The sequence below is a fragment of the Lipingzhangella rawalii genome (genome assembly GCF_031628175.1).
In the GTDB taxonomy this organism is placed as follows: domain Bacteria; phylum Actinomycetota; class Actinomycetes; order Streptosporangiales; family Streptosporangiaceae; genus Lipingzhangella_A; species Lipingzhangella_A rawalii.
The window spans coordinates 566,300-623,970 of sequence record NZ_JAVLVT010000003.1; the positions used below are offsets into that span (position 1 = coordinate 566,300).

Annotated in this window: 52 protein-coding genes (1 of these 52 cut by a window edge); 39 read left to right on the plus strand and 13 right to left on the minus strand. The window is 68.2% G+C overall.

The annotated features are described in order from the left end of the window. The first annotated feature begins 172 nt into the window (after nt 1-172). The 10 genes from RIF23_RS09300 (at nt 173) to RIF23_RS09345 (ending at nt 10,999) form a co-directional block, all read left to right on the plus strand. Nucleotides 173-721, plus strand: a complete 549-nt coding sequence (locus RIF23_RS09300) for a MarR family winged helix-turn-helix transcriptional regulator (RefSeq protein ID WP_310912000.1) — start codon at nt 173-175, stop codon at nt 719-721. A 78-nt stretch (nt 722-799) separates the two neighbouring features. Further along, entirely contained in the window at nt 800-2,503 is a 1,704-nt protein-coding gene (locus RIF23_RS09305; RefSeq protein ID WP_310912001.1) for an acyl-CoA mutase large subunit family protein, read from the plus strand. A gap of 60 nt (nt 2,504-2,563) precedes the next feature. Beyond that, nucleotides 2,564-3,502 (plus strand): tetratricopeptide repeat protein, encoded by a 939-nt coding sequence (locus tag RIF23_RS09310; RefSeq protein WP_310912002.1) that lies wholly within the window; start codon nt 2,564-2,566, stop codon nt 3,500-3,502. A 156-nt stretch (nt 3,503-3,658) separates the two neighbouring features. Further along, entirely contained in the window at nt 3,659-5,095 is a 1,437-nt protein-coding gene (locus RIF23_RS09315; RefSeq protein ID WP_310912003.1) for an NAD-dependent malic enzyme, read from the plus strand. Nucleotides 5,096-5,101: 6 nt separating this feature from the next. Next, nucleotides 5,102-5,359 (plus strand): DUF3039 domain-containing protein, encoded by a 258-nt coding sequence (locus tag RIF23_RS09320; RefSeq protein WP_310912004.1) that lies wholly within the window; start codon nt 5,102-5,104, stop codon nt 5,357-5,359. A 248-nt stretch (nt 5,360-5,607) separates the two neighbouring features. Then, nucleotides 5,608-6,336, plus strand: coding sequence for a class E sortase (locus RIF23_RS09325; RefSeq protein ID WP_310912005.1), 729 nt, complete (start codon nt 5,608-5,610; stop codon nt 6,334-6,336). A 38-nt stretch (nt 6,337-6,374) separates the two neighbouring features. Continuing rightward, on the plus strand, nt 6,375-6,653 hold the full coding sequence (locus RIF23_RS09330) for a hypothetical protein (RefSeq protein WP_310912006.1): 279 nt from the start codon (nt 6,375-6,377) through the stop codon (nt 6,651-6,653). A 139-nt stretch (nt 6,654-6,792) separates the two neighbouring features. Then, nucleotides 6,793-8,529, plus strand: coding sequence for a DEAD/DEAH box helicase (locus tag RIF23_RS09335; protein WP_310912007.1), 1,737 nt, complete (start codon nt 6,793-6,795; stop codon nt 8,527-8,529). 227 nt (nt 8,530-8,756) lie between these two features. Further along, the gene (locus tag RIF23_RS09340; RefSeq protein ID WP_310912008.1) at nt 8,757-9,791 is read left to right on the plus strand and encodes a zinc metalloprotease; all 1,035 of its coding nucleotides are present in this window, start codon (nt 8,757-8,759) and stop codon (nt 9,789-9,791) included. Between the two features lie 188 nt (nt 9,792-9,979). Then, on the plus strand, nt 9,980-10,999 hold the full coding sequence (locus tag RIF23_RS09345) for a tryptophan--tRNA ligase (protein ID WP_310912009.1): 1,020 nt from the start codon (nt 9,980-9,982) through the stop codon (nt 10,997-10,999). Between the two features lie 36 nt (nt 11,000-11,035). Here the strand turns inward: RIF23_RS09345 and RIF23_RS09350 are convergent, their stop codons facing one another. From RIF23_RS09350 to RIF23_RS09370, 5 genes are all read right to left on the minus strand, one after another. After that, nucleotides 11,036-11,491: a GNAT family N-acetyltransferase gene (locus RIF23_RS09350; RefSeq protein WP_310912010.1), complete on the minus strand. Its 456-nt coding sequence runs from the start codon at nt 11,489-11,491 to the stop codon at nt 11,036-11,038. 102 nt (nt 11,492-11,593) lie between these two features. Beyond that, nucleotides 11,594-12,037 carry an NHL repeat-containing protein gene (locus RIF23_RS09355; protein ID WP_310912011.1) on the minus strand — a complete coding sequence of 148 codons (444 nt, stop codon included), beginning with the start codon at nt 12,035-12,037 and terminating at the stop codon, nt 11,594-11,596. A gap of 16 nt (nt 12,038-12,053) precedes the next feature. Then, the gene (locus RIF23_RS09360; RefSeq protein WP_310912012.1) at nt 12,054-12,938 is read right to left on the minus strand and encodes an NHL domain-containing protein; all 885 of its coding nucleotides are present in this window, start codon (nt 12,936-12,938) and stop codon (nt 12,054-12,056) included. 175 nt (nt 12,939-13,113) lie between these two features. Beyond that, entirely contained in the window at nt 13,114-13,698 is a 585-nt protein-coding gene (pncA, locus tag RIF23_RS09365; protein ID WP_310912013.1) for a pyrazinamidase PncA, read from the minus strand. Continuing rightward, nucleotides 13,698-15,059: a nicotinate phosphoribosyltransferase gene (locus tag RIF23_RS09370; protein ID WP_310912014.1), complete on the minus strand. Its 1,362-nt coding sequence runs from the start codon at nt 15,057-15,059 to the stop codon at nt 13,698-13,700. The genes pncA and RIF23_RS09370 overlap by 1 nt, the downstream gene beginning before the upstream one ends. A gap of 151 nt (nt 15,060-15,210) precedes the next feature. On the opposite strand from RIF23_RS09370, the gene clpS reads away from it, so the two are divergent. The 5 genes from clpS to RIF23_RS09395 all read left to right on the plus strand — a co-directional run bounded on the left by clpS (nt 15,211) and on the right by RIF23_RS09395 (nt 17,941). Next, a complete protein-coding gene (clpS, locus tag RIF23_RS09375; protein WP_310912015.1) occupies nt 15,211-15,501 on the plus strand; it encodes an ATP-dependent Clp protease adapter ClpS in 291 nt (96 codons plus the stop codon). Between the two features lie 32 nt (nt 15,502-15,533). Beyond that, nucleotides 15,534-16,121 carry a DUF2017 domain-containing protein gene (locus RIF23_RS09380; protein WP_310912016.1) on the plus strand — a complete coding sequence of 196 codons (588 nt, stop codon included), beginning with the start codon at nt 15,534-15,536 and terminating at the stop codon, nt 16,119-16,121. A 52-nt stretch (nt 16,122-16,173) separates the two neighbouring features. Then, nucleotides 16,174-16,581, plus strand: a complete 408-nt coding sequence (locus RIF23_RS09385) for a M67 family metallopeptidase (RefSeq protein ID WP_310912017.1) — start codon at nt 16,174-16,176, stop codon at nt 16,579-16,581. Between the two features lie 111 nt (nt 16,582-16,692). Further along, nucleotides 16,693-16,971, plus strand: a complete 279-nt coding sequence (locus RIF23_RS09390) for a MoaD/ThiS family protein (protein WP_310912018.1) — start codon at nt 16,693-16,695, stop codon at nt 16,969-16,971. Between the two features lie 22 nt (nt 16,972-16,993). Further along, nucleotides 16,994-17,941: a PLP-dependent cysteine synthase family protein gene (locus RIF23_RS09395; RefSeq protein ID WP_310912019.1), complete on the plus strand. Its 948-nt coding sequence runs from the start codon at nt 16,994-16,996 to the stop codon at nt 17,939-17,941. 204 nt (nt 17,942-18,145) lie between these two features. Here the strand turns inward: RIF23_RS09395 and RIF23_RS09400 are convergent, their stop codons facing one another. From RIF23_RS09400 to RIF23_RS09410, 3 genes are all read right to left on the minus strand, one after another. After that, the gene (locus tag RIF23_RS09400; RefSeq protein WP_310912020.1) at nt 18,146-19,204 is read right to left on the minus strand and encodes a serine/threonine-protein kinase; all 1,059 of its coding nucleotides are present in this window, start codon (nt 19,202-19,204) and stop codon (nt 18,146-18,148) included. Between the two features lie 70 nt (nt 19,205-19,274). Next, nucleotides 19,275-20,276, minus strand: a complete 1,002-nt coding sequence (locus tag RIF23_RS09405) for a sigma-70 family RNA polymerase sigma factor (protein WP_407659434.1) — start codon at nt 20,274-20,276, stop codon at nt 19,275-19,277. Between the two features lie 277 nt (nt 20,277-20,553). Next, complete coding sequence (locus tag RIF23_RS09410) at nt 20,554-22,173, minus strand: cation:proton antiporter domain-containing protein (protein WP_310912022.1); 1,620 nt, start codon at nt 22,171-22,173, stop codon at nt 20,554-20,556. Between the two features lie 256 nt (nt 22,174-22,429). Between RIF23_RS09410 and RIF23_RS09415 the strand changes: the two genes are divergently transcribed. The 10 genes from RIF23_RS09415 (at nt 22,430) to cas3 (ending at nt 38,162) form a co-directional block, all read left to right on the plus strand. Then, the gene (locus RIF23_RS09415; RefSeq protein WP_310912023.1) at nt 22,430-23,230 is read left to right on the plus strand and encodes a TIGR03084 family metal-binding protein; all 801 of its coding nucleotides are present in this window, start codon (nt 22,430-22,432) and stop codon (nt 23,228-23,230) included. A gap of 56 nt (nt 23,231-23,286) precedes the next feature. Continuing rightward, the gene (locus tag RIF23_RS09420) at nt 23,287-24,993 is read left to right on the plus strand and encodes an acyclic terpene utilization AtuA family protein (protein WP_407659445.1); all 1,707 of its coding nucleotides are present in this window, start codon (nt 23,287-23,289) and stop codon (nt 24,991-24,993) included. Continuing rightward, nucleotides 24,990-26,177: an acyl-CoA dehydrogenase family protein gene (locus RIF23_RS09425; RefSeq protein WP_310912024.1), complete on the plus strand. Its 1,188-nt coding sequence runs from the start codon at nt 24,990-24,992 to the stop codon at nt 26,175-26,177. The genes RIF23_RS09420 and RIF23_RS09425 overlap by 4 nt, the downstream gene beginning before the upstream one ends. A gap of 50 nt (nt 26,178-26,227) precedes the next feature. Beyond that, on the plus strand, nt 26,228-27,817 hold the full coding sequence (locus RIF23_RS09430; protein ID WP_407659446.1) for an acyl-CoA carboxylase subunit beta: 1,590 nt from the start codon (nt 26,228-26,230) through the stop codon (nt 27,815-27,817). Nucleotides 27,818-27,828: 11 nt separating this feature from the next. Then, nucleotides 27,829-29,862 (plus strand): ATP-binding protein, encoded by a 2,034-nt coding sequence (locus RIF23_RS09435; RefSeq protein ID WP_310912025.1) that lies wholly within the window; start codon nt 27,829-27,831, stop codon nt 29,860-29,862. Next, nucleotides 29,859-31,013, plus strand: a complete 1,155-nt coding sequence (locus RIF23_RS09440; RefSeq protein WP_310912026.1) for an acyl-CoA dehydrogenase family protein — start codon at nt 29,859-29,861, stop codon at nt 31,011-31,013. Before RIF23_RS09435 ends, RIF23_RS09440 begins: the two co-directional genes overlap by 4 nt. Nucleotides 31,014-31,238: 225 nt before the next feature. Beyond that, on the plus strand, nt 31,239-31,862 hold the full coding sequence (locus RIF23_RS09445; RefSeq protein ID WP_310912027.1) for a TetR/AcrR family transcriptional regulator: 624 nt from the start codon (nt 31,239-31,241) through the stop codon (nt 31,860-31,862). Nucleotides 31,863-31,974: 112 nt separating this feature from the next. Next, nucleotides 31,975-33,426, plus strand: coding sequence for a carboxylesterase/lipase family protein (locus tag RIF23_RS09450; RefSeq protein ID WP_310912028.1), 1,452 nt, complete (start codon nt 31,975-31,977; stop codon nt 33,424-33,426). A 150-nt stretch (nt 33,427-33,576) separates the two neighbouring features. Further along, nucleotides 33,577-35,529 carry an acyl-CoA dehydrogenase family protein gene (locus RIF23_RS09455; RefSeq protein ID WP_310912029.1) on the plus strand — a complete coding sequence of 651 codons (1,953 nt, stop codon included), beginning with the start codon at nt 33,577-33,579 and terminating at the stop codon, nt 35,527-35,529. A 104-nt stretch (nt 35,530-35,633) separates the two neighbouring features. Beyond that, nucleotides 35,634-38,162 (plus strand): CRISPR-associated helicase Cas3', encoded by a 2,529-nt coding sequence (gene cas3 / locus RIF23_RS09460; protein ID WP_310912030.1) that lies wholly within the window; start codon nt 35,634-35,636, stop codon nt 38,160-38,162. Nucleotides 38,163-38,222: 60 nt separating this feature from the next. On the opposite strand, the gene RIF23_RS09465 is transcribed toward cas3, so the two are convergent. After that, complete coding sequence (locus tag RIF23_RS09465) at nt 38,223-38,396, minus strand: hypothetical protein (protein WP_310912031.1); 174 nt, start codon at nt 38,394-38,396, stop codon at nt 38,223-38,225. Nucleotides 38,397-38,727: 331 nt separating this feature from the next. Between RIF23_RS09465 and casA the strand changes: the two genes are divergently transcribed. From casA to RIF23_RS09495, 6 genes are all read left to right on the plus strand, one after another. Further along, on the plus strand, nt 38,728-40,419 hold the full coding sequence (gene casA, locus RIF23_RS09470) for a type I-E CRISPR-associated protein Cse1/CasA (protein WP_310912032.1): 1,692 nt from the start codon (nt 38,728-38,730) through the stop codon (nt 40,417-40,419). After that, on the plus strand, nt 40,416-41,054 hold the full coding sequence (casB, locus tag RIF23_RS09475) for a type I-E CRISPR-associated protein Cse2/CasB (RefSeq protein ID WP_310912033.1): 639 nt from the start codon (nt 40,416-40,418) through the stop codon (nt 41,052-41,054). The genes casA and casB overlap by 4 nt, the downstream gene beginning before the upstream one ends. Beyond that, complete coding sequence (cas7e, locus tag RIF23_RS09480; RefSeq protein WP_310912034.1) at nt 41,051-42,217, plus strand: type I-E CRISPR-associated protein Cas7/Cse4/CasC; 1,167 nt, start codon at nt 41,051-41,053, stop codon at nt 42,215-42,217. The genes casB and cas7e overlap by 4 nt, the downstream gene beginning before the upstream one ends. A gap of 3 nt (nt 42,218-42,220) precedes the next feature. Beyond that, nucleotides 42,221-42,949, plus strand: a complete 729-nt coding sequence (gene cas5e, locus RIF23_RS09485; protein WP_310912035.1) for a type I-E CRISPR-associated protein Cas5/CasD — start codon at nt 42,221-42,223, stop codon at nt 42,947-42,949. Nucleotides 42,950-42,962: 13 nt separating this feature from the next. Beyond that, nucleotides 42,963-43,694: a type I-E CRISPR-associated protein Cas6/Cse3/CasE gene (gene cas6e, locus RIF23_RS09490; RefSeq protein ID WP_310912036.1), complete on the plus strand. Its 732-nt coding sequence runs from the start codon at nt 42,963-42,965 to the stop codon at nt 43,692-43,694. 480 nt (nt 43,695-44,174) lie between these two features. Beyond that, on the plus strand, nt 44,175-45,011 hold the full coding sequence (locus RIF23_RS09495; protein ID WP_310912037.1) for an SAM-dependent methyltransferase: 837 nt from the start codon (nt 44,175-44,177) through the stop codon (nt 45,009-45,011). A gap of 122 nt (nt 45,012-45,133) precedes the next feature. Here the strand turns inward: RIF23_RS09495 and RIF23_RS09500 are convergent, their stop codons facing one another. After that, nucleotides 45,134-45,967 (minus strand): citryl-CoA lyase, encoded by an 834-nt coding sequence (locus RIF23_RS09500; protein ID WP_310912038.1) that lies wholly within the window; start codon nt 45,965-45,967, stop codon nt 45,134-45,136. Next, nucleotides 45,964-47,157: a CaiB/BaiF CoA transferase family protein gene (locus RIF23_RS09505; protein ID WP_310912039.1), complete on the minus strand. Its 1,194-nt coding sequence runs from the start codon at nt 47,155-47,157 to the stop codon at nt 45,964-45,966. Before RIF23_RS09505 ends, RIF23_RS09500 begins: the two co-directional genes overlap by 4 nt. 230 nt (nt 47,158-47,387) lie before the next feature. Here RIF23_RS09505 and RIF23_RS09510 point away from each other — a divergent pair, with 230 nt between their 5' ends. From RIF23_RS09510 to RIF23_RS09540, 7 genes are all read left to right on the plus strand, one after another. Next, a complete protein-coding gene (locus RIF23_RS09510) occupies nt 47,388-48,251 on the plus strand; it encodes a dioxygenase family protein (protein WP_310912040.1) in 864 nt (287 codons plus the stop codon). Between the two features lie 66 nt (nt 48,252-48,317). Next, nucleotides 48,318-48,827, plus strand: coding sequence for a DoxX family protein (locus RIF23_RS09515; RefSeq protein ID WP_310912041.1), 510 nt, complete (start codon nt 48,318-48,320; stop codon nt 48,825-48,827). Nucleotides 48,828-48,831: 4 nt separating this feature from the next. Beyond that, nucleotides 48,832-50,277 carry an amidohydrolase family protein gene (locus tag RIF23_RS09520; RefSeq protein ID WP_310912042.1) on the plus strand — a complete coding sequence of 482 codons (1,446 nt, stop codon included), beginning with the start codon at nt 48,832-48,834 and terminating at the stop codon, nt 50,275-50,277. A gap of 194 nt (nt 50,278-50,471) precedes the next feature. Continuing rightward, the gene (locus tag RIF23_RS09525) at nt 50,472-51,281 is read left to right on the plus strand and encodes an IclR family transcriptional regulator domain-containing protein (protein WP_310912043.1); all 810 of its coding nucleotides are present in this window, start codon (nt 50,472-50,474) and stop codon (nt 51,279-51,281) included. A gap of 365 nt (nt 51,282-51,646) precedes the next feature. Beyond that, entirely contained in the window at nt 51,647-52,231 is a 585-nt protein-coding gene (locus tag RIF23_RS09530) for an SAM-dependent methyltransferase (protein ID WP_310912044.1), read from the plus strand. A 231-nt stretch (nt 52,232-52,462) separates the two neighbouring features. Next, nucleotides 52,463-53,305, plus strand: coding sequence for a helix-turn-helix domain-containing protein (locus RIF23_RS09535; protein ID WP_310912045.1), 843 nt, complete (start codon nt 52,463-52,465; stop codon nt 53,303-53,305). Nucleotides 53,306-53,315: 10 nt separating this feature from the next. Beyond that, nucleotides 53,316-53,504, plus strand: coding sequence for a DUF397 domain-containing protein (locus tag RIF23_RS09540; RefSeq protein WP_310912046.1), 189 nt, complete (start codon nt 53,316-53,318; stop codon nt 53,502-53,504). 235 nt (nt 53,505-53,739) lie between these two features. Here the strand turns inward: RIF23_RS09540 and RIF23_RS09545 are convergent, their stop codons facing one another. Together RIF23_RS09545 and RIF23_RS09550 are read right to left on the minus strand one after the other, a co-directional pair. Continuing rightward, nucleotides 53,740-54,531 (minus strand): methyltransferase domain-containing protein, encoded by a 792-nt coding sequence (locus RIF23_RS09545; RefSeq protein WP_310912047.1) that lies wholly within the window; start codon nt 54,529-54,531, stop codon nt 53,740-53,742. A gap of 474 nt (nt 54,532-55,005) precedes the next feature. Then, nucleotides 55,006-55,761 carry a maleylpyruvate isomerase family mycothiol-dependent enzyme gene (locus RIF23_RS09550; protein ID WP_310912048.1) on the minus strand — a complete coding sequence of 252 codons (756 nt, stop codon included), beginning with the start codon at nt 55,759-55,761 and terminating at the stop codon, nt 55,006-55,008. A 69-nt stretch (nt 55,762-55,830) separates the two neighbouring features. On the opposite strand from RIF23_RS09550, the gene secA2 reads away from it, so the two are divergent. Beyond that, nucleotides 55,831-57,671 carry the 5' portion of an accessory Sec system translocase SecA2 gene (gene secA2, locus RIF23_RS09555; protein WP_310912049.1) on the plus strand. It continues 460 nt past the right edge of the window, so 1,841 of the gene's 2,301 nt are visible here — the first part of the coding sequence; the start codon lies at nt 55,831-55,833; the stop codon falls past the right edge of the window.

Genomic DNA, 57,671 nt, shown 5'->3' on the forward strand with positions numbered 1-57,671 from the left:
TGGGGGTCAAGCGAGCGGGGGGAGTGCGGTCCTGACCAGCTCAAATAATTTTTAGGAAACTTAACTAATAGTTTTTCCGAGATCAATTGCCCAAATTGGCCGAGATCGGCCAGCCGTGCATCTTGACAGGTTCTGGCTGCGGAGACGTCTCGAAGCTGGATACAGTGAGGCCGTGGGAAACGCCCTAAATCTTCCGTTCGATCCGATCGAACGGGCACACGAGAGTTGGAGCGACCGCTGGGGTCACTCGCCGGCGATGGCGGCAGTCACCTCCATCATGCGGGCGCAGCAGCTCCTGATCGGTCAGCTCGATGCGACGCTGAAGCCCTACGACCTGACCTTCGCCCGATACGAAGCCCTCGTGCTGTTGACCTTCTCCTCCAGCGGGACACTGCCCCTGGGCAAGATCGGGGAGCGGCTGATGGTCCATCCGACCAGCGTCACCAACACGATCGACCGGCTGGAGAAGCAGGGGTTGGTCCGTCGTCTGCGCAATCCGCGGGACGGTCGGGGCGTCCTGGCCGAAATCACGGAGGACGGGCGGGAGGTGGTGGAGGATGCCACCCGTGACCTGTTGGCCATCGATTTCGGTCTGGACTGCTACTCCGATGCGGAGCTGGGGGAGATCCACTCGCTGTTTCGGCGGCTCCGGGTAAGTTTCGGCGATTTCGTGCCCGACCCCGACGACGAGTCTTCCTCCGGGGCGCCGGCGCGCGACTGAGGTCGTCCCACCTCGGGGCGGACCACGGTCACGCCCCTACCCAAAACTAGTTGGACGTCCTATTATCTGAGTATGGACATGGACTTCGCAGCGGACATCGAGGCGGGCCGGCAGCGATGGCAGCAGCGGTACGAGGCTGCCCGCAAGCGCGACGCGGACTTCACGACCCTGTCCGGGGTCGAAGTGGATCCGGTGTACGGGCCACCGCCGGATGCCCAGGTTCCGGGGTTCGAGCGCATCGGATGGCCGGGCGAGTTCCCGTTCACCCGGGGCTTGTACCCCACCGGCTACCGTGGACGCCCCTGGACCATTCGACAGTTCGCCGGTTTCGGGAACGCGCGCCAGACCAACGAGCGCTACAAGATGATCCTCGCCTCGGGGGGAGACGGGCTGTCCGTGGCCTTCGACATGCCCACGTTGATGGGGCGGGATTCCGACGATCCCCACTCCTTGGGCGAGGTTGGCCACTGCGGTGTCGCTGTGGACTCCGTATCCGACATGTCCACGCTCTTCGACGGGATTCCGCTTGGGGACATCACCACGTCCATGACCATCAGTGGTCCCGCGGTTCCGATGTTCTGCATGTACCTCGTGGCGGCCGAACGCCAGGGGGTGGACATCACCACCCTCAACGGCACCCTCCAGACCGACATCTTCAAGGAGTACATCGCCCAGAAGGAGTGGCTCTATCCACCCGAGCCCCACCTCCGCCTGATCGGCGACCTCATGTCCTACTGCTCGGAGCAGATTCCGGCCTTCAAACCCCTGTCCGTCTCCGGGTACCACATTCGTGAGGCCGGGGCCACCGCCGCCCAGGAACTGGCATTCACCCTTGCCGACGGTTTCGGATACGTGGAGCTGGGCCTGTCCCGCGGTCTGGACGTGAACCAGTTCGCCCCGGGGCTGTCCTTCTTCTTCGACGCCCATCTGGACTTCTTCGAGGAGATCGCCAAGTTCCGCGCGGCCCGCAGGATCTGGGCCCGGTGGATGCGTGACCACTTCGGAGCCACCAGTGAACGCGCCCAGTGGCTCCGGTTCCACACCCAGACAGCCGGGGTGTCCCTGACCGCTCAGCAGCCCTACAACAACGTGGTCCGCACCGCCGTGGAGGCGCTGTCCGCTGTTCTGGGCGGCACCAACTCCCTGCACACCAACGCCTTGGACGAGACTCTCGCCCTGCCCACCGAACAGGCGGCCGAGATCGCGCTGCGTACCCAGCAGGTCCTGCGCGAGGAGACCGGTGTGACCAACGTGGCCGACCCCCTGGGCGGGTCCTGGTACCTGGAGGCACTCACCGACCGGATGGAGGCCGAGGCGGAGCGGATCTTCGCCAGGATCATCGAGATGGGTGGGGGAACCGCAGCCAGTCACGCAATCGGCCCGGTGACCTCTGGGATTCTCGCCGGGATCGACAGCGGCTGGTTCAGCTCCGAGATCGCGGAGTCGGCGTTCCGGTACCAGACCGCCCTGGAGAAGGACGAGAAGCGGGTCGTCGGGCTGAACTGCCACACCGAGACGGTATCCGGTGAGCTGGAGATTCTCCGGGTCAGTCACGAGGTCGAACAGGAGGCGCGCAGCGCCCTCGCCGAGCGCCGGGCCACGCGGGACGCCGGCGCGGTCGACTCCGCGTTGGCGGCTCTGACCGCCGCCGCGGCGGACACGAGCGGGCCCAACCTCATTCCCCCCATGATGGAAGCAGTGCGTGCCGAGGCCACCCTGGGCGAGATCTGTCACGCGATGGGCACCGTGTTCGGGGACTACACCGAGGTGCCGCAGTTCTAACGCCGGAATCGTAGAGTCCCTGCTTTGGCGCGCCCCGCCAGAATGCGGCAGGATAGAGGCATGCAGCCAGCGGACTTCTCCACGAGCGGCGCGGTCGACCTCGGAGCCAGGAAGGCCTCCCTCGATCGGGAGGCCAAGCGGAAAGCGGAGGCCGACTCCGGGAACGCCAACCCCTACGCCATCGACGTCAACGAGCAGAACTTCCAGAACGAGGTCCTGCAACGTTCGACCCAGGTGCCCGTGGTACTGGCGATTCTCGCGACCTGGTCCGAACAGGCCAAGCAGGTGGAGACGGCCCTGGACTCCCTCGCCCGAGCAGCGGGGGGGCAGTGGCTGTTGGCCAAGGTGGACTCGGATGCCTCACCACAGTTGGTCCAGGCGCTCGGGGCGCCGGGCGCTCCGATGGTGGCGATGGTGATCCAGGGGCAGGTCGTCCCCGGCCCGTCCGGGGAGGCGACCAAGGACCAGCTGCGCCAGTGGCTGGTGCAGGTCTTCGAGGGGCTGCGCCAGCAGGGGGTCATTCCCGAGGGGTACACGGGTGTGGGTCCGGAGGAGGCCGACGAGCCGCAGGCCTCCCCCTCCAGCCAGGACCCCAACCATGCCGCCGCCGAGCAGGCCCTCCAGGCTGGCGACTACGACGGTGCGGAGCAGGCGTATCGCGCGGCGCTGGAGGCCGACTCCAACGACGAGGACGCCCGTGTCGGCCTGGCCCGAGTACGCCTGTTGGCCCGCGTGCGTGACCTCGACCTCACCGAGGTCCGTGAGGCCGCGGCACGCAACCCCGACGACGTGGCTGCCCAGTGCCGTGTGGCCGACGTCGACATGGCGGGCGGCAAGGTGCAGGACGCCTTTGACCGCCTGATCGGCACGGTGCGCCGTACCCGGGACGAGGATCGGGACGCCGCCCGGCGCCATCTGCTCGACCTCTTCGAGGTGCTGGGGTCGGGCGATCCACGAGTGAACCAGGCACGCCGTGCCCTGACCTCGGCCTTGTTCTGAGGTCAGCACGCTCGTGGAGTTTGTGCCGGCAACGGGCCGGTAGCTGTCGAGGAACGCGGGGCAAGTGTGGGGCTTCGCTCCTCGACGGTTGAGCAGGCCGGTACCGGCTGGGCCACATGCTGCCGGTTCCGGTCACGGCAGGGATGAGGAGCATACGTGGCCACGCTTCCGAGTGTTTCCTACTCGATTACCGTCCGGCTGGAACTGGACGGGCACGGTAGTGCGGTCAGCAGTCTGACCAGCGCGGTCGAACGCGTTGGCGGTATCGTCACCGCCCTGGACGTACGCTCGTCCGAGCACGACCGGATCCGGATCGACGTGACCTGCGCGGCACGGGACACAGATCACGCCAAGTCGATCGTGGATTCCCTCGGCTCGATCCGCGGGGTTGTAGTCCACAAGGTCAGTGACCGCACCTTCCTCCTGCACCTCGGCGGGAAGATCGAAGTCAGCTCCAAGGTGCCGCTGCGGAACCGGGACGAGCTGTCCATGGCCTACACCCCGGGCGTGGCGCGGGTGTCCCAGGCGATCGCCGCCAACCCTGAGGACGCCCGTCGACTCACCATCAAACGCAACAGCGTCGCGGTTGTCACCGACGGCAGTGCCGTCCTGGGGTTGGGCAACATCGGCCCCGAGGCGGCCATGCCCGTGATGGAGGGCAAGGCGGCCCTGTTCAAACGGTTCGCCGATATCGACGCCTGGCCGATCGCGCTCGACACCCAGGACACCGACGAGATCGTGCGGGCCGTGGAGATGATCGCCCCGGGATTCGGCGGGGTGAACCTGGAGGACATCTCCGCCCCGCGCTGTTTCGAGGTCGAGTCCCGACTGCGGGAGTCACTGGACATTCCGGTCTTTCACGATGACCAGCACGGCACGGCCATCGTGGTGCTGGCGGCGCTACGCAACGCCCTGCGGGTGGTGGGCAAGCAGCTGGAGCACGTGCGTATCGCCATGTCGGGCGCCGGAGCCGCGGGGACCGCGATCCTCAAGCTGCTGCTGCACGCCGGAGCGAAGAACGTTGTCGTGTGTGACATCTCCGGGGCGGTGCACTCCGGGCGCGACGACCTGGATGAGAACCTCGCCTGGATCGCCGAGCACACGAACCCGGATGGCTACTCCGGAGACCTGCGTGGGGCCGTCGCCGGTGCGGACGTGTTCATCGGAGTCTCCGCACCGAATGTACTCACCGGTCCCGACGTGGCCGAGATGGCCTCGGACGCGGTCATCTTCGCCCTGGCCAACCCGGATCCGGAGGTCGACCCGGAGGTCGCCCATCTGCACGCCTCGGTGGTGGCCACGGGACGTAGCGACTATCCGAACCAGATCAACAACGTGTTGGTGTTCCCCGGGGTCTTCCGTGGACTCCTGGACGCGCAGAGCCGTTCGGTGGACTCGGGGATGATGCTCGCCGCGGCGCGGGCACTGGCCGACACGGTGTCCGACGAGGAGCTGGGGCCGCACTACGTTATTCCCAGTGTGTTCCATTCGGACGTCGCCCAGTCCGTCGCCGCAGCGGTCCGTTCCGCCGCTCAGCACGAGCGCCAGGACACCCTCGGAGACGATAGGTTGGATGACGCACCGAGGAGGTAGGAGCAGATGGTCACCGAGATTCTGAACAAGGTCGTTCCGGAGAGCGAGACACGGCCGGAGACCTCACACGACGACGGCGACCGGGAGCGCTTTGCGCACTACGTGGCCAAGGACAAGATCACCGAGAGCGCGGTGACCGGCGATCCGGTGATCGCGTTGTGTGGCAAGGTGTGGGTGCCCAGCCGGGATCCCAAGCGCTTTCCCGTGTGCCCGGAGTGCCAGCGCATCAAGGACGAGATGACCGGCGGCGGCGACTCCCAGTAACGCCCCAGTGTCTGGTTCGCCCTGATCCCGCGACCCGCGGCTGCCCATGTCGCCCCTGTCCCGGTACGCTCCGATGGGCAGTCCTTGCGCTTCCGGCGCCCCCCGCGGCGTGGCCGTGCCGGTGCGCAGTGACGGTACCAACCCGAGGTTCAGCCCAGTCATAGCCATGTCGTGACCCAGCACCGGATCCTCCAGCCGTGTTGCGAATGTGTCCGACATGTAGGAACGGATCGGATCAGATGGTTGCCATGACCGAGCCGCGCGGCCGTCGCCGCCGTGGTGCCCGCCGACGCCCGCCACAGCGCAGTGTGACCGTCGGGGATGTCATTCGGGGGACGGTGCGTCTGTTCGGGGAACTGCTCATCACCGCAGGGGTGGTGATGCTGTTCTTCGCTGCTTACCAGATCTACGGTAAGCAGCTGGAGACGAACCGCGAGCAGGAGCAGCTCGTCCAGGCTTTCGAGGAGGGATCGGGCGACGGTGGGGAGGCAGACACCACCGAAGCCGAAGCGCTGCCCGGTGAGGCACACAGCCGGATGTACGTTCCCAGCCTCGACCAGGACTGGGTTGTGGTCGAGGGCGTCTCCCAGGCCGACATCGAGTACGGACCCGGCCACTATCCGGGAAGCGCCGATCCCGGGGAAGAGGGCAACTACGCGGTGGCGGGGCACCGGGTCCCGGCGGTGTTCTGGGACCTAGACCAGCTCGCTTCGGGCGACGAGATCGTGCTTGAGGACGAGGACAGCTTCTACACCTACGAGGTGACCCAGAACCACGTGGTTATGCCCGACCAGACGGACGTGGTCGAGGCCAACCCCGATGACCCCGGTGCCGAGCCGGACCGGGCCCTGGTCACACTGACCACCTGCCATCCGAAGTTCAGCAACGCCGAACGGTTGATCGTGCACGCTGAGCTGGCCGAGGAACACGACAAGTCCGACGGTGTGCCGGCGTCCATCGAATCGATGGTCGACTGAGGAAGGGGGCGATCGCAGTGTACGGATTGGTGTGGCGGATGCTGCCCGGTCCCGGTTTCGTCAAGTTCGTCCTCTTTCTGGGGCTTCTCGGTGCTGCTGCCTACGGGTTGTGGTTCCATGCCTTCCCCTGGGTTGACCCCTATCTTCCGTTCAACGACGTGACGGTTGGGGACGCCGAGGGTGGCGGAGGGCAACCGGGCGAGGGCGGGGACCTTCCCTACGGTGACGGCGATGAGGACGACATCGTCGGCGTGGACGAGCCTCTGGATGGTGGCCAGGAACCGGCCGGTGAGGGCGAGGAGGCCCAGCAGGAGTAGCCGGTGCACATGACGGGCCCCGGATGGTCGGGTGTCCGACGACACGCCGGAGCGTGGGTGGACCGGGCCCCGGTGTGTCGACCGGGGCGGATACCCTCGTGCTCGTGCGTACCCCGAGACCCTCGACCAGACAGACACCATGACGGTAACCGAGTCCTCGACCGAGGCACGCCTTGAGGGCCTGCGCCGATGGCAGCGCGAGGCCGTCGCGGAGTACCTTCGTCGCGACCCGCGGGACTTTCTCGCAGTGGCGACTCCGGGCGCGGGCAAGACCACCTTCGCGTTGACCGTGGCCAGCGAGCTCCTGGCCCGCGGGGCGGTGCGTTCGATCACTGTGGTCACCCCGACCGAGCACCTGAAGAAGCAGTGGGCGCAGGCCGCGGCACGCTTCGGTATTCCCCTGGACCCGGACTTCCGCAATGGCCAGGGGGCTCTGGGGCGTCAGTATCTGGGAGCTGCGGTCACCTACGCACAGGTTGCGGCGCACCCGATGCTGCACCGCAACCGAACCGAGGCGCGTCGCACGCTGGTGATCTTCGACGAGATCCACCACGCCGGGGACGCCCTGTCCTGGGGGGAGGCTGTTCGGGAGGCCTTCGACCCGGCGGCGCGTCGGCTTGCCCTGACCGGAACACCCTTCCGGTCGGATGTGAACCCCATCCCGTTCGTGGACTACGTCCAGGACGCGCACGGCCTCCGGCGCTGCGCCTGGGACTACAGCTACGGCTACACTCCGGCCCTGGCCGATGGGGTTGTGCGGCCCGTGATCTTCATGGCCTATTCGGGGGAGATGCGCTGGCGCACCCGGGCCGGCGACGAGCTGGAGGCGCGGCTGGGGGAGCCGCTAACCCAGGATGCCCTGGCGCAGGCGTGGCGCGCGGCCCTCGATCCGAAGGGCGACTGGATCAAGCGGGTACTGGCGGCCGCCGACCGCCGTCTCACCGAGTTGCGCAACAGTTCTCCGGACGCCGGGGGCCTGGTGATCGCCACGGATCACGAGCACGCCCGTGCCTACGCGCGCCTGCTGCGGCAGATCACCGGGCAGGGGGCCACGGTGGTTCTGTCTGACGACCCCACCGCCAGCAAGAAGATCCAGAAGTTCGCGGATTCCACGGACCGCTGGATGGTCGCGGTTCGGATGGTCTCCGAGGGCGTGGACGTGCCGCGCCTCATGGTGGGGGTGTACGCCACCTCCACCAGTACGGCCCTGTTCTTCGCCCAGGCCGTGGGACGGTTTGTGCGCAGTCGGCGCCGCGGCGAGGTCGCCTCGGTGTTTCTGCCGTCGGTGCCGACGCTGTTGGAGTACGCGGGGGAGATGGAACGCGAACGTGACCATGTACTGGATCGCCCCCCGCGTGCGGACGGGATGGATCCCGAAGAGGATCTGCTGGACCAGGAACGCAAACGCCGGGACACACACGATGCCGGGGACGAGCTGCCGTTCGAGACGATGGAGGCATCTGCGGAGTTCGACCGGGCGCTCTACGACGGTGGCGAGTTCGGTGGGGGCAGCCCGGACTCCCCCGAAGAGGAGGATTTCCTGGGCCTCCCCGGGCTGCTGGAGCCGGACCAGGTGGCCGAGCTGCTACGCAGGCGCAAGGCCGAACAGGCACAGCAGGCCCGCCAGGCACGTCGGAACGACGCCCGAGGGCGGCAGGATGCTGAGGATCGCCCGGAGCACGAGGTTCTCGCGGAGCTTCGTAAGGAACTGAACCAGCTCGTGGGGGCTTGGCACCACCGCACCGGCCAGCCGCACGGGGTGATCCACGCCGAGCTGCGACGTGTGTGCGGTGGGCCGCCGATCGCACAGGCGAGTGTGGCGGAGGTGCGTGCCCGCATCTCCACCCTGCGCGGGTGGGCGACCGGCCGTAGGTAGTGGCCGCGGGGCCGTGCCCCCGCGCGGGGGCACGGCCCCGCCTGCCCCGGATTCTGGTGCGGACCTGATCCGGATGTCTGGGCGGGAGCAGCCCGGCTTCCACCGTGGGGCGTGCGCGTCCCGAGGTCGGGCGTGTCCCGATTTCGTGGCGGTGTCCGGTAAACACTTTCCCATCCGGGCTGTCGGTGATATCGCTCTTCGTGTCTTTCCGAATACGTTTCGGTTCTATGGTTGGGTCGTTCCTGGAACGAGGCGCAGCCGCAGCCACCTGGGTGGGGGCGGTGGTGGTGGCTGTGGTTCTGCTGGCGTTGATGGTGACCGTGGCCTTCCCCGCGAGGGATGCACCCCCGCTGCCGGCTATGGCACCTTCGCTCTCGCCTGTGGGGGGATCGGGGCTGGTCGGCGCGACCGGGGTGTGGCAGGACGCGTGTTCGCCGGGCGGGGCGGCGCGACTGGCCGATCCGCCCGAGCCCGCGGAGGATCAGACGTACCGCGATCCGCACGCACTAAGCCAGGAGGAGGCCGCCGAGCTCGATCGCCAGCTCCGCCAGGCCGCCCCGGAGCGCATCCCGGAGCAGCATGGAGCCCGCACGATTCCGGTGGTACTGCACGTCGTGGCCGACACCGATGGCACCGGGGAGCTCAGCCGCGACACGGTCCAGGAACAGGTGACGGTGCTCAACGATGCCTTCTCCGGCGCCTACGGCGGATTCGACACCGGGTTCCGGTTCTCGCTGCGAGAGGTGACCCGCACCACGGACGATGCCTGGTTCCACAGGTTCGCGGCCAACGAACGGGAGGTGAAACGCGAGCTGCGCGTCGGTGGACCGGAGGTGCTGAACATTTACTCCACCCGCCTGGGTGCCGGTGTGCTCGGCCGGTCGACGTTTCCCCAGGATTACGCCGAGCGTCCGTACAACGACGGTGTGGTCATCGACCATCGCAGCGTCCCCGGCGGTGCGCACACCAACTTCGACCTGGGGCACACCGCGACCCACGAGGTGGGGCACTGGCTCGGCCTGTTCCACACCTTCCAGAACGGGTGTGCGTATCCGGGCGACTACGTCGCCGACACCCCATACGAACGGATCCAGGCCACAGGCTGCCCCGAGGGCCGCAACACCTGCCCTCACCGGTGGGGAACCGACCCGGTGCACAACTTCATGAACTATTCCGACGACGCCTGCATGTCGGAGTTCACTGCCGGACAGGCGCACCGGATGGCCATGGCCTGGTACGCCTTCCGGGATCCGGTGGGGTGAGCCGCGGTGGGAGCCGGTCCGGGCCTTCGTGCGCGCCACCCACCATCCAGGGGAACGGGACACACCGGGACAACTGGTGGCTGCCCACCGGGGGATCGCGGGCTCCCGACGCATCGCGGGGCTCGTCTGGATGGTGTCGGGTTCGCAGTTGCTCAGCCGATGCGGGGAGCGCCGTTAAGCTGGGTGGCATGGCAGCGACCACCACCTACCTGACCGGCATTCAGACCTCGGGAATGCCGCACATCGGCAACTATGTCGGTGCGATCCAACCCGCACTCACGTTGGCCGACTCCGGGCCGGACGTCGAGTCCATGTACTTCCTCGCGGACTATCACTCGCTGAACTCCACGAAGGATCCGCAGAAGCTGCGCGAGGACATCCGTTCGGTCGCCGCCACGTGGCTTGCCTGCGGGCTGGACCCCACCCGTACCATCCTGTATCGCCAGTCCGGCGTGCCCGAGGTATTCGAGCTCGCCACCATCCTCAGCACGGTAACCGCCAAGGGCCTGATGAACCGGGCACACGCCTACAAGGCCGCGCGGGACCGCAACGCCGAGGCCGGCAGTGCCGACCTGGACGCCGGGGTGAACATGGGTCTGTTCAACTACCCGATTCTCATGGCCGCCGACATCCTGGTGATGGAGACGAACTACGTGCCGGTGGGCCGAGACCAGGCCCAGCACATCGAGTACGCGGCCGACATCGCGGGGGCGTTCAACCACCTGTACGGCGAGAACTACGGATTCCCAGTGCCGCAGGGCCGCTACCCCGAGGGCGAGGGCAGCGTGCTCCCCGGAATCGACGGCCGGAAGATGAGCAAGTCCTACGACAACCACATCCCGATTTTCCTGCCCGAGAACCGGCTGAAGAAGTTGGTGCGGCGCATCCCCACCGACTCCACCCCGGTGGCGGAACCCAAGGACCCGGACAGCTCGGTTCCGTTCCGGCTCTACGAGCAGTTCGCCGACGCCGACCAGGTGGCCGCGATGCGCAAGCGCCTGGAGGCCGGCGGAACGGGCTGGGGCGAGGTGAAGGACGCACTGTTCGAGACACTCAACGCGACCTTCGCCGGCATGCGGGAGCGTTACGAGCAGCTGGTCGCTGCGGACAGTGAGCTCGACGATATCCTCGCCGACGGGGCGGAGCGGGCCCGCACGCGGGCCCGTGCGACCCTCGCTCGGGTGCGGTACGCGATCGGGATGGACTGAGACCCGGCGGGCAGTACGGGGGTGTTCGGCCCATACTCACAGCTGCCTGGTCATGAACACGCTATTGGGGTCGGGACGGTAGTCCGCGAACGGTGCGCAGGATTCGAACCCGAACTTCGCGTACAGCTGCCGGGCAGGCCGGAAGAACTCGGCGCTGCCGGTCTCCAGGCTCAGCCGCGTGAACCCCCGGCGCGTGGCCTCGTCGAGGATGTGCGTGAGCAGCAGCGTCGCCACCCCGGAGCGCTGGCGGCGCGGAGCCGTGCGCATCGCCTTCACCTCCGCGTGCGTCGGGTCCAGCCCCTTGAGCGCGCCGCACCCCACGACGGTGCCGTCGTCCCACACCGACCAGAACGTGATCCCGGGACCGCGCAGCCCGTCCAGGTCGAGAGCGTGCTTGCTCTCCGGGGGCGTGACGGCACGCATCTCGCGCAGGTGCTCTTCCAGAAATTCCGCGATCTGTGCCTGCGCCGGGTCGCCAGCCACGATCCGCATGTCGGGTGCCCTCCTCGGTGTTTCGGGACGGAGGTAACAGGATAGCCACGGGCACACTGCCGCCGCCCGTGGCCGACGGCGGGCGGTACAGGCGGCGCTTCATCACGCTTCGGTGCGGCCCAGGCGCCGTTCCAGACAGCTGAGGCCGTCCACCAGGCACGTGGTGAGTGCCAGCACCGGGAGTGTTCCCACCGCGCCGGGGATCCGCCGGGGGTTGCGGGCCAGTGTGTCGAGCTGGTCGCGCAGCCCGACCGCCGCGAGGAGCGCCACGAGTCCCAGTGCCCCCAGGGCGATCAGTGCCACCTGCGTCCCGGACATCGACCCCATGTCCGCCGGGCGCACGACGACCTGTACCTGGTTGGTGGACGGCTGGGTGAAGTACAGGTTGCCGTGCGGGTCCAGAGCGAGCGCATCCGGTGGAGAGCGCGTGGTGGTGGAGTCGTCCTCCTCGGACTCACTGTCCACGATGGTGTCGATGGTGCCGTCCGGGCGCACCATGCGCACGCCATGGGAGCTGGCGAGGTAGACACGGTCGTCCTCGTCCACGGTGACACCCGCGGGACTAGAGCTGAGCCTCGGTGGCCGGGCCGCCGTCGCCCGCATAGCCGGGGTCGCCCGTTCCCGCGACGACCTGGAGGGAACCGTCGGGAGCGACGCGGAACACCGCGGCACGATTCTCCACGGTGACGTACACCGCGCCGGTGGAGTCCAACGCCACACTCTGCGGCCGGGGCAGGTGGGCCTCGGCCGCCTCTGTCGCCTCGGTGAGGGGGTCTCCGCCGCCGCCCGCGAGCGTGTCGATCTCGCCGTCGGTGTCGACGACCCGGATCCGGTCGTTGCTGGTGTCGGCGATATAGAGGGTGCCCGCGTCGCCCACGGCGACATCCAACGCCCTGTAGAGCGCGGCCTCGATCGCGGGGCCACCGTCCCCACCGTCGCCATCGCCGCGGAAGTCCGCGCCGCTGTCGTCCCCACTGCCGTCGACCACGGTGGTGAATTCCCCATCGGGGTCGATCACTCGTAGGTCGTTGCGCGCGGCCACGTACACCGCGTCGGTTTCGTCCGTGGCCACCGCGATGGGGGCGTTGCCGGGGCCATAGATCCAATCGTCGACGTCGGTGTCCTCGGTTTCCGGGGAGCGCTCACCTCGGGTTCCGGGAACCGTGTCGATCGTGCCGTCCGGTTCGACCACGCGCAGGCGCTGATTGTCCCGATCAGCGATGTAGAGGGTGCCGCCGCTGTCCAGGTCGATGTTCAGGCGATCGTTGAGCCGCGCGTCCACCGCGTCGTGGCCGTCCCCGGAGTAGCCGGACTCGCCGGTGCCCGCAACGGTGACGACCGAGCCCCGCGGTGGCTCGTCCGTACCGGACGCGGGGGTGGGCTGGTGGAGCAGCAGCACGATGCACACGGCGGACGCGATGGCCGACACGGATCGGATTCGGGGCACGCTTGGAGTCCAAGATCAATCGGGGCGGGGACAAGCTGAGCGTAGTGTGGGCGTGCGTCGCGGGGCTATTTCCTGGCCGGACCTGGTCAGGCGACGTCCTGTCCCGTCCTGCCGGAGGGTGCCCGTGCTCCGGTCCGAGTGGCCCCATGGGAACCGTGTCGCCGGGGTCCGCCGGTTACGTGGCCACGCGTGGCTGTCCAGACACCTCAATCTGGGCGGCGCGTAGCTCCTCCAGTGCCGCGGTCACGGTCGGCTCGGCCACACCCGCGGTGAGGTCGAGCCGGACCCGGGTGGCGAAACCGTTGCGTGCCGCGTCGAGTGCGGTGGCCCGGACGCAGTGGTCCGTGGCGATGCCCACCACCTCCACCGTGTCCACACCGCGGGAGCGTAGCCATTCGGCCAGCGGGGTGTGGTCCTCGGTTTCCCCTTCGAAACCGCTGTATCCGTCGGAGTACTGTCCCTTGTCGAAGACGCTCTCCACCCGGCTGGTGTCCAGACTGGGGTGGAAGTCCGCGCCTGGCGTCCTAGCCCGGCAGTGCGGGGGCCAGGACCGCACGAAGTCGGGTTCGTCGGAGAAGTGGGCTCCGGGGTCGATATGGTAGTCACGGGTGGCTACGACGTGGGAGTAGTCCGCGGCATGTTCGGCGAGGAATGTCGACAGGTCCGCGGCCAGCTGGGCGCCTCCGGCGACCGCGAGGCTCCCGCCCTCGCAGAAGTCGTTCTGCACGTCGACCACGATGAGTGCCGGTGCTGGGGACATCACGTCCTCCTCTGTTCCGGTGTGTCTGTGCGGTTCTCGAAGATGGTGGGGATGGCCGGCTCGCCCCGGGACATGCGTCGCGCGGCCGGCGGAAGCGCACTGCGTGTCGCGGCGTGGCGGCGGCGGGCCGTGTCGAGCGACTCCTGGTGGACAACCTTCCCGCCGTCGACCAGTTTCACCAGGCGGGGCTCCTCGAACGCGGCCGGTTCGGGCTCGTGAGCATAGACGACCTCCGCCGTTGCGGTCCGCGTGTCCGGATCGAACCGCCGCACCGGCCACTTGCGGCCACCGAGGGTGGGCTTGCCCACGGAACGTTTGGCCACGGGCAGGAGGGGTGCGTCCGGGGCGGCATGTTCCGCGCGGGCAACCAGCTTGTAGACCAGTGCGGCTGTCGGTGCTCCGGAACCCGTCACCACGCTCGTCCCCACGCCGTAGCCGTCCACGGGCGCCACGGCCAGGGCCTGGATGGCGTGCTCGTCCAGGTCTCCGGTGACCACAACCCGGGTGTCTCGGGCGCCGTGCGCGTCCAACAGGGCGCGAAGCTGGCTGGCCTGTTCGCTTAGGTCCCCGGAGTCGATGCGGACGGCACCCAGCTCCGTGCCGGCGAGCTCGATCCCGATACGGGTTGCCGCGGTCACGTCGTAGGTGTCGACGAGCAGGGTGGTGCCGGGGCCCAGCGCGGACAGCTGTGCGGCGAAGGCCTCGCGTTCCGTTCCATGCAGGAGGGTGAAGGCGTGGGCACTGGTGCCCGCGGTGGGCACACCGTGGGCCTGACCGGCCGCCAGGTTCGACGTGGAGGCGAAGCCAGCGATGTAGGCGGCGCGGGCAGCGGCCACCGCTGCCTGCTCGTGGGTGCGCCGGGAGCCCATCTCGATCAGGGGACGCTGGCCGGCCGCGGTCACCATGCGGGAGGCGGCGGTTGCGACGGCGCAGTCGTGGTTGAAGATGGACAGGGCCAGGGTCTCCAGAAGCACGGCCTCGGCGAAGGTGGCTTCGACCACGAGGATCGGAGATCCGGGGAGATAGCAGTCGCCCTCGGGGTAGCCCCAGATATCGCCGCGGAACTCGTAGCCGGCCAGCCACTCCAGGGTGGCCTCGTCCACGACCTGCTCGCGGCTGAGGAAGTCCAGCACCGGCGTATCGAACCGGAAACGTTCGAGTGCGTCCAGGAACCGCGTGGTCCCGGCGACCACACCGTAGCGGCGACCGCCCGGCAGGTGGCGCGCGAACATCTCGAAGACCGTGCGGCGTTCGGCCGCGCCGCTGGCCAGGGCGCTGCGCAGCATGGTCAACTCGTACCGGTCGGTGAGGAGCGCGGTGCTGGCGGGGCCGGCCGCGCTCGCTCCGGAGAAGTCCGTCATACTGTTCAGCCTAGTTTGTGCCTGTCGGTAACAAAATCCTAGGCCGCGGAAACGTGGGTTTCCGGTTCTGCGGGAAGGAATGGAACAATTACCGTGGACAAGGAGCGGGGCCATCTGTGGCGCGGAGCGGGACGAAGAAGGTGATGAAGCTATGCCGACGGCGCCGGTCGAACTGGAGCGGCCGGATACCGAGCACACCGCCAAGCCCGAGCTGCCCTGGGTGACGATCGTGTGGAACGACCCGGTGAATCTGGTGTCGTATGTCACCTACGTGTTTCAGCAGGTCTTCGGCTACTCCCGTCGCAAGGCACATAAGCTCACCATGGAGGTCCATCACAACGGGCGTGCCGTGGTTTCCAGCGGGTCGCGTGAGGAGATGGAGCGCGACGTGGCGACGCTGCACGACTACGGGTTGTGGGCGACGCTTCAGCAGGACAAGTAGCCCCGAGACAGGCGAGAGGGAGCACGACCCCGATGGCGTTTGGTGGGTTTCGCGGTCTGCGGGGCGGTGGAGTCCGGATCGAGCTGGACTCGGAGGAGGCGACGGTCCTACGGTCCATGGCCCAGCTCGTCCTGGAGCTGGTGGAGGCACCGGAGGAGCAGGACGAGCTCGCGGCCATGGTGGGGATCGGAAGCAACAGCGAGACCCCCGAGGATCCGGTCCTGGCCCGGCTGTTGCCCGACGCCTATGCGAAGGACGGCGAGGAGGGGGCGACGGCCGCAGCGGAGTTTCGGCGCTACACCGAGGACGGGCTGCGGCAGAGTAAACGCGCGAACGCTGCCGCGATGCTGGCCAGTATTCCGGAGTCCGGGGGGCAGGTCGAGCTGGACGCGGAGACCGCCCAGGCCTGGATGAAGTCGCTGAACGACGTCCGGCTGATCCTGGGAACCCGGTTGAACGTTGACGAGGAGACCCTCACACAGCGAGAGCAGGACCGGCAGAGCCGGCAGGGTCGGCGAGGAGGTGGGGGTGAGGACGCCGAGGCGACCGAGGCCGCGCTCAACATTTACGACTGGCTCAGTGGGATGCAGGACTCTCTGATCCGGGCCATCCAGGACTAGGATATTCCTACCTATCTGATGGGTATGGATTGGGAGAGGCTAGGCTGGGTCTATGCTCAGGATTGATCGTTCGATCTACGACAAGATTGTCGCGCATGCGCGCAGGGACCATCCGGACGAGGCGTGCGGCGTGGTGGCCGGCCCTGAGGGTACGGATCGCCCGGAACGGTTCATCGAGATGATCAATGCGGAGCGCTCGCCCACCTTCTACCGCTTCGACTCCCACGAGCAGCTGCGCGTGTGGCGGGAGATGGACGATCGGGACGAGGAACCCGTGGTCATCTACCACTCGCACACCGCGACCGAGGCCTATCCCTCGCGTACCGACATCTCCTACGCCCATGAGCCGGGTGCCCACTACGTTCTGGTGTCCACCCGGGATCCCGAGACCGTGGAGTTCCGCTCCTACCGGATCGTGGACGGCGAGGTCACCGAAGAAGAGGTCGAGATCGTTCCGTAGCGCGGGTCTTCTGCGGAATGCGCCCGTATCGGTGGGTTGTTACCCGCCAGGGACCGGAACCATCCGGTCCGCCCATGTTCAGCCCCAGTGAGCAACGGAGAAGAGAAGCCCATGGCAATCGAGGTCCGCATCCCCACGATCCTGCGGGACTACACCGGCGGGGCCAAGACCGTCGAGGGCAGCGGCGGCACACTCGGCGAGCTTGTCAGTGATCTCGACGCCCGGCACCCGGGAATCGCGGCACGGATCGTGGAGGAGGGCAAGCTGCGCCGGTTCGTGAACGTGTACCTCAACGACGAGGACGTGCGGTTCCTCGGCGGGATCGACACGGCTGTATCCGACGGGGACACCGTGACCGTGCTGCCGGCCGTGGCCGGCGGACGGCTCTAGGCACGCCGGAGCGGTGTCGACGATGCGTTACGACTCCCTGCTGGACTCCCTCGGGCACACTCCGCTCGTGGGGTTGCCCGCCCTGTCCCCGAGCCCCGAAGTACGGCTGTGGGCCAAGCTGGAGGACCGCAACCCCACCGGATCGGTCAAGGACCGCACCGCCTTCTTCATGATCCAGCGGGCGGAGAAGGAGGGGCTGCTCCAGCCGGGCAGCACCATCCTGGAACCCACCTCGGGCAACACCGGGATCTCGCTGGCGATGGTGGCCCAACTGCGGGGCTATCGCCTGGTGTGTGTCATGCCGGAGAACACCTCCGCCGAACGCACCCAACTGTTGCGGATGTGGGGGGCGGAGATCCACTACTCTCCGGCCGCCGGTGGCTCCAATGAGGCGGTACGGGTCGCCAAGCAGATGGCGGAGGACAACCCCGACTGGGTCATGTTGTACCAGTACGGGAACGCTGCCAACGCCCAGGCGCACTACGAGACCACCGGTCCGGAGCTGCTCGCGGACCTCCCGGAGATCACCCATTTCGTCGCCGGTCTGGGCACCACCGGCACGCTGATGGGGGTGGGGCGGTACCTGCGCGAGCAGCGCCCCCAGGTGCGCATCGTCGCCGCCGAGCCCCGGTACGGGGAGCTGGTCTACGGCCTCCGTAATCTCGACGAGGGCTTCGTCCCGGAGCTGTACGACGAGTCGGTGCTGACCACCCGGTTCTCGGTGCCTTCGGACGCCGCGCTGAAACGTACCCGCGAGCTGTTGACCCAGGAAGGGATCTTCGCCGGGGTCTCCACGGGTGGTGCGCTGCACGCCGCACTGGGGGAGGCGGCCAAGGCCACCAAGGCGGGGGAGCGCGCCGATATCGCGATCATCATCGCCGACGGTGGCTGGAAGTACCTGTCCACCGGGGCCTACGAGGGTACCCTCGCCGAGGCGGAAGAACGCCTGGAGGGGCAACTGTGGGCCTGAGGCGCTGACCACGCAGTCCGCACGGCCCGGATCCCGGATCCCGACGCCGCGCTGCCGGTCGGACCGCAACTGCGGCACCCGACCGGCCGGTGGTGAGCGTGTCCGTGCCGAACCCCTGTACTGCTGGGCTACCTGGCAGTGCCAGCGTCCTCCCGGCGCCGTCGGGGCGGTGGCGCTGTTCCTGGGATCAGGGGTCAACCTGGCTCAGGAACGTCTCCCGGCCCGGTGCCGGGACCCCGTCCAGGGCCACTCCCGGGGCGGTTTGGGCAGTCGCTCCGGCCGTCCCGGCCACACCTGGGCCAGGGTCGCGCCGACCGCGGCCGGGTATCCCGGGGTGGGATGCGGCCGCGGCGGGAGCAGTGCGTCCACGAGCTCGGAGGGCGTGGGGCGATCCTCGGCGGCCCGAGACATCGCTGCGGGCACCAGTTCCGTGAGCGGATCCACCAGCCGGTCGAGGTCGGGGGACTCTTCCAGCACGCGGCGGCGCAGCTCCTCGGGTGGCCCCTGCCCGAAGGGGTCGCGCCCCGAGGCAGCGAAGGCAACCACGCAGCCCCACTGGTACACGTCGGATGCGGGACCCACCTCGGCACCGCGATACTGTTCCGGGCTGATCCATCCCGGTGTGCCCAGCCGGTCCCTGGGTCCTGGGCGCAGTGTCACCGGGACCGGATCGCCGGGCTGGGCCAGACGACGCTCGCGGAGCCGTCGTCGGGCACGGCGGAGCCGAAGCCACCGGGTGGCGTCCCCGCGTCGCCGCGGGTAGGCAACCCCGAAATCCACGAGCTTGGGGCCGGCCGCACCGAGGATCACATTGCCCGGTTTCAGGTCGCGGTGGATGAGCCCGGCGGTGTGGACCGCCCGCACACCCTCGGCCGTGCCCAGGGCGAATCCACGCAGGGTGTCGCCGTGCAGGGCCCGATGCCGGGTGACATGGCCGCGCAGGGTGGGCCCCGGTACGTACTCGGTGGCCAGCCACGGCTGCGGTGCGGTGACATCGGCGAGGACGAACCGGGCCACACAGCGGCTGTCCACCTGGGCCAGCGCGCGTGCCTCCCGGGCGAACTGGGCGCGAAACCGCGCGTCACGGGAGTGCTCGGGGTGGATCACCTTGAGCGCCACATAACCGCGCACGCCCTCGGCCGTGGCCGCGTAGACGGTGCCCATGCCACCGGAACCGACACGCCCCACCAGCCGAAAGCCGTGCACCCGATCCGGGTCTGTGGCCCGCAGGCGCTGGAGCCGCCGCAGTCCGCGGGACACCATGTGCCCACCTCCCATGCTCTGTCGTCGGTGGCTGGGCTGTTGTTCGCGTTCTCCCCGAGGTTGTGAACGGTCAGGCGCGGTGCGGCGGGGTGGGTGGTAGGCCGAAGGTGGAAAACAGACTGGTGTCGAAGAACGTCGCCACGTGCCCCACCCGTGCGCCGTGGAGCTGGAGCACCTGGATCTGGAACGGCTCGTGCTTTCCATCGCCGGTGCGTTCGTACACCCCGAACGCCGGCTGCCCGTTGGCGGCGGTCGGCACGAGCAGCAGATCCCCCGGCCGCTCGGCGGGGCACTGGGCGTCGATCAGCCGCCCGATGGCGTCTGCGCCGCGCACCCAGGTAACGAACGGGGGCATCTCCCAGACGGCGTCGGCGCGGAACAGGTCGACCAGCGCGGGGATGTCGTAGTTCTCGAATGCGGTGACGTAGCGGTCCAGGAGCGCACGCTGCTGGGCGGTGTCCGGCTCGGCGGTGTCCTCCGCGGCGGGAGTGACCTCGGCCAGCTGGGCACGGGCGCGCTGGAGCAGGCTGTTGACCGCGGCCGTGGACAGTTCCAGGATCTCGGCGACCTCCGCGGCGCGGAAGCTCAGTACGTCCCGCAGCACCAGCACGGCGCGCTGGCGGGGTGGAAGGTACTGGAGTGCGGCAACCAGGGCCAGGCGCACGCTTTCCCGGGAGGTGACCACCGTGCCTGGGTCGGTGTCGTCGGCAACTCCGACCTTGTCGTCGGGGGCCGGCTCCAGCCACGGAACGTCGGTCCGGGATTCCAACTGGCCCTCCGGTGTGCTGGTGGGGCCACCGAGCCCGGTGGGGAGGGGCCGGCGTTCCCGGTTCTCCAACGCGGTCAGACAGGTGCGGGTGGCGATCCGGTGGAGCCAGGTACGCACACTGGAACGGCCCTCGAAGCGGTCGTAGGCGCGCCAGGCACGGATGTAGGTCTCCTGGACCAGGTCCTCGGCCTCGTGTACCGAGCCGAGCATGCGGTAGCAGTGCGCCGTGATCTCCCGCCGGAAGGGGTCGGTAGCGCTTTCGAAGTCCTGGGCCCGAACTGTCGGTTCCACCTGTTCCACCATGTCGTAACGGTACTGCGCACGGGGGACAACGGCCAGGGCCCCGTCCCGATGCCGGCTCCGTGCACCCCCATCGGCCTTTCCCCACCCCCATCGGCTTTTCCACGCTCTCATGGACTGGGGGCCGGCCCCCAGCTGCCAGAGTGAACCCAAGGTCACCCAGGCGGGGTGGCCTTGGGGTCTGCGCTGGTGGCCGATACCGCGCACAAGGCGGGCCGGGAAGCCTGCCGGAACCCCTGCACCGATGTAGGAGTTGCCCCCAGCAGACGCGGGGTGCTGGTCACCGGGTGCGGGAGGCGCGGATCGCGTCGTCGGCCAGGGCTTGTCCGGCCTCGGCGTAGAGGTGGAAGACGGCGTCGGCACCCTCCCGGTGCAGCTCGTCGATCTCGTCGGTGTGGTTGACCACTCCGGCGATGGTGAGGTGTGGGCGGCGGTCGCGAAGTTGCGCCAGCGCGGACTGGTTTCCGTGCTGGTGGGGCATGGCCAGCAGGACGATCCGGGTCTCCTCGGCCAACATCAACCGGTCCCAGAAGTCGGCGTCGGCGGCGTCGCCCTCGACGACCTGGTATCCGGCGCTGCGCAGCTCGCGGATGCGCTCGGGGCTGTGCTCCACCCCGAGCGGGCGCAGCCCGTGCACCTGGCTGAGCTGGTCGTATGCTCCCTGGCCGACGCGGCCCATTCCGAGGACGACCGCCTGGGCTCCGCTCAGGTCGACGGGTTGGTCGCTGGGATGGAGGTGTTCGCGCTGATGCCGGGTGAGCCGCCGGCGGCTCACCCGGTACAGCCCCTCGCCGCGGGTGTTCAGTGGGGCGGCGATCGCGAAGCTCAGGGCGACCGTCAGGGCGAGGACCACCAGCCACTGGTCGTCCAGCCAGCCCTGGCCGGTGGCCAGCGCGGCCACGATCAGCCCGAACTCGGAGAAGTTGCTCAGGCTCAGCCCACTCAACAGGGCGGTGCGGCCCCGCAGCCGGAACCGCAGGAACAGGGCGACGTACATCAGGCTCTTGACCGGTACCACCAGCAGCAACAGCAGGGCGAGCAGTAGCGACTCCAGATCAGGCAGGGCCGTGAGGCCGATGCTGAGGAAGAATCCGACCAGGAACAGCTCCTTGAGGTGGAACATGGCCGAGGCCAGGGAGGCGGCGTTGATCGCCGGGGCCAGCAGCATCCCGACGATCAGAGCCCCGAGGTCGCCCTTGATCCCCACCGACTCGAACAGCACGAAGCCAAGGAGGAGGGCAGCGGCGATTCCGTACAGGATCTGCATCTCGCCGTGACCGATCCGGTCCAGCAGGCGCTGGAGGACCGGGGCGAGCGGGATCAACAGGAGTAGGGCCAGGGCCCATGGGCTGGGGAGTTGGCCGGTGGAGCCGGTGATGAAGACGACGGCGAAGACGTCCTGCATGATCAGCACGCCGATGGCCAGTCGCCCGTACAGCGACCCCATTTCGCTGCGTTCCTCCAGTGTCTTGACGGCGAAGACGGTGCTGGAGAAGGACAGGGCGAAGCCGACCAGGATCAGGGTGATGGCATCGGCGTCGTGCAGCAGGGTGAAGCCCAACAGTTTGATGGCCCCGACCACGCCCACGAACAGGGTGGTCGAACCGAGCATGTGCAGGGTGGCGGTTCCCCAGATCTCGGGGCGCAGCAGGGTGCGCACGTTGAGTTTGAGACCGATGGTGAACAGCAGCAGGGTGACCCCGACGTCGGCGAGCACGTCGATGACACCGGCGATGTCCTGCTGTGCCGGGTCGGCGGGGAAGCCGTAGGCGTTGAGTGCGAATCCGGCGGCGAGGAATCCCACCATCGGGGGAAGGCGCACCGCCATGGCGGCCAGGCCGGCGATCAGGGCAGCGGCCAGCGGCAGGGCCATGCCGGTGACAACGGCAGCTGCGTCCACGGGCGTCTCCTGTGACTCGGCACGGATGGGACCCCGGATGTCGGACATGGCCCCCGGGGCGTAGGTCAACCCTTCCATCATGCCGACGTGGACAGCGAATCTGCGGACGGGGCTGCTCCTGCCGGAGTTCAGCCCGGGTGGGGCTGGGGTGCGGTGCGTGGTAGGCGCGAAGCGAGGCAGGGCCGGGAGCGCCGTCGTGTCAAAAATCAATCATTCATGCTTGATTTTTTCTTGGGAGATTGTCAGGGTGGCGTGTGTGACGGATATACGTGACATACTGCACGACCTTCGCGCCGAGGGAGCGAGTCTCGATGCTCTCGTTGCGGAGCTGGAGGCCGAGGCCTGGCGCGGTGCCACTCCGGCAGACGGGTGGACGATCGCACACCAGATCGCCCACCTGGCCTGGACCGACGAGGTGTCCCTGCTCGCCCTGACCGAGCCGGACCGGTTCCCGGAGCTGGTAGCTCAGGCCCTGGACCGTGCCGAGAAGGGGACGAGCCTCGTGGACGAGGCCGCCGAAGAGGGTACTGCCGAAGCGCCGCACCAGCTGCTACAACGCTGGCGCAGCGACCGGGAACGCCTGCTGGAGACCCTCGGAAACACCGACCCGCACACCCGGGTGCCCTGGTTCGGCACCTCGATGCGGGCCACCTCCATGGCCACCGCCCGGATCATGGAGACGTGGGCACACGGCCAGGACGTCGCCGACGCCCTCGGTGTGACCAGGTCCCCCACCAGCCGGCTGCGCCACGTCGCCCACCTGGGCGTGCGCACCCGCGACTTCGCCTACGCCGCACATGGTCTGCAACCGCCCCCGGACCCGTTCCGGATCGAGCTGCGGGCCCCCGACAACACGCTGTGGACCTGGGGACCTGAGGACGCCGAGCAGCGGGTCACGGCAGACGCCCTGGACTTCTGCCTTCTGGTGACCCAGCGCCGGCATCGCAACGACCTGACCCTGACGGCGACCGGTCCCGACGCCCAGCACTGGCTGACCATCGCCCAGGCCTTCGCCGGGCCGCCCGGAGCCGGACGTGCTCCGGAGGTAACCACGTGAGTGACGGCAGCGCCACCAACCGCGCCCACACCGCATCCACCGCACCGGCCCGCGCCCTGGCCGCGGACCCCGAGGTGATCCGGATCGGAAACTGTTCCGGATTCTACGGCGACCGCCGCTCGGCCATGCGCGAGATGCTCACCGAGGGCGAGCTGGACGTTCTCACCGGCGACTACCTTGCCGAGATGACCATGCTCATCCTCGGGCGGGACCGCGCCAACGACCCCACCTTGGGCTACGCCAAGACCTTCCTGCGTCAGCTGGAGGAGTGCCTGGGGCTGGCCATCGACACGGGGGTGCGCATCGTCGTCAACGCCGGGGGACTCAACCCGGCCGGGCTCGGCCACCGCGTGCACGAGATTGCCCAGCGCCTGGGGATCGGAGTCCGCGTTGCACATGTCACCGGAGACGACCTGAGTTCACGTGCCGAAGAACTCGGCTTTCCCGGCTACCTCACCGCCAACGCCTACCTCGGTGCCTGGGGTATCGCGGAGTGCCTCACGGCCGGGGCCGACATCGTGGTCACCGGACGCACCACCGACGCCGCACTGGCCGTGGGGCCCGCCGCCGCGCACTTCGGCTGGCAGCGCACGGACTATGACCGCCTGGCTGGCGCCGTCGCCGCCGGACACGTCATCGAGTGTGGAGCCCAGGCCACCGGAGGCAACTACGCCTTCTTCACCGAGTTGACGGATCTCGCCCACCCCGGGTTTCCCATCGCCGAGATGCACCGGGACGGGTCCAGTGTGATCACCAAACACCCCGACACTGGGGGAGCGGTGACCGTGGACACCGTCACCGCGCAGCTGGTGTACGAGATCGACGACGCCCGCTATGCCGGGCCCGACGTCACGACCCGCCTGGACAGCATCACCCTCACCGAGGCCGGCCCGGACCGGGTTCGGATCAGCGGAGCTCAGGGCGAGCCACCCCCACCCGACCACAAGGTATGCCTGACCACTGTCGGCGGACACCGCAACGAGCTCACCTTCGTGCTCACGGGACTGGACATCGAGGCCAAGGCCGACCTGGTGCGCACCCAGTTCGAGGCGGAACTGCCGCGCCGCCCCAGCGAGTTGACCTGGACCCTCGTGCGGCTCGACCAGGCCGACGCCGCGACCCAGGAACAGGCCAGCGCCCTACTGCGCTGTGTGGGCCGCGACCCCGACCCCGACGCGGTGGGGCGCTCGTTCTCCAGCACCGCCGTGGCGCTCGCCCTGGCCAGCTACCCCGGCTTCACCCTGACCGCACCCCCCACCAACGGCAGCGTCTACGGGGCCTTTGCCCCGGCAACCGTCAATTCCCGGGAGGTCACCCACCGGGCGGTCCTCCCCGAGGGAACCGCGGTCGATATCGAGCCCAGCCCGCGCACCCAGCCGCTGGCCGAGGTCGCCGAGCCCGAGCTGCCGGCCGCCCCACCGGCTGGCCCGACCCGTGCGGTCCCGCTGGGGACCATCGCGGCGGCCCGCAGCGGCGACAAGGGTGGCGACGCCAACATCGGCGTGTGGGTACGCACCGAGCCCCAGTGGCGCTGGCTGGTGCACGAGCTGAGTCCGCAGCGGCTGCGGGAACTGCTCCCGGAGACGGCCGAGCTGGAGATCTCCAGAACTCTGCTGCCGCGGTTGCGGGCGGTGAACTTCGTGGTGCATGGCCTCCTCGGTGCCGGTGTGGCCGCCCAGGCCCGGTTCGACCCCCAGGCCAAGGGGCTGGGGGAGTGGCTGCGTAGTCGACATGTCGCCATCCCCGAGGAGATCCTGTCGTGAGTGTCTGGACCACCCCCGAGCGTGGCGAGTTGCGCGCGACCGTGCGCCGATTCGCCGAGACCGAGATACTGCCGCACCTCGACGACTGGGAACGGCAGGGCCGGCTGCCCCGCTGGCTGCACAAGCGGGCCGGTGAGCTCGGCCTGCTCGGGATCGGTTTTCCCACCGAGGTCGGTGGCAGCGGCGGCGACCTCGTCGACGTCGTCACCATGGTCGAAGAACTGCACTACGCCGGCATCTCGGGCGGGGCGTTCGCCTCCCTGTTCACCTCCGGAATCGCGCTGCCACATCTGGCCATGGCCGCCGATCCCACCCAGGTGCAGCGCTGGGTGCGCCCCACTCTGGCCGGGGACACCATCGGCGCGCTGGCCGTGACCGAACCCGGCGGCGGATCCGACGTGGCCCACCTGCGTACCCGCGCCGCCCGCGAGGGTGAGTACTACCGCGTCAACGGCGCCAAGACCTTCATCACCTCCGGCTGCCGCGCCGACTTCGTCGTTGCCGCGGTGCGTACCGACGGCAGCGACGACACGACGGCCCCCGACACCGACCATGCCAGCACCGGCGCCGGAGAGCTGTCTCTGCTGGTGGTGGAGACCGACACCCCCGGATTCCACGTCGACCGCAGCCTGGAGAAGCTGGGCTGGCACGCCTCCGACACCGCCCAGCTGGCATTCACCGACTGCCGGGTTCCGGTAGCCAACCGGGTCGGTGCGGAGAACAGCGGTTTCGCGCAGCTCGCCACCGCCTTCCACAGCGAGCGGCTCAGCCTCGCCGTGCAGGCCTACGCCAGTGCCCAACGCTGCCTGGACCTGGCCGTGGCCTGGTGCCGGGAACGCGAAACGTTCGGACGGGTGCTGCTGGGGCGACAGACGGTGCGGCACACCCTCACCGAGATGGCCCGGCACATCGACGTGGCCCGCGTCTACGTGCGCCACGTCGCCGAACGGGTCGCCGCCGGCGAAGCAGACCTCGTGGCCGAGACCTGCTTCGCGAAGAACACCGCGGTGGCCACCGGGGAGTGGGTGGTGCGCGAGGCCCAGCAGCTCTTCGGAGGCTTGGGCTACATGCGGGACAGCGAGGTGGAACGTCAGTACCGCGACATGCGCATCCTCGCGATCGGTGGCGGCACCAGCGAGATCCTGACCGGACTGGCCGCACGACAGTTGGGATACCACCCGTGACAACCGCGACACCGGGCACCAGCGACCCCACCGACTCGACCACCGCCGCGCTGCCCTCGACGCTTGACCCGAGTAGCGCCGAGCATGCCGAGGCCGCGGCGGCAATGCGGGAGAAACTCGCCGAGGTGGAGGCCGAGCACGCCAAGGCCATCGCCGGCGGTGGCCCGCAGAAACTGCAACGTCACAAGGACCGCGGAAAACTCACCGCCCGCGAACGCATCGAACTCCTCGTGGACGAGGACACGCCGTTCCTGGAACTGTGTCCCCTGGCCGCCTGGGGCAGCGACTATCAGGTCGGCGCCTCGATCGTGGTCGGCATCGGCACGGTGCAGGGCGTGGAGTGCCTCATCGTCGCCAACGACCCGACGGTCCGCGGCGGCAGCAGCAATCCCTGGACCCTACGCAAGACCACCCGCGCCAACGAGATCGCGATGCGTAACCAGCTGCCGGTGATCTCCCTAGTGGAGTCCGGCGGCGCCGACCTGCCCTCGCAGAAGGAGGTGTTCGTTCCGGGCGGGCAGCTGTTCCGCGACCTGACCCGCGCCTCGGCCGCCGGCATCCCCACCCTCGCGATCGTGTTTGGCAACTCCACCGCCGGCGGCGCCTACATCCCCGGCATGTCCGACTACACGGTGCTGGTGCGGGACCGTGCCAAGGTGTTCCTCGGGGGACCCCCGCTGGTGAAGATGGCCACCGGCGAGGATTCCGATGATGAGGAGCTCGGCGGCGGCGAGATGCACGCCCGCAGCTCCGGACTGGCCGACTATCTGGCCGAGGACGAGCAGGACGCGCTACGTATCGGCCGCCGGATCGTGCGTCGCCTCAACTGGCGCAAGCAGGGTCCCGCCCCCCGCGCGCAGGTACGCGAGCCCGCGTACCCGGCCGAGGATCTGCTGGGCATCGTACCTGCCGACCTCAAGGCCCCCTTCGACCCCCGCGACGTCATTGCGCGCATCGTGGACGGATCCGAGTTCGACGAGTTCAAACCCCGCTACGGCCCCAGCCTGGTTACCGGTTGGGCCGAGCTGCACGGATACCCGGTGGGGATTCTCGCCAACGCCCAGGGCGTGCTGTTCTCCGCGGAGTCGCAGAAGGCCGCCCAGTTCATCCAGCTCGCCAACCGCGCCGACACACCCCTGCTGTTCCTGCACAACACCACCGGATACATGGTGGGCTCCGCATACGAGCAGGGCGGCATCATCAAACACGGCGCGATGATGATCAACGCGGTGTCCAACTCCACGGTGCCGCACCTGTCGGTGCTCCTGGGCGCCTCCTACGGCGCCGGTCACTACGGCATGTGCGGCCGCGCCTACGATCCCAGGTTCCTGTTCTCCTGGCCCAGCGCCAAGTCCGCCGTGATGGGGCCGAAACAGCTCGCCGGAGTGGTGTCGATCGTGGCGCGTGCCGCGGCCGAGGCCAAGGGCGACACCTACGACGAGGCCGCCGACGCCGATATGCGGGCGGCCATCGAGAACCAGATCGAAGCCGAGTCCCTACCGCTGTTCCTGTCCGGGCGCATCTACGACGACGGTGTCATCGACCCGCGCGACACCCGGACCGTGTTGGGCCTGTGCCTGTCGGCCATCCACACCGCCCCCGTCGCCGGCACCACCAACTTCGGCGTCTTCCGAATGTGAAGGACCCTGAGATGCTGACCTCCGTCCTCGTGGCCAACCGCGGCGAGATCGCCCGCCGCGTCATCGCCACCGCACGCCGCATGGACCTGACCACCGTCGCCGTGTACTCCGACGCCGATGCCGGATCACGGCACGTCACCGAGGCCGATGTGGCCGTGCACCTGCCCGGCACCGCCGCGGCCGACACCTACCTCCGCGGCGATCGGCTGGTGCGTGCGGCCCAGGTCGCCGGTGCCGAGGCGGTCCATCCCGGATACGGTTTCCTCGCCGAGAGTGCCGAGTTCGCACGGGAGGTCCAGGCAGTCGGACTGTGCTGGCTGGGCCCGGCCCCGGACACCATCGAGCGGATGGGCTCCAAGGTCGAGGCCAAGAAGCTCATGGCCGACGCCGGAGTCCCCGTGCTCACCGAGCTTGATCCTACGGACGTCACCCCACAGCAGTTGCCCGTGGTCGTCAAGGCCTCGGCCGGCGGTGGGGGCCGCGGCATGCGGGTGGTCCACGACGCCGCGCATCTGGAAGCCGAGATCGCGGCTGCCCGCAGGGAGGCCCGTTCGGCTTTCGGGGACGCCACCGTGTTCTGTGAGCGTTACCTCACCACCGGCCACCATGTGGAGGTTCAGGTCCTCGCCGACCAGCACGGCACGGTCTGGGCGCTCGGGGAGCGGGAGTGCTCCATCCAGCGGCGTCACCAGAAAATCATCGAGGAGGCGCCTTCGCCGCTGGTGGAGCGCATCCCCGGGTTGCGGGAGCGACTGTTCGAGGCCGCACGGCTGGCCGCAAAGGCCGTGGGTTACGAAGGGGCGGGAACTGTGGAGTTTCTCGCCGATGAGCACGGCGCGTTCTACTTCCTGGAAATGAACACCCGATTGCAGGTGGAGCACCCCGTTACCGAGTGCAACACCGGCCTGGACCTGGTGCGCGAACAGATCCACATCGCCGAGGGCAACGCGCTGGCAGCCGAGCCGCCGCAGCCCCGCGGGCACGCCGTGGAGGCCCGGCTGTACGCCGAGGACCCGGCCCGCGACTGGCAGCCACACACCGGACGGGTGCACCGACTGCACCTGTCCGAGGCAGACGGCGAGTTCACCCCTGTGGCGGCACCCGGAATCCGGCTCGACTCGGGGGTGCACGACGGGTTCGTGGTCACCCCGCACTACGACCCCATGTTGGCCAAGGTGATCGCCTATGCCGAGACGCGGCACGAGGCGCTGCGGATGTTGTCGGCGAGCCTGGCACGCGCCACCATCCACGGCCCGGTCACCAACCGTGACCTGCTGGTGCGCGTACTGCGGCATCCGGCATTCCACTCCGGCGACACCGACACGGCCTTCCTCAACACGCACGACCTGGCCAGGCTGGCCCAGCCCCTGGCCGAGGAGCACGCCACTCGGGTGGCGGCCGCGGCCGCGGCGCTGACCGCCGCCGTGGACCGCCACCACGCCGGGGTGAGCCCACCGGGCGTGCCCATCGCCTGGCGCAACCTGCCCGCCGAGCCGCGGCAGCGTACCTTCATCGACCGGGGCGGCACCGAGATCACCGTGTCCTACTGGGGTGGCCGGGACGGGCTGCGCGTTTCCGAGCCCGGGGGGATCCGGGTGGCGTCGGTGTCCTCGCAGCAGGCCGACCTGGACCTGGAATCGGACGGGGACAGCGACCGGACGTGCGTACGGGTGACCTGCACCGTCCACCGCTACGGTGACCTGGTGTGTGTGGACTCGCCGCTGGGACCGGTCACCCTCACCGAGCAGCCACGCTTCACCGACCCCACACAGCAGCTGCCCACCGGTTCGCTCTTGGCACCCATGCCCGGCACCGTGACCCGACACGCCGCCGAGGTCGGGCAACGCCTCGAGCGCGGTCAGCCCGTGCTGTGGCTGGAGGCCATGAAGATGGAGCACACCATCGCCGCCCCGGCCACCGGGGTGCTCACCGAGCTGCCCGTGGCCACCGGACAGCCCGTCGACGTCAACCAGGTTCTGGCCGTGGTCCAACCAGACCCCGCCGCAGCCACCGATCCGTCCCCCGACAGCGAGGAGTCCGCATGAGCTTCGTCGAGACCGAGGCACAGCACGATCTGCGGGCCGCGGTTGCCAAACTGGGCCGGCGCTACACCTTCACCGACTACGTGCTGCCCAAGGCGCGCGCCAAGGAGCCGCTCACCGAGCTGTGGCAGGACGCGGCTCGTCACGGCTATCTCGGGGTCAACCTTCCCGAGGAGTACGGCGGGGGCGGCGCCGGCATCTACGAACTGGCCCTGGTCCAGGAGGAACTCGCCGCCAACGGCGCGGGGCTGCTTCTGGTCGTGGTGTCCCCAGCGATCTGCGGCACCATCATCGCCCGCTACGGCACCAGCCAGCAGCAACAGCGCTGGCTCCCGGGGCTGGCCGCGGGAACGACGATCATGGCCTTCGCGATCACCGAGCCCGACGCCGGATCGAACGCGCACCGCATCACCACCACCGCCCGCCGGGTGGACGGGGCGTGGGTGCTGCACGGCAGCAAGGTGTTCATCTCCGGGGTGGATCAGGCCGACGCCGTCCTGGTGGTGGCACGGATCGAGACCGAGGGCAAGCTGCGGCCCGCGCTGTTCGTCGTACCGACGGACGCCCCCCATTTCGTGGCCCAGCCCATGGATATGGACCTGGTGCAGCCCGACCGGCAATTCACCCTGCATCTGGACGGTGTGCGCCTGGGGGACGAACATCTGGTGGGCGAGGCCGACGCGGCACTGCTCCAGCTGTTCGCGGGCCTCAATCCGGAACGGATCCTGGGCGCCGCGCTGGCGGTCGGTACCGGGCGCTACGCCCTGGACCAGGCAGTGAGCTATGCGAAGAGCCGGCAGGTGTGGCGCCAGCCGATCGGCACCCACCAGGGGCTGGCACATCCGCTCGCCCAACGCAGGATCGAGCTGGACCTGGCCGCGCTGAAGACCAGGCAGGCCGCTTCCCTGTACGACGAGGGCTGGGAGGACGCAGCCGCGGAGGCCGCCAACATGGCCAAGTACGCCGCGGCCGAGGCCAGCATCGGCTGTCTCGACCAGGCCATCCAGACCTTGGGCGGGTCCGGGCTGGCTGCCGAGCACGGCCTGGCGGCCATGCTCGGGATGGCCCGCATCGCCCGTGTCGCCCCGGTCAGCCGGGAAATGGTCCTGAACTTCGTCGCCGAACACAGCCTGGGCCTGCCCAAGTCCTACTGACTTCTGGTCGCCGCTCCACTGCGTTCCCGGGGCCGTCCGGGACGCGGGGCGCCGATCCCGCACGCGCTGGCCAGGCACTATGGTCAGATCTGGTTTCCCGATGTCGGGGCAGCACGCACCGCCCGCCGGTCCGGAAACGCCGCGCCGGTCGGGGCGCTTCCGGCGCAGACACAGCCACCGACGGGAATCCGTGACGAGACACCCCGGCGCCAGGAAGTAGGACCGATGCCCACCCGCGAACCCAAACAGGAACGCAGCCGTGCCACCCGGCAGCGCCTGCTGGAATCGGCCATCGACTGCCTGGCCGCCTACGGCTGGCATGCGACCACGATGGGCGTCGTAGCCGAACACGCCGGGGTGTCCCGCGGGGCGGCACAGCATCACTTCCCCACCCGCGAGGATCTGATCACCGCGGCCCTGGAGTACATGACCGAGAGCCGGCTGGAACGAATCCGTGCCGAGGTGGACGCCCTGCCCCAGGGGCCCGGACGTACCGAGGCGGCGTTGCGCCGGGTCGTGGACTGCTTCACCGACCCCCTGTTCAAGGCGGCACTCCAGGTGTGGACCGCCGCCGCGGCCGACGAGCGGTTGCGTGCGCGCATCGTTCCGCTGGAGGAACGGTTCGGGCGGCGCGCCCACCACGCCACGGTGGAGTTGCTGGGGGTGGACGACAGCGACCCGCTGGCCCACCGGCTGGTGCAGGCGACCCTGGACATGGCCCGCGGGTTCGGGCTCGCCGACGTACTCACTGACGATTCGGCCCGCCGTTCGGGCATCATCCGGCAGTGGGCCGCAACGTTGGACGCGGCGCTGGCGCCGGGGCGGGAACAGCCCGAATGGACACTGTAGCGGCGGTTCGACAGTCACGTGGGGTTTGGCGGCCCCTTTCCCCGGGCGTGGTGATTGACGTACAGTTCCCGGAAATACCAACCGGTCGGTATCTTGGTGGGAGTCGTGGCCCATGGAGTTTGTCACCACCGGCGGCCGGGTGCTGGGCACCCGGGCGGCCGACGGCATCGTGACCGCACGCGGAATCCCCTACGCCGCCCCACCGTTCGGGGCGCGCAGGTTCCAGCCGCCCGCCCCACCGCTGGGGTGGTCCAGCCCCCGCGAGTGCCACGACTTCGGTCCCGTGCCGCCACAGCGGGCCGTCATGCCCGGCACCCCGACCTGGACTCCCGGCGAGGAGGACGTGCTCACCGTCAACGTCTGGGCCCCGGAACACGCCCAGCACGCCCCGGTACTGGTGTGGCTCTACGGTGGCGCCTACATCTTCGGTAGCTCCGCCGAACCCCTCTACGACGGTACCCCGCTGGCGCGAACCGGCCTCGTGGTGGTCTCCTGCAACTACCGGGTGGGGTTTGAAGGTTTCGGGCACGTTCCCGACGCCCCGGACAACCGCGCCCTGCTCGACCAGGCCGCCGCCCTGGCCTGGGTGCGCGACAACATCGAGGCCTTTGGCGGGGATCCCGGAAACGTCACCGTGGCCGGAGAATCCGCCGGCGCCGGCTCGGTGATGTGCCTGATGGCCATGCCCGAGGCGCGGTACCTGTTCCACCGCGCCATCGCGCACAGTATCCCCCGCACGATGCTGCGCCCGCCCCAGGCCGCCACCGTGAGCGAACGCATCGCCGAGGCCGCCGGCACCACCGTGGAGTCCCTCGCGAAACTGGCGCCCGAACAGATCCTGGACGCCACCGACGTGGTCCTCGCCCACCACCGTGAGCATCACGTCCCAGGGTTCAACGCCACCCCGGTCACCCTGTTCGCCCCCGTGATCGACGGGATCACCCTGCCCCGGGACCCTCTGCCGGTCCCTGCCACATCCGACATTCCGCTGCTGGCGCTGCACACCCTGCACGAATACCGCCTGTTTGCCGCCCTGGATCCGGCGTTGCGGATCGACGACGACGCGGCGCTGACCGCCGTCGCCGCTGAGCTGGGGCTCGCCCCGGCGGCGGTGGAGTCGTACCGGGAGCTCCACCCCGGATCCAGCCGCACCGAACTGTTCTGCGCGATGAAGGGCGACGCGCTGTTCACGGAAGTCACCGCGCGAGCCGTGGAGTCCCACGCCGCGGCGGGTGGCCGGGCCCACCTCGCACGACTGGCTCTGGAGAGCGGCGGCATGCAGGGCTGGATGCGCGCCTGCCACGCTCTGGACCTGCCACTGGTGTTCGGCAACTTGGACGTGGGGCTGGCGTTGTCGCTCCTGGACGGGCTGCCACGGGAGGAGGTGGCCGCGCTGTCCAAACGCATGATGCGGGCCTGGGCGGATTTCGCCCGCCACGGGGACCCCGGTTGGGACGCGGCCACGCCGCAGGCCCTACCGGTGCGGGAGTGGAACCTGCACGACCGCACCGTTGCGCGGGACGACTCCCCGGTGCGGAACCTGTGGTCGGGCGTGCCGCTGTGACGCCGGCACAGCCCCCGTCCCGGTCCACGTCACCGGGGCTGTGCGGCCGGCGGTGAAACTCGGGATCTCGATGAGTCCCCTGAGGTGGTGTGCGATCCCCGTCTGCCAGGTATGACACCAGAGGCAGGCACACGTGCAAGGGGGAGCACCATGGTCGATGCCGACATCCAGCCCGACGTTGCCCAGCTCCAGGAACTCCTGGACGGGCGATGGGCCCGGGTGCGCCAGCTGGCGCGGGACGAGCTACGCGGGCCACTGTTCACGCCGGTCCCCGAGCGGGGCACCGAGGAGCACCGGGACCGGGTATCCGCCCAGCTGGCCGCGCTCGCGGGCACCGAACTCGTCGGATACGGATTCCCCGCCACCTACGGGGGTTCCGACGACGTGGGCGCCTCGGTGGTCGCCTTCGAGATGCTGGTGTGCGACCTGTCCCTCATGGTCAAGATGGGAGTGCAGTGGGGCCTGTTCGGGGGAGCCCTGCATGCGCTGGGCACCGAGCACCACCACCGCACCTACCTGCCGCAGGTGGTCTCGGGGCAGCTCCTGGGCTGCTTCGCGATGACCGAGACCGGCCACGGTTCGGACGTGCAACGGCTGCGTACGACCGCCGAGTACGACGCGGCCACAGAAGAGTTCGTCGTGCACACCCCCGACGACGACGCGCGCAAGGACTACATCGGTAACGCCGCCCGGGACGGACGGATGGCGGTCGTGTTCGCGCAGCTGCACACCCGGGGGGAGGAGCACGGCGTGCACGCCCTGCTCGTGCCCCTTCGGGACGAACATGGCCATCCCCGACCCGGCGTGCGGATCGAGGACTGTGGACGCAAGTTCGGCCTCAACGGAGTCGACAACGGTCGGATCTGGTTCGACCGGGTGCGCGTACCCCGTGCGGCACTGTTGGACCGCTACGGCCAGGTCGCCGCGGACGGCACCTACTCCAGCCCGATCGCCAGCCGGAACCGACGGTTCTTCACCATGCTCGGCACCCTCGTGCGCGGCCGAATCAGTGTGGCGGGGGGCGCGCTGAACGCGACCCAGGCGGCCCTGTCCATCGCCGTACGCTACGCCGAGACTCGCCGTCAGGGCGAGCGGGCCCCCGGCGAAGAGGAGGTGCCGCTGCTGGACTACCGCACCCACCAGCGGCGGCTGCTGCCGGCCCTGGCCCGCACCTACGCGCTACGCTTCGCCCAGGAGGAACTGGTCCGGGCTCTGTACGACAGTGCGCACGTCCAGACACTCAACGACCATGACCAGCGCGAACTTGAGGCCCGCGCTGCGGGAATCAAGGCGGTGGCGACCTGGCACGCCACCCGGACGATCCAGACGTGCCGGGAGGCCTGCGGCGGGGCGGGCTATCTGGCGGCCAACCGGTTGCCGCAGCTGATGGCGGACACGGAGGTGTTCACCACCTTCGAGGGGGACAACACCGTACTGATGCAGCTGGTCACCAAAGGTCTGCTCACCGACTACCGGCAGGAGTTCGGGGAGCTCGACCCGATCGGTATGGCGCGCTTCGTGGCGGGCCAGTTCTTCGGCGCCGTCATCGAACGCACCGCCGCCCGCTCGGTCATCGAGCGTCTCGTGGATGCCGCCCCGGGACGCAGCGAATCCAGCGGTGTGCACGACCGCGGTTGGCACCTGCGGCTGTTGGAGGACCGGGAACGCCACATGGTGGACGGGCTGGCTCGACGGCTGCGCCGTGCCGGCTCCGGCCGGGCCGCCTTCGAGGAATTCAACAACACCCAGGACCACATACTCGCGGCGGCCCGCGCCCACATCGACCGGGTGGTACTGGAGGCCTTCGTCGCGGCGATCGAACGCTGCACCCACGACGACACCCGCACCCTGCTGGACCTGCTGTGTGACCTGTACGTATTGTCCACGATCGAGGAGGACCGGGCCTGGTTCCTGGAACACGAGCGGCTGACCACGGCCCGAGCAAAGGCCGTGAAGGAGGGCGTGAACGCGTTGTGCGCGACCCTGCGTCCCCACGCCCGAACGCTCGTGGACGCCTTTGCCCTGCCGGAGGAGTGGCTGGCCGCGCCGATCGCCGTGGCGGACGGTACCGGGCGGGCGCAGGAGCACAGCGCCGTGGGGTGAGCCGACGGTGCCCTAAGACAACCTGGTCGCCACCGGTTGTTGGAGGGGCTGGCATCGTCGTCTACCGTGAGCCACAGCGACGTACGCTGTCCAGTGAGGATCCCATGGCACGCAGTACCGGCGGGGTGGGCCCGGTGACTGGCCCCCTGGCCAAGTCCGGAAAGAACCCGGAGCACGTGCATCCCTTGGTGTGCCACACTATCGACACCGCCGTTGTGGCCGAAGTGATGTATTCACGGGTGGTTGGGCCCCGGGTCCGGGATGAGTTGCAGCGTGGGCTTAGACCGCTGGGAGACCCAGAACGATGGGTAGCAGTGCTGTGTGGGCTTCACGACTTGGGCAAATGTAGCCCAGCATTCCAGGGTCGGTTTCCCGGGCAGTCTGACTCGCGACTGGCGCCAGAGGCGCAGGAAGTGCTGAACCTCAACCGGCCGAACTCCGGGGTGCCGCGGGTGGACATCTGGCACAGCACCCTCTCTGCGCTGCACATGAGCGACATGCTGACGAGACTGGGCGCTCCCGAAGCCACGGTGACAGGGATTGCCGACATCCTGGGCGGACATCACGGTTGGTTCCCGGCACCCGGAGCGGTGCGGCACGCGCAGGACTACGCTGCCCAGCACGGAGGCCGAGACTGGCACGCGGCCCGTGACGACCTGGTGCGTACGGTTCTCGAACTGTGGGGACTCGATCCGCAACATTCCGAATGGCCACAGGTGGAGCTTTCCGTCATCGCTGCTGTCGGTCTAGCGGGGTTAACCACAATCAGTGACTGGATTGCCTCAGATGCAAGCCGGTTTCCCTACCATCCACAGGTAGGAGATCTGGTCGCCTACCGGGACTATGCGCGAAAGGTCGGTAAACAGATTCCCGCTGACCTCGCGTGGAATCCCTGGAGCCCACCGAAGTCCCCGAGCTACCACACGCTGTTTCCGAACCAGGGGGAACCACGAGGCCTACAGCGCGCGGTTGAGCGGCTGGTCGCTGGCTGCGTCACGCCCGGCGTGATGATGATCGAGGCTCCTACCGGAGAGGGCAAGACCCGGGCGGGGCTGATCGCTGCTGCCGCGTTGGCACGAAACCTAGGGTTGTCCGGACTGTACGTGGCCTTGCCTACCCGCGCGTTGAGCCGACAGAGCCACCATGAGTTACAGGAGACCTTGGTACGCACCGGTTCCCCATTGCGGGCGCATCGGGTCTACTCGGGAGCACAGGAGGATCGTGCTACGGACGAACCGCCCGTCCGGCCCACAGATGTGGGCGCGGACGGGGCGGAGACGTTCATCGGGCGCGACGAACGGGACGAGGACTCCCCACTGTCGTGGTTCGTGCGTAAACGGGGGCTGTTGTTTCCGATCGGGACGGGCACGATTGACCAGGCCTTGTACGCGGTCAACCGGAGCCGACACAACTTCGTGCGCCTGACCGGACTGAGTACCAAGGTTCTGCTCGTGGACGAGGCGCACTCTTATGACGCGTTCACCAACCGGGAGTTCACCGTATTGATGTGGTGGTGTGGGCGGCTCGGTATCCCCGTCGTGCTCATGTCGGCTACGCTACCCGCCCACGTCCGTGTGGAGCTGGTCGCCCAATGGCAGGCTGGTAACCGCGGCGAGACTCGATCCGATGCGCACCAGGTTCCGAAGGGTACTGGAACCTGGGCGGTCTCCTGGTATGACGGCCACCGGCAAGTGGCTCGGCAAGAATTCGCTCCGATCCGCCACAAGCGGGTCAAACTGACCCATATGCCCGACGACTTCGCGGCCATCGCCAATGCGGTCCTGCGTCGTGTCGAGGGCGGTGGCTGCGCGATGATCGTGCTGAACACGGTGTCCCGGGTACAGCGGATGTGGCAGTGTCTCCAGAAGTCGCTTCTAGGACTGGATGGTCCGCCCCATCTGGTCAGGATCCACGGACAGCTCGACGACTCGGAGCGCCGTGACTGCGAGGCCGAGGTGCTGGGGCTGTTGGGGACCACAGCACGGCAGGATCGGCATGGCATCGTGGTGGGTACCTCTGTGCTGGAGCACGGTCTGGACGTCTGCGCCGATCTCCTCGTGTCGGATCTGTGTCCGGTGGACCTGTTGCTCCAGCGGCTTGGCCGGCTACATCGGGACGACACGCGTTCGCGTCCGGACCAGCTGACCATACCGGAGCTGCTGCTGGTGGACTCGACGGAACACCTTGAGGGTGGTTCCGGTGCCGCACCGGCAGCGGACCTCCCGGCGGGACACACGAGGATCCACCCCCCGCTGCTCCTGCGGGGCACGCGGGGGCTATTGCGGACGCGCACCGAAGTCGACCTTCCCACCGAAATTCCTCGGTTGGTGCACCAGCTCTACGGTGGGTTGACCAATCAGGAGCGCGAGGAGCTGTGGCGCTGGGGTGGAGCCAGACGGATTCACCAGGCAGCCGCCCCGGCTGACCCGGGAGACACCCAACCGACGGGCGAGGCAGAGCTGACCGCTGCCGAAGAGCGCGTCCTAGCCGGGGACCGAGCGACCTACGCGCGTCGCATCGACCGGGGTGAGTTCCGCGGGAACCTCCAGTGTGTCCCCTTGTTACTCGACAGGGACCACATCGGCGAACTCACCAGGCAGTCGGTTTCCCCGAAGACCCGCGAGGGCCGCTGACCCGGTGGAGGGGTGCACTGGGGTGGAGATGCGCCGCGCTGGAGGCGGTGGCCGGGCTAGCTATAGGGCGGTGAGCAGCAGGACGGCGAGTACTAACAGCAGCCCGATCGCGGCTGTGCGGGCTACGCGGAGGAGTGTGGTGGCCAGGGTGGTGACCGCGGCGTGGCTGATGACGAGGTGGTGGACCTGGAGGGCCGGCTCGTCGTGGCGGTCAGGGGCAGTACTGGGTGGCACGGGTGGGCTCCTGGAGGTCTGGGGGGTGGGGTGGGTGTCAGTGTGGCAGCAGGCTGATCCTTGTGTCAATAATTATGAACGCAGCATGATGCGCCCTTGATTCGTGTGGAAGGTGCTCGTGTCGTCCCCTATGCTGGCGATATCCCGAGCCACGTTCGGGATGGCTCTGGCGCGTCATGATGCGTCCTGGAGCACTCTCCCCGCGCCCGCGGGGATGTCTTTCACCAGTTGGTGGACATAGGGCGCCTATGCCCGTGCCCGCCAACTGGTGATCTTTGAGGAAGTAGCGCTATGGTGTTCGCCGTCTCACTCGCAGTCCCCTGGAGCCGCGGTGCCGTACAATCTGCTGGATGAAGGCTGGATTCCCTGTGTCCAGCTGGACGGCAGCACCACATACGTGGGGCTACTCGACACGCTGTACCGGGCGCACGAACTGCGGGGGATACAGGGCGAGGCGCCTGTGGTTACCGCGGCGCTGTACCGGTTGCTGCTGGCGTTCGCCCACCGTGCGCTCGGCGGGCCGCGTCACACCCGGGAGTGGGGGGAGCTCTGGACGAGTCCCACCCTGGCCGAAAAGTGGATCGACAAGCGGATTCAGCAGTACCGAGCTGATTTCGACAGTCGCTTCCTGCTCGACGGGCAGCAGCATCCCTTCCTACAGTCTCCAGGGTTGGCATACCGAGAGTTCGGTTCGGCCGCGAAACTGGTCTTTCACCGTGCCACCGGTAACAACGTCACCCTGTTCGACCACCTTACTGCCGCAGACGAGTTCCACCTGCATCCGGCTACGGCCGCGCGCTGGCTGGTCACCACGCACGCCTTCGATGCCGGGGGGTTGAAAAGTCCGGACGTGAACGGTGCCAAGTCCTCGGTGCGGGGGCTGTGTAACTATTTCGGCACCGCCGTGGTCATCGGGAAGAACCTCAAGGAGACCCTGCTGCTGAACCTGCCGGTTTACGCTCCAGATCAGGGTTTACCGTTGGGAACTCGGGAGCAGGATCGCCCAGCTTGGGAGGCCGACACTGCGCCGGAACCCCGTGCCGACCAGGAAGGTCGCCCGCCGTTGGGATGGACGGACCTGTTGACCTGGCCCTCGCGGCGCGTTCTGCTTCAGCACGCCCACCCGGATGGTGCCCCTGCCGTCACCGGGGCCGTGATCACGCCGGGGACCCGTCCGCGGGGCCGCAGTTCCGGGCACGAGGGGACGTCGGTGCAGGAGGACCTACATCATGTCGAGATGATGGCCGCGTTCCGCGCGCCGGTACGGAGCGCCTCCGGGCGTTCGGCCTCGAAGTCCACGGGCGCGCGGCGTCTTCTGCCCGTGCAGCTGGAGAGGGTGCGGGGAATCTGGCGACACGCGCACGAGTTTTTGCTGCCGGTGGGGGAGCCGGTAGGTCAACCACGGTTGCGGCCGCGCACCATCGACCACGTTGCACAAATGATCGATCAGAAGGAGCTGTCGAGTTCGCACCGGTTTACGCTGCGCGTGTACGGGCAGCAGCTGGATGATCAAGGTGGCGCGGTAGAAGCCTGGCACGAGGAGGCCCTCCCAATGCCGGTAGCCCTGTTGCGCACCACCGGCTCGGACTGGCCCCTGGAGACCCTGCTCGGCCTGGCCGTCGGTTTGGCTGACGATGTGGGGGAGGAGCTTGCGAATCTGGAACGCTCCTACCGTCGTGTTCAGAAAGGTGATCTTTCGGAAGAGGCCGCCCGGATGCAACGGTGGTACTGGCCGGTGTTGGACCGTCCGTTCCAGAGGGTGTTGGGCGAGCTTGGGGATCTCGTCGCGCAGGGGGAGCCCGAGCAGACGACCACCCGGCGGGCACTGCGGCGGCACTTCAAGGGCTGGGGGTGCACGGTCCAGGCGTCCGCTCGTCAGGCCGTTGACATCTGGCAGTGGAAACATCCCCGCACCACATCGCGGCAGCTGCTCGCGCTTGCCGATCTCGGCAACGTTTTCGGTGCCAGGCTGCAGGAACTCGGTACGGCCTACTCCGTGCGTGTGAAACAGATCTGTTGGTGAGGAACGTTGTGGTCAACGAAGCGCAGAACCAGCCCTCTACGGCGGAGCGGCGCCGCAGTTTCATCGGTGCGTTGTACCGGCAGAGCCGGAATCTTCGTTCTCGGGATAAACATCTGGCCGCCAGGGCGCGCGCGACCCTGGCCCGGCTTCGACGTAGTCTCACCGATCCGCACTACCTGCCGGAAGCCTATGACCTATTGGCCGAGAGTGACATTCTCGCGTACCATCCGGCGAGCCAGGAGCGGCCGTATCTGCTCGTCGCTGGGCTGTTCGGGGTCCATCCCCTGCCACCCCAAGACGACGGTGAGCGATGGCGACTAGGGGAGGCGCTGGCCCACCTTGGCGAACATCCCTCCGCAGAGGCACGTCTACGGCAACTGCTGAACGCCGACTTTCCCACCCTCGAATACCGGCTGCGCCAATGTGTACAGCTGCTACACAGCCACAACATTCCCCTGGACTACCGGTGGCTCTTGGAGGACCTGCTCGAGGTGCACAAATGCGCGGCCGGGAGCCAGGAGGACTACAGGGTTCGTCTGATGTGGGCCCGTTCGTTCAAGCAGCGCCAGTACCAGCTTCGGAATACTACGCAGCAGCCAACGCCCCCTTCTGAGCACCAGGGAGACGACACGTGATCATCGAGTTGCATCTGCTCCAGTCGTTCCCGGCAAGCAACTTGAACCGGGACGATGTTGGACAACCCAAGAGTGTGACATTTGGGGGTGTACAACGCGGGCGTGTGTCCAGCCAGTGTCTGAAGCGTTCGGCTCGGTTGCTGCTTCCACAACTGGGTTTGGCTCTGGACAACACCGGGGTACGTACCAAGCGTCTCGTGGAGCGAACCGCACGCGTACTGGATGGCGCGGACCCAGCGGGCTCAGCGGAGCCGAGTGACCAGTCCCGGACCATCGCACGGGAGGGGCTGCGTCGGTTGGGCTTCGAGGTCGACACAAACGACCTCAGTCAGTATCTGTTCTACGTCGGCCAAGAGGCGGTAAACAATTTCGCAGCTTACTGCAGAACCCACGAGGACAAGCTACTGGCTGCGGCTGAGGAACGTGCCCAGCAAGCCCAGATGCCGTCGAAGAGTGGATCGAGGACAAAGAAGCCGAAGCCGGATCGAGAGACGGTTGACGCTGGGCACCGCATTCTGGACGCAAGCCACGCCGTGGACATTGCCCTGTTCGGGCGTATGGTCGCCAACAACACGAACTTCAACGTCACCGCAGCCTCCCAGGTGGCACACGCGTTCTCCACCCACGCTGTGGCTACAGAGTTCGACTACTACACCGCGGTGGACGACCTCCGACCCGATGGCGAGCCCGGCGCAGACATGATCGGTACTGTTGATTTCAACGCCGCCTGCTACTATCGCTACGCTAATCTTGACCTCCAGCAGCTGCGCAGGAACCTCACCGTAGAGCAGGAAAACCTGGTGACCACTGCGACCCGCGCCTGGTTGGAAGCGTTCATTCGGGCGGTCCCGAGCGGGAAACAGAACTCCATGGCTGCACACACCAGGCCGGATGCGCTTCTCGCGGTGGTACGCGAATACGGTTCTTGGAATCTGGCGAATGCGTTTCTGGCACCTGTCACCGGCACCGACCTGATGGCGGACTCCACCAAGCGACTGGCCGAGCATTTTCGGGACCTCCGCCAATTCTATGGGGACGAGGGAGTTCGTTCGGTTACCGTAGCCTCGGTCTCCAATTGCAATCAGCTCACCGCCGCGGGCGGAGAACACGTGACCAGCCTCGCGGAGTTCACCGAGCGGGTAACCACCGCGGCCCAGGACTAGCCGATGACTATCGCAACTCTGGCGCTTCGGTTCGACGCGCCCATGCAATCCTGGGGACAGCGATCCCAGTTCATCGACCGGGATACCGGTACCGAGCCCACCAAGTCCGGGGTGGTTGGCGTGCTGGGGGCGGCATGCGGCGTTGACCGCACTGACGATCTCCGGGTCCAGGAGCTCGGGCAGCTGACGATGGGGGTACGGGTCGATCGAGAGGGACTCCTCGAGTCTGACTTCCACACCACCCAGAACGTGCCGAATACGGCGGGTGTCAACAAGCGCACCGTGGTAAGTCGCCGGAGCTATCTCGCCGATGCTCTATTCCTGGTGTTACTGGAGGGGGACTCCGAAACACTCACTAGGCTGGAGCAGGCGGTGCGTTCGCCGCACTGGCCCCTCTGTTTCGGTCGGAAGGCGTTCGTTCCCGCCACCCCACTAGTGGATCCGCCCGGCGCGGTTCCAGCCGGCGGGAAGGTCACTGGGCTCTTCCACCGTCCACTGCACGAGGTCGTGTGTGAACTGCCCTGGTTGGAGCCGCGTCCGGAAGAGCGGCAGGCAGTGATCACCGAGGGTGAGGGTCTACGGCTGCGGGCCGTGGTTGACGTGGCCCCCGACGCCGTTGACGCGGAGCCGCGTCTCGACAGCCCACTGTCCTTCCACCCGGACAACCGACGGTTCACCACCCGCACGGTACGAGTGACATATGTTTCGCCCCCACCGCCATCACAGTCGTGAAGGGCCCGTTCGCGTGTTCCTGAGCAAACTGAGTCCCAACGTTTCCGCGCACGCCTTCCGGCGTGACTACGCCAATGTGCACGACATGCACCGGACGATCATGTCGGCATTCCCGAAGCTGACGGAGGGGACATCCGTGCGTCGCGAACACGGGGTGCTGTGGCGAATGGAAACATCAGGGACCGGATACACGCTGCTCGTGCAGAGCTGCACTGAGCCTGACTGGACACAGCTGCCGAAGTGGTACCTGCGGGCGCCCGCACAGGTACGCTCGTTGCAGCCAGTGCTCGATGCGATCCAACCCGGACGAGTCATGGCGTTTCGCCTGGTGGCCAATCCGACGCGGGCACGGGCGCCCGTCGGAAGCCCCCCAGGCAATCGCCCACGTGGGGTGGCCAAGCCGCTGTACCGGCCAGAGGACCAGATCTCCTGGCTACTGCGCAAGGGCGAACAACACGGTTTCATCGTGCCGAGCGGCAGCGACCGCCGACCGGACGTTGCGCCAGCTCCCGTACCGAAAGTGATTGGCTATAAGCAGGTGGACGGGCACGAGTCCGACCGGGCCTGCGTGCGGGAGGGTGGTCGCCTTGGCCGAACCAAGATTACGATTTCGCCGGTGCGGTTCAACGGTCACTTGGTGGTTACCGACAGTACGGCTCTGGTCGAGGCGCTCTGTGCCGGGATCGGGCGCGGAAAGGCCTTCGGATGTGGCCTGCTCAGCCTTGCCCCAGCCCAGAATTACTGAATTGGTCCCCCGCCCTGGTGCGGGAGACCGCTCTGGCCTGGATTCCTCCTAGAGCACTTCCGGACGGCCTGGTGGACGACCGCAGTTACGGCGTGACTCGCTACCGAGAACCGACACTCCCGTGACATTGGGCTAACTGGTGTTTGGGTATACCCGGAGGAGTACGTCAGGTCTGCCCGAGCTCCATGGAGACAACTCTATCCGTGGCCTGCCATAGATGCCGGGATCCCGGTAGCATGGGCCATTCCGCAATCGACAGGAGCCCCGCAGTGCCGGTCCTCCCGCACGGGTGTGCTCGCGGCGCCGGTCCGAGCGTGCCAGGCCACCGGAAGCCGTCGTCCCTCGATCCTGGTGGCGCTCGCGGACTGGAGGTCCGGCGCGGTCGGGAAACGTGGCGGCGACCACGGGTGCCGTGTCGTGGCGGGGAGTTCGTCGTTTCCCGCCCTGCCGGACGGCGGGGATAGCTGTGGAGGAGTCCAGTTGAATGAGACCCCGTCCTGGATGAGGAACGAGGAGACCAGCGAGGCCGCATTGCCTCCCGAACTGAACACCGGCGTTCCACACACCGCGCGGGTATGGAACTACTATCTCGGTGGCAAGGACAACTTCGCCGCGGACCGAGAGGTCGCCGAACAGTTCCGTGCCCTGGTGCCGTCGGTGGCCGAGGCTGCCCGTGCCGACCGCGCGTTCCTGGCGCGCGTCGTGAAGCACGTTGTCGCCGAGCAGGGAATCCGCCAGATCCTGGACCTGGGCACCGGCATTCCCACGGCCGACAACACCCACGAGGTCGCCCAGCGGCTCGCTCCGGAAACACGCGTGGTCTACGTCGACAACGATCCCATCGTGCTGGTGCATGCCCGGGCGTTACTGACCAGCACCCCGGAGGGCGTCACCGACTATGTCGAGGCCGACGTGCGCGATCCGGACGCGGTGTTGCGCAACGCGGCGCGCACCCTGGATCTCACCCAGCCCACGGCCGTGATGATGTTGGGGGTGCTCAACCACGTGGAGGGTGACGAGGTCGCCCAGGGCATCGTGCGTCAGGTCATGGCGGCGCTTCCCTCGGGTAGCTATCTCGCGTTGACCCACCCCACCGACGAGATCTCCGGCGACGGGGCGCACGTCGCGGTCCGGCTGTGGAACGAGAACGGCGGAACCCCGCCACTGGTCCTGCGGAGTCGGGATCAACTGGCCGAGCTCTTCACCGGCCTGGAGGTGCTGGAGCCGGGCATCGTGCCCCCGGCGCGCTGGCGACCCGCGCCGGGTCTGGACCTCCAGGACAGCGACGAGTTCTGCGGAGTGGGCTATAAGCCGTGAGGCGCCCGCTCCCGGCCCGATGTCCCGGACACGCAGGGTGGCAGGGCATGTTGGCAGGGCACGTTGGCAACACTGGCCCCGGGCGGAGGCGGACGGTCCCCCTGCCGGGGCCGCAGGCTGGCTCAGCCCGAGCCGTAGTCGTGCGTCGCGGGAGCATCCGGGGCGACGTAGTAGGCGTGGCCGTCCACGGCGCGGTAGATCTGGTTGGCGATGGGTCGCCGGCGTTCCTCGGCGATGTGCCCGAGCAGCCCGGCCGTGCGCGCCAACAGGGCCACCCCCCGCAGGAGCTCGGCGGGGAGGCCGAGGTCGGCCAGCGCCGCCCCACACACACCCGCCCCGTTCAGCGGCAGTGGCTTGCCCAACGCTTCGGGAGCGACCCGACCTATCGCCTCGAACAATGCCAGGTGGGGACCGTACCGGTCGTGTTCTCGTGCGAGCCGGATCAGGGCGGGGGTGCGCGGGTCCTGCTGGCGGTGTACCGGATGGCCCAGACCGGGCACCAGCGCCCCCTCGGCGCGCCGGTTCCGGATGGCGGTGTGGGCCAGGGCATCCCAGTGGTCCGGGGCGCCCTCCGCTTCTGGGGGCGGCGCGTCGAGCTCCGCCAGGGTGGCGGTGAGGAACCGTGCGGTGTCCTCGGTCACCCCGAGGAAGCGGGAACCACCGCCGAGTAGGCCGGCGGCGATCGCGGACTGGAGGGACTCCGGGGCGGAGAGGTAGGTGAGCCGCGCGGAGATCGCGGTGGGGGTGAACCCGTGGTCGGCCAGCGCCACCAGTACAGCTTCGAACACCCGCACGTCGGCTGGCTCGGGCCGCTGCTGCCGGATCAGCCACAACGCCAGCTCCCCGAAGCCGACCTGTCCCAACAGCTCGGTGCTGAGGTCATGCCCCAGCAGGGTGATGGTGCTGGCATTGGAGGTGCCCAGGGATGTGGGGTACTGCTGGGGTGTCTCGGTCACGGCCGCTCCTTGGTGTGTGTGGTCGGGGCGTGGCGGGGGCTGCGCAGCCAGGCGCGAATGTCGGCGCCGTGCTCGTCCAGCTCCGGCGGGGGGAGGTCGTAGCGCGGGCTGGCATCGCTGAACGTGATGGGATTGCGGATGCTGGGAAGCTCGGCGGTGTCGCGGGGGATGGTCACCACCGGGTCCAGGCCCAGATCCCGGGCGAGCTGAACCCCCTGGTCCACGCTGTTGATGGGGCCGCAGGGCACGCCGGCCGCGGAGAGTGTCTCGAACCATTCGTCGGCGGGACGCTGACACAGCCGTTCCACCAGCAGGGGGCGCAACTGGTCGCGGTTGTGGGTGCGGTCCTCGGTGGTGCGGAATCGCTCGTCGTCGGGGAGATTCTCCAGACCCAGTGCCGTGCACAGGCGGCGGAACTGGCCGTCGTTGCCGGCGATCACGATCAGTTCCCGGTCCGCGGTGGGGAGCGGTTCGTAGGGGAACAGGCTGGGGTGGGCGTTGCCCATACGTTGGGGGACGACCCCGCCGGCGACGTGGGCCGCGGTGTGGTTGACGAGGCCGGACAGGGCTGAGGACATCAGGTTCATCTCCAGGTGCTGTCCGGTGCCCGTGGCCTGGCGCTGGTGTAGGGCGCTGAGGACGCCGATGGCGGTGTGCATTCCGGTCATCACGTCGAACACCGAGATTCCCGCGCGGTAGGGCGGGCCCTCGGGGGAACCGGTGAGGCTCATCAGCCCGGAGGCGGCCTGGACGAGGAGGTCGTAGCCGGGCAGGGTGGCGCCCTCGGCGGTGCCGAAGCCGCTGATGGAGGCGTAGATCAGCCCGGGGTTGGTCGGGCGCAGGCTCTCGTAGTCCAGGCCGAAGCGGCCCAGTCCGCCCGGTTTGAAGTTCTCGATGAGGATGTCGGAGCGGGCCGCCAGCTCCTGGGCCAGGGCCCGGTCGTCCTCCGTGGACAGGTCCAGGCTCACCGAGCGCTTATTGCGGTTGATCCCGAGGTAGTAGGTGGCCACGCCGTCGCGTTCGGGTGGGATCCAGGTGCGGGTGTCGTCCCCGGTGGGGGATTCCACCTTGATCACCTCGGCCCCGAGGTCCGCCAGCAGCATGGTGGCATACGGGCCGGCGAGGATCCGGGAGAAGTCAGCGATCAGGATCCCGTCCAGCGGGTGGGAGTTCTCGGGTGGTGTGCTCATCGCGTGGACCAGTCTCTTTCGAACCAGGGAGCCTCCATGTCCGCTGAGCGGACAATTGTCCGTTTAAGGATGCGTGCTGGTGTGGACGGTGTCAATCTGGCCAGAGGAGTTGTGGAGCTCACAACTGGCACTTGCTTGCTGATCACTCATCGGCAAGAATGTCCGTCTAACGGACAAACGTCCGCTAAATGGTCGTCCCGTGCACGGCGACAGCGGATCGAGGGAGAGCGATGGATCACGTCACCGACAGCAACCTCACCGACCTCGCGCTTCAGCGGTGGGCCACAGCACACTCGCCGCGCCTGGCCGAGTTGATGACCGCCCTGGTCCGCCACGTCCACGCTTTCGCCCGCGAAGTGGAACTCACCGAGCAGGAGTGGGCCACCGCCATGGAGTGGCTGGCCGCAACCGGGCGCGCCAGCGATGACAAGCGCCAGGAATTCATCCTCGCCTCGGACGTCATTGGTTTGAGCACGCTGGTCGTGCAGCTCAACAACCGCTTCTCTGCGCAGGCCACACCCGCTACCGTGCTCGGCCCCTTCCACATCGAGGGATCTCCTCCCGCCGAGTCCGGCACGGACATGTCCCAGGGGCTGCCCGGAATGCCGCTCTTCCTGACCGGAACCGTGACCGACACCAGCGGCGCCCCCGTGCCCCGGGCCGTGCTGGACGTATGGCAGGCCGACGCCGAGGGCTACTACGAGGCCCAGCTCGACGAGGTCGACGAGGCCCGGCTGCGCGCCCGCTACCGCACCCGCAGCGACGGCACCTACTGCGTACGCACCATCGCACCGCTGGGCTACTCCATCCCCATGGACGGCCCTGTCGGCACGCTTGTCGCCAACACCGAGATCTCTCCCTACCGCCCCGCCCACATCCACGTCCTCATCGACGAACCCGGCTACGCCCGCCTCGTCACCCACCTGTTCCAGGCGGGCTCGCAGTATCTGGACACCGACGTCGTCTTCGGTACCCGCAGCGAACTCGTCGTCGACTTCACCGAACACCCCGCCGGGCCCACCCCCGACGGTGGTCACCTGGACCGTCCCTACCTGCATGCCAGCTACGACTTCGTCCTCGACCCCGAGCACTGAACGCCCCACCCCGGCGACGCCCCCGACCCGGTTGCCCACGCCCGCATTCCACCCACGGAGCGCCCCATGGAACTCGGACTCCTGCTACTGCGCCTGCTCCTGGCCGCACTGCTCATCGGACACAGCACCCAGAAGCTCTTCGGCTGGTTCGGCGGTACCGGAACCGCGCAGATCTTCGACACCTGGGGATTCACTCCCGGGGCCCGCATGGTCGTGCTCGCGGGTGCCCTGGAGCTCGCGGGGGCTGTGTCCATCGCGGCCGGTTTTCTCCTGCCCGGGGGAGCCGCCGTGGTCATCGGCACCATGATCGTCGCCTCCGTGGCCACCGCCCCCAACGGCTTCTGGGCCCAACGGGGCGGATGCGAGGTCCCGTTCTGCTACGGGGCCCTGGCCCTGATCCTCACCGTCACCGGCCCCGGACCGTGGTCCGTGGACCACGCCCTGGGCCTGTCCACCGGGTTGTCCGGGCCACTGTGGGGCCTGATCGTGCTCCTCGTTGGCTCGGCCGCAGCCCTGCCGCCCCTCTACCGGCGCCGTCGCGTCCTGAAGGCGCGCGCCCAATCCACAGCGAGGTGACATCATGACCACCCCAGCCAGTGACCCCTCCGTGTTCGCCACCAACCGTCCCGTGCTGTTTCGGAACGCCACCGTGCTGTCCATGGATCCCACCATCGGAGTCCTGGACGGTGGCGACGTGCTGGTGCGTGGCGAACACATCGCCGAGGTCGGCATCGGCCTGACCGCACCCGAGGACGCCGCGGTTGTCGACGCCTCGGGTGGCATCCTGATGCCGGGGATGGTCGACACCCATCGGCACATGTGGCAGACCGCGTTGCGGGGGTTCGGCGCGGACTGGACCCTGGCCCAGTACTTCCACTTCTATTACCTCAACTGGGGCCAGATCTTCCGCCCCGAGGACATCTACGCCGGCAACCTGCTCGCCGCCGTCGAGGCCGTCGACGCCGGAGTGACCACCACACTGGACTGGTCACACGGCCTGTGGACCACCGATCACGCCGAGGCGGCTGTGGCCGCGCTGCGCGCGGCCCCCGGCCGCTACGTGTTGGCCTACGGAAACCTGCTCCAGGCGCCGTGGGAATGGTCGACCTCGCCGGAGTTCCACGCCTTCGTGCAGCGCAACTTCGCCACCAGCGACGACATGCTGGGGCTCCAACTGGCGTTCGACGTCACTGGCGACGCCCAGTTCCCGGAGAAGGCCGCCTTCGACGCCGCCCGGGAGCTCGGTGTGCCGGTGACCACGCATGCCGGGGTGTGGGGCGCCACCAATGACGATAGTATCCGGCTGATGTGGGAACACGGCTGTATGGGGCCGAATGTGACCTACGTCCATTCCGCCAGCCTGGGCGAGGATTCCTACCAGCGCATCGCGGCTTCCGGCGGACGGGTCTCCGTTGCTGCCGAGAGCGAACAGAACGCTGGCCAGGGCTACCCCCCGACCTGGAGACTGCGCAGTCACGGCATTCCGGTGTCGCTGTCCGTGGACACCAGCGTGTGGCAGAGCGGGGACCTCTTCTCCGCCATGCGCGCCACCCTGTCCGCCGACCGGTCCCGCGAGCATCTGCGGGCCCAGTCCGCGGGCGAGACTGTGGTACACAATCGGCTCCGTGCCGAACACGTGGTGCACTGGGCCACCCGTGGCGGCGCCGAGACACTGGGGCTGAGCCGGGTCACCGGGAGCCTCACCCCGGGGGCGAAGGCCGACGTGGTGTTGATCAAGAACGACCGGTCTCCGGTGATGTTCCCGCTGGTGCATCCCTACGGGCACGTGGTGTTCCAGGCCGGTCGGGCAGACGTGCACACGGTCCTCGTCAACGGGGAGGTTGTGAAGTTCGAGCACGAGTTGGTGGGGGTGGATTTGGACCGGGTGCGCTCGGCCGTCGCCGCCACCGTCGAACACACCCGTGCCCACCTGGGTGCTGCTGAGTGGCACCACTGGATGTCCCCAGACGTTCCCGAAACCGAGGTGGTCGCCAACCCCTACACCTACAGCGAATACCGGGGGTAGGGTCCCGGGTTCCGGCGCCGGCAGCCACCCACGGGCTGGGCCGCCGGCGCCGATCCGTGGGCGTGGTGCGGCATGCTCGGAGCGTGTGTTCGCACGGGGGCCCCGGGGCGGGCGGATACAGTGACGAACAACCATCCAGTGGCTGCGGGGGCGTTGCTCTCCCGTGCCGATGACCCGTGTGCAGGGGGACAACGATGCGTCGGGAGACCGGGCCGGACTTTATCGAGGCGCTCGCCCGTGGACTCGACGTACTGCGCGGTTTCCATCCCAGCCAGCCCTGTCGCACCCTGAGCGAGGTGGCTGCCGACACCGGGCTCGCGCGGCCCACCGCCCGTCGGATCCTGCTCACGCTGGAGGAACTGGGTTACGTGCGCAGCGACACCACCGGCTTCGCGCTCACCCCACGCGTTCTGGACCTCGGTATGGCCTATATCAGCTCCAACAGCCTCTGGGAGATCGCCGAACCACACCTGCGCGACCTCGTGAAACAGACGGGGGAGTCGTGCTCCCTGGCACAGCTGGAGGGATCGGACATCGTCTACGTCGCGCGGGTCTCGGTGCCCAAGCTCGTCACCTTGGCGGTGAACGTGGGAACCCGGTTCCCCGCGGCACAGACCTCGCTGGGCAAGGTGCTGCTGGCCGCACTGGAAGAGTCCCAGCTGGACCGCGCGCTGGCCACACCCAGCGTCTCCGGGATCGAACCCCGCTGGCAGCCGGAACGTAGCGAGTTGGAGGCGGTGCTGCGCGACGTGCGCGCCAAGGGATGGGCCAGCACCGACCAGGATCTCGCCCTGGGGATCCGTTCCATCGCGGCGCCGGTCCGCAATGGGGAGGGACGCACCGTGGCTGCGGTGAATGTCAACGCGCACGCGGCCGAGACCTCGGTGGAGCACCTGTGGGAGCATCACCTGCCGTTGCTGCTGCGCACCGCCAGTGCTCTGAGTGAGGACTGGGCCGCACGCGAGTCCTGCCCCATCGCCACGGTAGAAGACGCCGCACAATAGCGCAGGAAGCCGCGTCGTTCTCGCGGCCCGCCGTGGCTTCCCGGTGGCCTGGCCCCGTCCGCATGTCCCTACGCCCTGCTATGTTGCGTGACACGCGCAGTGTTTCCTATAAAGGAACACTGTGGTCGGGGGTGCTCGTCGCTGGTTGTCAGGCGCGGGGCTGGTGCACGGGTACCCACCGGCCGATCAGGGATCGCTGTCGTGGCGCGGGGCAGATTGCGGGAACGCCGGAAGTGGCGGGGATGAGGCCCGATGGAGCGCAGACCTGCACCGCTTGGGGCGGGGCGCGTTCGGGACTAGGCTTCCGGACAGTTGCGCCGATTGCGCCATTTCGTCCCCTGTGGCCCCGCGAGGAGGCAGCCTCCATGCCTGACGCCGATGCGTTCATGCGTACTCCCCGTGATCCGGAGACCGGGGAAGACTTTCCGCCGGATATTCCCACGGATCGGCCCACGCCCGCCCGCGCCTACTGTATGAGCCTGGGCAGTAAGGACAATTTCGAGGTGGACCGGGTCCTGGTTCAGCACGCGCTGGAGGCCTTCCCCGAGTGTGTGGACGTGGCGCGGCAGAACCGCCAATACCTGTACCGGGCGGTGCGCTATCTGGCTCGGGACGTGGGCATCGATCAGTTCTTGGACCTGGGGTCGGGCCTGCCCACGGACAACAACGTGCACCAGGTCGCCCAGCAGTTCCAACCGCAGGCACGGGTGGTGTATGTGGACAATGCGAGCCGCGCCAATAGTACGGCCGCACCCGGGCCGACCCCGCCGCCAGCACCTCCTCCGTGGCGGCGCCCTGGCCGGACCACCGCCCCGAGGGCAGAGTCCACGAGCGCACCCACCCAGGCGGCTCCGGGGCGGGATGGTTCCGCGAACTCACCCGCCGAGGCGGTCGCGGCACAGATGGTACGGACACGAGACGACCGAGCCACGACAGACCCGGTGCGGTGATCGCGGTCACCAATCGCATAAGAACCCCTCCCCGGGGTGTCGATGTCGCCTGGAACGGGGCGACAGCGGAACGAGTTGACCCCATACTGAACCCTAGAAGTCTAGGATTCAAGCGCTATGGAATAGATGTGCATCCGTAGACCGCTAAATGTCCGGTTTCTCGCCTTGGGGGTTACCATCAGCACGACACAGAACACGACAAAGAAGCAGCGCAAGAGGGGGAAGAAGCAGATGGCGGCGAGTCCGACGATCAGACGACGTCAGCTCTCCGCAATCCTCCGCCGCATGCGTAAGGATGCCGGGCTCAGCCTCGACGAGACCGCGAGGCGCCTGGAGTGGTCACGAGCAAAGCTCGGACACATCGAAACTGGAGAGCGCAAGAAGCCGTCCGTGGTCGAGATCAAGGCGCTCATGCGGGAGTACGGCGTTGACGAGACGTCCCCCGAGTACGATGCGGTGCTCGCCCTGGTCCGACAGGCCCAACAACGCGGATGGTGGACGCGGTATGACGACATCCTGACCGGCTCCTATGTCGAGCTGGAAGCCGAGGCCACCGCGATCGCCAACTACGAGGCGTTCGGAGTTCCGGGCCTGCTACAGACTCCCGGATATGCCCGGACGATCCAGCGGGCTCGCCTATGGCGGGACCCGGACGACATCCAACGGGCCGTCGACGCACGCATGCAACGCCAGCAGATCCTTGCACGCGACCACCCACCTGAGCTGTGGGCGGTCATTGAGGAACACGCACTCCAGCGCCTGGCCGGCGACCCAGAGGTGATGCGTGAACAGGTCAAGCACCTGATCACACTCGCCGACTCATCCAGATACGTCACGATCCAGGTCCTACCGACAGATGCCGGCCTCCATGCAGGCGCCACAGGACCGTTCGTCATCATGGACTTCGCAGCACCCGCCGATCCAGTGGTGTACCTGGAGACCTTCACGGACGGGCTTTACCTGGAACGCGCCGAAGAGATCGCCATGTACCGCAAGCTCTGGGACCACATCCGCTCTTCAGCGCTCGACGAGGAGCGGACGATCCCGTACCTCAAGAAGATGATCAGCCGATAGAGAGACCGACATGCACTCGTTCCACGATGCGCCATGGCGCACGTCTAGCTACACCCAGCAGCAGAACTGTGTCGAGGTCGCAGACACCCCCGGAGTAACGGCGGTGCGCGATACCAAGTACCGCGAACACGGACACCTACTTTTCTCTACTGCTGAGTGGCGCTCGTTCGTCGAAGCAGTGAAACACGGCGAACTCTAGACCCAGACACACAAGACCCCCGACGGCTGAACATGACTGGCCGTCGGGGGTCTCATGCACTCGTTCCGACTTCACTGTACCCCGCCGCACGGCTGACAGCTAGACGCCACAGCCGGGAGCTCGCCGCGGGGTCAGGGCTGTTTGCCGGTGCCGTTGCACAGCGGGCAGGGGACCTTCACGGCCTGCCCGTCGCGCCATTCCGTAATGGTCTTGTGCCCGACGCAGCCCGGACAGTTCACTGGCTTCTCGTGCTTGCCCACGGGTCCTCCATCGATATCTGATGGTCCGGGTCGTCCATCCACACGCGTTGGTGCTCAGGGGTGATGGTCACGCCGAACCGTTCACAGCCGGGCCCGCCGTCGCCCCACTGGTCGTGGATCTGGTTCACGGCGCTGGGGTCGATGCGTTGACTGTGCAGTGGCATGAAGTGGGCCGGGCCACCGAACCGGCCCTCGGCGGTGCCATCCTCACCGACGGTGAGCACCGCGAGCGGGCTGTCCGGGTGGAACGTCGGCGCCCATGGCACCACGAGGAGCCCGCCGGGGCAGGTCTGGACCACCCACGAATACGGCACGGTGTGCACGGCGGCAGTAGCAATCACGCGGTCATAGGGGGAACCAGCCGCGTACCCCTCGGCCCCGTCGCCCGTGATGACATCGACGCGGCGCCCGTCGCGGGCCAGTGCTTCCCGCGCCTGCTCGGCGACCTGGGGGTCCACCTCGACGCTGGTTACGTGCCCCTGCGCGCCGACGAGAACGTCCAGCAGCGCGGCGTTGTACCCGGTACCGGTGCCGATCTCCAGCACCCGCATACCCGGTTCCAGCTGGAGAGCGTCCAGCATGCACGCCATGAGCCAGGGCGCCGTACTGGACGACGTCGGCACGACGCCGCGTCCAGTAGTGGGGTCACGTAGGTGCTCTGGCAGGCGCGAGTCGTAGACCACTGCGGTGACCACGGCCTCATTGGAATCCACATGAGTCCGCCAGGCATCCGGGTCGTCCTCTCCCGGCGCAGCGGCACCAACCATCCGGTGCTCGGGCTTGACACATAGATCGTGGCGGGTATGTAGGAGGCGCGGTCCACGGCGGCCAGCACGTTGTCGCCGCTGCTGTGTCTGACCATGGCTACTCCGGGGGATAGGGGGTCACTGGCCCGTGTGTACCCCACCGTGACCACGACGTTACCCACTGGCCAGAAACAGCCACGGGCAGAACCCACCGCCACACCGGGTGGGGTCAGGATCCGCCCTGGGGACTTTCTCGATTCTTTCTGGTCGACATCCCACGTCACCCCCGCAAGACCCCGCCAGGCCACGCGCATCCGATCCTCTCACCTGCGCATATGCTGATGGCCATGGTCCGCGCAGCCGTGCCACTTCCTTCGGGACGAGGTCTGTCGGCGGGTCGAGTCCGCAACTGACCTTGGTCAACACACCACCCGGCTGCGGCGTTCCGCAACCGTGGACGGTGCCCAGGGCCGGTTCGGCTGAGCCGCCCCGGACTCAGGGCCAGGGGCCCAGTTCGGGTACGGCCCCGTCGGACGTGGCGAGCGGCCGAGCCGGGACGCGTCCGGCGAGCCAGGCGGCCAGGTCGTTGCGCGGTCCCGTGACCGTGACAGCCGGCCCTGTGCCGAGGGTCCATTGCTGGTCGGCGTCCGACGCAATGAGAACCAGCTGCTGCCCCTCGGGGCAGCGCGGGCGGAGAAACTCCACCAGGTGCGTACAGAATTCCGCGGACCAGGTGTCGGCGCGGTAGCCCAGGTCGACATCCACGCTGTGGATCTCGATTTCCCGCCACATGCACAGCACCGTGTCGATAAGTGTGGCGGAGCGGAACCGCACGGGCCGCTGCCAGTCGCGCGGTTTCACCTGCTGCCACATGGCGCTCAGTCGCGCGGCAGCCTGTTCCAGGGCGCTGCGCAGTTGGGCACATGAACGGCTGGCCCCCGCCTCGATCGCCATGTCGCGGCTGGACGGTCCACCGGGATACATGTCCACCAGTTCGCTTCGCAGGGCTGCGTGAGCCTGCCCCGCGATTGCGTGTGCGACCTGTTCCAGGTGGGTCAGGACGTGTCCACGACTCCAGCCGGGCAGGTGGGACGGCGCTGTTACCAGGTCGCCTGCGGCTTGGGCCGATCCCATCTGTTCTGCGAGCAGACCGTCCAGCCGCGCGAATCCGTACTCGATCTGTGCCACGACCGGAGCAGGGTCCAGGGTGTGCAGGGAGTGGCGGGTACTCGGTAGCACCTGGTTCTGCATGGGGATTCCTCGGGCGAAGGGAACGACAACGGGGGTGTGCCACGTTACTCTGCTGTGGTGTTTGGACGAGTGACACAGACCGTACGCCGGACCCTGGGCCGTCCGGGAGCCGTGAGCCTGAAGCCCTACCGGAAGCTGCTGGCGCCGATCGGGGAGCGGGAGGCGGCGCTGCGCGAGCTCGGTGACGCCGAGCTGACCGAGGCTGCGCTGAACCTGGCCGGGGCCGAGTTCCCCTACGAGCGTGCCGAGCTGATCGAGCTGTGCGCCGTGGTGCGAGAGGCGGCGCGGCGCACGCTCGACGAGCGGCCATTCGACGTGCAGCTGCTGGGCATGATGGCGCTGCTGGACGGACGGGTCGTGGAGATGGCCACCGGGGAGGGCAAGACCCTTGTCGGTGCGATGGCTGCGGCCGGGTTCGCCCTGCGGGACCGGCGGGTGCACCTGTTGAGCGTGAACGACTACCTGGCGCGTCGGGACGCCGAGTGGATGCGCCCCCTCTACGACATGCTCGGGGTCGCGCCGAGCTGGATCGCGGAAGACTCCACCACCATCCAGCGGCGGGAGGCCTACGCCGCGGACGTGACCTACGTGTCGGTCAGCGAGCTCGGCTTCGACGTGTTGCGGGACCGGCTCGCCACCGACCCCGGCGATCTGGTGGTCCCGGATCCCGATATCGCGTTGATTGACGAGGCGGATTCGGTTCTCGTCGACGAAGCACGGGTCCCCCTCGTCCTCGCCGGAGCCGCGGAGGCGGTGGAAGCCGACGCTGACATGGCACAGTTGGTCCGGAGGTTGCGGCCACAGGTCGACTACGAGGTCGACAGTGAGGGGCGCAACGTCCAGCTCACCACCACGGGGATCGAGCGGGTGGAGGCCGAGCTCGGTGGGGTGGACCTCTACTCCGAAGAGTACGCCGACAGTCTGGCCCAGCTGAATCTCGCCCTGCACGCACATGCCCTGCTGAAGCGAGACGTGCACTACGTCATCTCTGACGGTGAGGTGAAGCTCATCGACGAGTCCCGTGGGCGGGTCGCGATGCTACAGCGCTGGCCGGACGGCCTCCAGGCCGCGGTGGAGGCCAAAGAGCAGCTCCAGGCCAGCGAGACCGGGGAGATTCTCGACTCCATCACGGTCCAGGCACTGGTTCTGCGCTATCCCACACTGTGTGGGATGACCGGAACCGCTATGGCTGTGGCCGAGCCGCTGCGTGAGTTCTACGAACTTGAGGTCGCGGTGATTCCGCCCAACCTGCCGTGCGTGCGGAACGACCACGCGACGCGCCTGTATGCGACCCCCGAGGAGAAGGAGGACGCCCTGGTCGAGCAGGTTCTCGACATTCACGAACAGGGTCGCCCCATCCTGATCGGAACTCAGGACGTTGCGGAGTCGGAGCGTATCGCTGCCCGCCTGGACAAGGAGAATCTGGACTGTGCGGTTCTGAACGCCAAGAACGATGCCGACGAGGCGGCGGTCATCGCCGAGGCCGGAACCTACGGGGCGATCACCGTGTCCACGCAGATGGCCGGGCGCGGCACCGACATTCGTCTCGGCGGCAGCGACATGGCCGACCGGGAACGAGTTGTGGCGGCCGGGGGTCTCTACGTTCTGGGGTACGGGCGCTATCCCAGCAGTCGGCTGGACGACCAGCTGCGGGGCCGGGCGGGTCGCCAGGGTGACCCGGGCAGTTCCCGGTTTCTGGTCAGTATTGAAGACCATCTCATCGCCAGCACCATGCCGGAAGCCCGGCAGTTCGACGCGGCCTCGGATGGTGAGATCACGGATCCGGCCTGGGCCAGTGCGGTCGACCGTGCCCAACGGATCGCGGAGGGGCAGCTCATGGAGCTGCATCGCAACACCTGGCGGTACAGCAAGCTCATCGACGTGCAGCGGGAGGTCGTCCTGGAACACCG

What these genes read in the sequence shown, in the direction of transcription:
- pncA (WP_310912013.1), bottom strand. Translation starts at nt 13,698, where the DNA reads ATGTCCCCAGCACCGGCACTCATCGTGGTCGACGTGCAGAACGACTTC.
- RIF23_RS09525 (WP_310912043.1), top strand. Translation starts at nt 50,472, where the DNA reads ATGCGTCGGGAGACCGGGCCGGACTTTATCGAGGCGCTCGCCCGTGGA.
- RIF23_RS09440 (WP_310912026.1), top strand. Translation starts at nt 29,859, where the DNA reads ATGAGCTTCGTCGAGACCGAGGCACAGCACGATCTGCGGGCCGCGGTT.
- RIF23_RS09345 (WP_310912009.1), top strand. Translation starts at nt 9,980, where the DNA reads ATGGCAGCGACCACCACCTACCTGACCGGCATTCAGACCTCGGGAATG.
- clpS (WP_310912015.1), top strand. Translation starts at nt 15,211, where the DNA reads ATGCCGACGGCGCCGGTCGAACTGGAGCGGCCGGATACCGAGCACACC.
- RIF23_RS09435 (WP_310912025.1), top strand. Translation starts at nt 27,829, where the DNA reads ATGCTGACCTCCGTCCTCGTGGCCAACCGCGGCGAGATCGCCCGCCGC.
- RIF23_RS09455 (WP_310912029.1), top strand. Translation starts at nt 33,577, where the DNA reads ATGGTCGATGCCGACATCCAGCCCGACGTTGCCCAGCTCCAGGAACTC.
- cas5e (WP_310912035.1), top strand. Translation starts at nt 42,221, where the DNA reads ATGACTATCGCAACTCTGGCGCTTCGGTTCGACGCGCCCATGCAATCC.
- RIF23_RS09550 (WP_310912048.1), bottom strand. Translation starts at nt 55,761, where the DNA reads ATGCAGAACCAGGTGCTACCGAGTACCCGCCACTCCCTGCACACCCTG.
- RIF23_RS09320 (WP_310912004.1), top strand. Translation starts at nt 5,102, where the DNA reads ATGGTCACCGAGATTCTGAACAAGGTCGTTCCGGAGAGCGAGACACGG.
- cas3 (WP_310912030.1), top strand. Translation starts at nt 35,634, where the DNA reads ATGGCACGCAGTACCGGCGGGGTGGGCCCGGTGACTGGCCCCCTGGCC.
- RIF23_RS09380 (WP_310912016.1), top strand. Translation starts at nt 15,534, where the DNA reads ATGGCGTTTGGTGGGTTTCGCGGTCTGCGGGGCGGTGGAGTCCGGATC.
- RIF23_RS09335 (WP_310912007.1), top strand. Translation starts at nt 6,793, where the DNA reads ATGACGGTAACCGAGTCCTCGACCGAGGCACGCCTTGAGGGCCTGCGC.
- RIF23_RS09535 (WP_310912045.1), top strand. Translation starts at nt 52,463, where the DNA reads ATGGCGGCGAGTCCGACGATCAGACGACGTCAGCTCTCCGCAATCCTC.
- RIF23_RS09310 (WP_310912002.1), top strand. Translation starts at nt 2,564, where the DNA reads ATGCAGCCAGCGGACTTCTCCACGAGCGGCGCGGTCGACCTCGGAGCC.
- RIF23_RS09325 (WP_310912005.1), top strand. Translation starts at nt 5,608, where the DNA reads ATGACCGAGCCGCGCGGCCGTCGCCGCCGTGGTGCCCGCCGACGCCCG.
- RIF23_RS09400 (WP_310912020.1), bottom strand. Translation starts at nt 19,204, where the DNA reads ATGGTGTCCCGCGGACTGCGGCGGCTCCAGCGCCTGCGGGCCACAGAC.
- RIF23_RS09395 (WP_310912019.1), top strand. Translation starts at nt 16,994, where the DNA reads ATGCGTTACGACTCCCTGCTGGACTCCCTCGGGCACACTCCGCTCGTG.
- RIF23_RS09390 (WP_310912018.1), top strand. Translation starts at nt 16,693, where the DNA reads ATGGCAATCGAGGTCCGCATCCCCACGATCCTGCGGGACTACACCGGC.
- RIF23_RS09340 (WP_310912008.1), top strand. Translation starts at nt 8,757, where the DNA reads ATGGTTGGGTCGTTCCTGGAACGAGGCGCAGCCGCAGCCACCTGGGTG.
- RIF23_RS09505 (WP_310912039.1), bottom strand. Translation starts at nt 47,157, where the DNA reads ATGAGCACACCACCCGAGAACTCCCACCCGCTGGACGGGATCCTGATC.
- RIF23_RS09450 (WP_310912028.1), top strand. Translation starts at nt 31,975, where the DNA reads ATGGAGTTTGTCACCACCGGCGGCCGGGTGCTGGGCACCCGGGCGGCC.
- RIF23_RS09520 (WP_310912042.1), top strand. Translation starts at nt 48,832, where the DNA reads ATGACCACCCCAGCCAGTGACCCCTCCGTGTTCGCCACCAACCGTCCC.
- RIF23_RS09385 (WP_310912017.1), top strand. Translation starts at nt 16,174, where the DNA reads ATGCTCAGGATTGATCGTTCGATCTACGACAAGATTGTCGCGCATGCG.
- RIF23_RS09515 (WP_310912041.1), top strand. Translation starts at nt 48,318, where the DNA reads ATGGAACTCGGACTCCTGCTACTGCGCCTGCTCCTGGCCGCACTGCTC.
- RIF23_RS09405 (WP_407659434.1), bottom strand. Translation starts at nt 20,276, where the DNA reads ATGGTGGAACAGGTGGAACCGACAGTTCGGGCCCAGGACTTCGAAAGC.
- RIF23_RS09370 (WP_310912014.1), bottom strand. Translation starts at nt 15,059, where the DNA reads ATGACGGACTTCTCCGGAGCGAGCGCGGCCGGCCCCGCCAGCACCGCG.
- RIF23_RS09330 (WP_310912006.1), top strand. Translation starts at nt 6,375, where the DNA reads ATGCTGCCCGGTCCCGGTTTCGTCAAGTTCGTCCTCTTTCTGGGGCTT.
- RIF23_RS09540 (WP_310912046.1), top strand. Translation starts at nt 53,316, where the DNA reads ATGCACTCGTTCCACGATGCGCCATGGCGCACGTCTAGCTACACCCAG.
- RIF23_RS09445 (WP_310912027.1), top strand. Translation starts at nt 31,239, where the DNA reads ATGCCCACCCGCGAACCCAAACAGGAACGCAGCCGTGCCACCCGGCAG.
- RIF23_RS09510 (WP_310912040.1), top strand. Translation starts at nt 47,388, where the DNA reads ATGGATCACGTCACCGACAGCAACCTCACCGACCTCGCGCTTCAGCGG.
- RIF23_RS09305 (WP_310912001.1), top strand. Translation starts at nt 800, where the DNA reads ATGGACTTCGCAGCGGACATCGAGGCGGGCCGGCAGCGATGGCAGCAG.
- RIF23_RS09350 (WP_310912010.1), bottom strand. Translation starts at nt 11,491, where the DNA reads ATGCGGATCGTGGCTGGCGACCCGGCGCAGGCACAGATCGCGGAATTT.
- RIF23_RS09545 (WP_310912047.1), bottom strand. Translation starts at nt 54,531, where the DNA reads ATGGTTGGTGCCGCTGCGCCGGGAGAGGACGACCCGGATGCCTGGCGG.
- RIF23_RS09530 (WP_310912044.1), top strand. Translation starts at nt 51,647, where the DNA reads ATGCCTGACGCCGATGCGTTCATGCGTACTCCCCGTGATCCGGAGACC.